Origin of the sequence: Aureimonas flava, assembly GCF_003583935.1 — a bacterium.
GTDB lineage: Bacteria > Pseudomonadota > Alphaproteobacteria > Rhizobiales > Rhizobiaceae > Aureimonas > Aureimonas flava.
Map to the genome: position 1 here is coordinate 389,323 of NZ_QYRN01000001.1, position 55,494 is coordinate 444,816.

The window sequence follows — 55,494 nt, forward strand, 5'->3', positions numbered from 1 at the left end:
TGGAAGGTGCGCATGGCGCTGGCGCACAAGGGGCTCGGCTTCGAGGCGGTGCCCGTTCGCTTCACCGAGGTCGCGGGCGTCGAGGGCGGCGGCGGTCGCACCGTGCCCGTGATCCGCGACGGCGACACGGTGGTGCAGGACAGTTTCGCGATCGCAGAGTATCTCGACGATGCCTATCTCGACCGTCCGCCCTTGTTCGAGGGGGCGAGCGGCCGGGCGCTGGCGCGCTTCGTGGAGAGCTGGAGCCAGCGCACGCTCCACCCAGCCATCGTGAAGGCGACGATTCTCGAGATCCATGCGTTCCAGGACGAGGAGAACCGGGCCTTCTTCCGCGCCAGCCGCGAGCGGACCTTCGGCAAGCCGTTGGAGGAAGTGCAGGACGGGCGCACGGAGGAAAAGCGCGCCGCGACGTCCAAGGCGCTGGAGCCGCTGCGCGCCACCCTGCGGCGGCAGCCGTTCCTGGCCGGCGACGGGCCGATGTTCGCGGACTACATCGTGTTCGGCGCCTTCCAGTGGATGCGTTGCGTCTCGACCTTCAGTTTCCTGGAAGGGGACGATCCGATCCAAGACTGGCTCGATCGCTGCCTCGACCTGCATGGCGGGATCGGGCGCGCCCTGCCGGCCGCCGCCTGAGGCGTCGCGCGCCTTGCCGCCGCGCGGGGGCGAGGCTATAGACCGCGCCATCTTCAGCCCTTTGACCCAAGGACAACGGCCGATGGCGATCGAACGCACCTTCTCCATGATTAAGCCCGACGCGACCCGTCGCAACCTGACCGGCGCGATCACCAAGCTTCTGGAAGAGGGTGGCCTGCGCGTCGTCGCTTCCAAGCGCGTCTGGATGAGCCGCCGCGAGGCGGAGGGCTTCTATGCCGTGCACAAGGAGCGCCCGTTCTTCGGCGAGCTGGTCGAATCGATGTCGGCCGGTCCGACGATCGTCCAGGTCCTGGAAGGCGAGAACGCCATCTCGCGCAACCGCGAGCTGATGGGCGCCACCAACCCGGCTCAGGCCGCCGAGGGCACGATCCGCAAGGTCCATGCCCTGTCGATCGGCGAGAACTCGGTGCACGGCTCCGACGCGGCCGAGACCGCCAAGGAGGAGATCGCCTACTGGTTCTCCGAGACCGAGATCGTCGGCTGATCCCAGCCGAACGTTCGTAGGGAGGGCGGCGGGCCGAAGGGGCCGCCGCCCTTTTTCGTTGCGCGTGCGCGATTCGATCGAGCCGAGCCAACTCGTCCGCGCTCCGGCCGGGTCTGCACCCGATCTGGGCGGCGGCCGTCGTCGCCGTGCGAGCTGCCCTCGCGCAGTCTTGAACGGTCCGCTGTGGCGCCGCCGATGGCGACGGCCGTGGCAGCAGGGCACCGGGCGCGCGGATGAGCGCCGCCCGATGCCGGACGCCGGGCTGCCTCAGGCGGGCGAGGCCAGTCCCCGGACAAAGAACGATCCGAGTTCGGCGGCCAGTTCCTCGGGCGCCTCCTCGGCCATGTGGTGCCCGCAGTCGAGGCTGCGCCCGCTGACGTCATCGGCCCAGCCGCCCCATATGCCGAGGATGTCGCCATGCAGGTCTTCGAGGTCGTCCCGGCCCGACCAGAGCACGAGCAGCGGACAAGCGAGCCTGCGACCCGCCGACCGGTCGGCCTCGTCGTGTTCCCGATCGATGCCGAGGCCGGCCCGGTAGTCTTCGATCATGCCATGGACGGTTGCCGGGTCGTGGATGGCGGCACGGAAGTCGGCATAGGCGTCCGCTCCCATGCCGTCCGGGCTCCCGCCATACCAGGTGTCGGGATCGGCCAGGATCGCCCGTTCCGGCTTCTCCGGCTGTGCGAAGAAGAACCAGTGCCACCACGCCTTCGCAAAGCGCGCGTCGCAGCGACGCAGCGCATCGCCGATCGGAATGCCGTCCAAGATCGCAAGGCGGCTGACGACGCCGGGATGGTCCATCGCCGTCCGGAACGCCGTATACGAGCCGCGATCGTGGCCGACGAGGCCGAAGCGGTCGAAACCCAGACGGCGCATCAGTTCCACGCAGTCGCGCGCCTTTGCCCGTTTCGAGGAACCGGAGTGGTCCGGCGTGTCCTCGGGCTTGGACGATTGTCCGAACCCGCGAAGGTCGGGGCAGACCACGGTGAAGCGATCCGCCAGAAGCGGGGCGACGCGGTGCCAGGTCGCGTGGGTGCGCGGGTGGCCGTGCAGCAGGAGTAGGGGCGGGCCCTTGCCGCCGACGCGAACGCGAAGCGTCGCTTCGGAAAGCTCGATCCGCTCCTGTCTGAACCCTTCGAACATGCTGCCTGCTGCGGATCTGCGGCGCATCGAGCATGGGCTCGGGGCGCGCCGGGTATCGGATAGGCGCCCGACCCGAGCCGGCGAATGCGGCGGACCGGAAGCTCGCGGATCAGGTTCGCGGTGCCGGCATCATCTGCGTGCGCCGGACCATGGGGCGACCGCGGCTGTCCCTGGAGATCGGTGCGGAGGGGGCGATGCGGGGCGCGCTTCGCTCAGAGCCGGTGCCAGCGGTCGGCGGCGAGATCGTCCGTGTCCTTCGCCTCGACCCAGCCTCCGACCGTTCCGTCCGCCAGATGCTCGCGCTTCCAGAAGGGCGCCTTCGACTTCATGAAGTCCATCACGAAGGCGGCCGCCTCGAAGGCCGCCTGTCGGTGGACCGAGGCGCAGGCCACGAACACGATCTCCTCGCCGGGCGGTATCAGCCCGTGGCGGTGGATGCAGCGCAGGCGCAGCAATGGCCAGCGACCGGCCGCTTCCTCCGCGATCCGTCGGATCGCGCGCTCGGCCATGCCGGGATAGTGCTCGATCTCCAGCGCCTTCAGCCGTCCGGCTTCGTCGCGGCAGAAGCCCGCGAAGGTCACCACGCCACCCGCATCGCCACCCGGCGCGATGCGGCGTGTTTCCTCGGCGAGGTCGATACGGTCCGGCCCGACGACCACGGAAACGGCGTCCATCTCAGCCGCCGGTCATCGGCGGGAAGATCGCGATCTCGGTGCACTGACCGATCGGCTGGGAATGCGGCACGTGCTCCTGGTCGAGCGCGACGCGGATCATCTCCGGCGCCTGCAGCGCCGCGCCGTAGCCTTCGCCGCGCCCCTTGAGCCAATGGAGGAGGTCGTCGACGGTGACGATGCCGGCGGGGAGGGCGACCTCTTCCTCGCCGATGCCGATCCGCTCCCGAACCCATGCGAAATAGACGATCTTCATGGCAGGCATCCCGATCTGCGGGCGGACGAACGCCGCCGTCACACGTCGATATGGCGCAGGCCCGCACGGAAGTAATCGTAGCCCGTGTAAAGCGTGATGATGGCGGCGATCCATAGGAGCACGATGCCCGCCTGGGTCACGTGCGCGACGACCTGATCGCCCGCCGGGCCCGCGAGAAGGAACGAGATGGCCACCATCTGCGTCGCGGTCTTCCACTTGGCGAGGCGCGTCACCGGCACGGAGACCTTGAGTTCGGCAAGGTACTCGCGAAGCCCGGACACCAGGATCTCGCGGCACAGGATCACGATGGCGGCCCAGATGGTCCACCCCGCGATCGTGCCGTCGGCGGCCAGGACCAGGAGGGCCGCTGCCACCAGCAGCTTGTCGGCGATCGGGTCCAGCATGCGCCCGATGGTGGAGGTCTGCTGCCAGGCGCGGGCGAGGTAGCCGTCCAGCCAGTCCGTCACGCTCGCGGCGACGAAGAGGCCGAGCGCCGACCAGCGCGCGGCGTCCGAACCGTGAAGCCGGCCCTCCACGAAGAAGCAGAGGACCACGAGAGGAACGGCGGCGATCCGGGCGTAGGTGAGGATGTTCGGAAGGCTGTACGCCTGGGATGCCATGGGTTCGGTCCGGTTGGAGGGGAGAGTCGGCCGAGGAATACACGCGTCTGACGACGGTTGTTCAAACGCGGCCGGCTTTCCCCGTCAACATCGGCGGGCGAAAAAGGACCGCGCGGATCGGCGCGAGGCCTATTGGCGCTCGTGGAAGTGGTCGTAGATCGTCTTCGCCATCGCGGCGGAAATGCCTTCCACCTTGAGGAGATCGTCGAACGCGGCGCGCGAGACGGCCTTGGCCGTGCCGAAGTGATGCAGCAGGGCGCGTTTGCGCGAAGGGCCGATGCCGCCGATCTCATCCAGCGGGTTCTTGGTCAGCTCCTTCTTGCGCTTGGCGCGGTGGGTGCCGATCGCGAAGCGATGGGCCTCGTCGCGCAGACGCTGGAGGAAATAGAGCACCGGGTCGCGCGGCGGCAGCGAGAACGGGTCGCGCCCCTCCAAGATGAAGCGCTCGCGCCCGGCGTCGCGGTCGACGCCCTTGGCGACGCCGATCGTCGTCACCTTGTCGGCGATGCCGAGTTCGCCGAGGATGGTGCGCACGGCCGAGATCTGCCCCTTGCCGCCGTCGATCAGGACCAGGTCCGGCCAGGCCGGCATTTCCGCCGTGTCGACCGGCTCGTCCGTCTCGACGGGTGCCGCGGGCTGCGGACCGGCGTCGCCGTGCTCCTTGATGAGGCGCGAGAACCGGCGGGTCATCACCTCGCGCATCATGCCGAAGTCGTCGCCGGGCGTGATGTCCACCCCGCGGATGTTGAACTTGCGGTACTGGCTCTTGGCGAAGCCCTGCGGCCCGGCGACGATCATCGCGCCGACCGCGTTGGTGCCCATGATGTGCGAATTGTCGAACACCTCGATCCGCCTCGGCACCTCGGAAAGGCCGAAGGTCTCCTTCAGCCCGGCCAGGAGGCGTGCCTGCGACGAGGTCTCGGCCAGACGCCGGCCCAGGGCCTCGCGGGCGTTGCTGGTGGCGTGGTCCACGAGGTCCTTCTTTTCGCCGCGCTTCGGGATGGCGATCTCGACCCGCCGCTCCGCCTTAGCGCTCAGCGCGTCGGCCAGAAGTTCGCGGTCCTCGACGTCCACGGGAAGCAGGACCAGCCCGGCCGGCGGCTTGTCGTCGTAGAACTGCGCCAGGAAGGCGCCCAGCACCTCGCCGGGTTCGAGCGACGGGTCGGCCTTCGGAAAGTAGGCGCGGTTGCCCCAGTTCTGCCCCGTGCGGAAGAAGAACACCTGGATGCAGGTCAGGCCGCCTTCCTGATGGATGGCGAAGACGTCCGCCTCCTCGACGCCCTGCGGGTTGATGCCCTGATGCGACTGGATGTGCGACAGCGCCGACAGGCGGTCGCGGTACACCGCGGCCCGCTCGAAATCGAGTTCGTCCGACGCCTCCTGCATCGCCCGGGCGATCGACTGCTTCACCTGCCCGGATCGGCCGGACAGGAACGCCTTCGCATCGCCCACCAGCCCGGCATAGCCCTCCTGCGAGATTTCGCCCGTGCAGGGGCCGGCGCACCGCTTGATCTGGTAGAGCAGGCAGGGCCGCGTGCGCGTCTCGAACACGCTGTCGGTGCAGGTGCGCAGGAGAAAGGCGCGCTGGAGCGACGCCACCGTGCGCCCCACGGCGCCGCCGGAGGCGAACGGGCCGAAGTAGCTGCCTTTGCGCGAGCGGGCGCCGCGATGCTTGAAGATCGCCGGCGCCACGTGGTCGTCCGACACCAGGATGTAGGGAAACGACTTGTCGTCCCGCATCAGGACGTTGAAGCGCGGCCGCAGGCGCTTGATGAGGTTCGCCTCGAGCAGCAGCGCCTCGGTCTCGGTGCGGGTGGTGACGAACTCCATGTGCCGCGTCGCCCGGATCATGCGCATGATCCGGTTGTTGTGGCCTGCAAGCCGCGTGTAGCTCGCGACGCGCTTCTTCAGCGACTTGGCCTTGCCGACGTAGAGAACCTCGCCGCCCTCGTCGAACATGCGGTAGACGCCGGGGCTGTTCGGCAGGCGGCGCTGGAAGGCGGCGATCAGCTCCGCACCCGCGAGGGTCTGGTCGACCTCGCGGCCGCCGTCGTCCCACTCGATCGAGGCGACCAGCGCAGCGGCCGGGCTCGGTTCGGCGCGAAGCTCCGCGTCCACGTCGGAGAAGTCCTCCTCGGTGTCGAAGTCGTCGTCGATCTCGGGTGTCAGTTCGTCTGCCATGTCGTCTTCGCCGGGAAAGCGGGGTTGAAGGCCTCGGCCCTGCCGGACGGGCCGGCGGCGCCCGCGCCGGAACGGAGCCGCCCGGCGGGCCGCGTCCTGCGCTGCGCTTCCCCTTATATGATTCACCATGCCCGCGCTTTGCAGGGGCATTCCGGCGCGAGAAAGGCGGGAAAACCCTCTGGGGCGTCGACAAGAAAGGTCGAGTGTCACCGCCGTGCAATTGGCGCGGGTGTGCGATGGCAGTTAGATGACGGCTGTCGGATGTCGTCGGGCGCTCTGTCGGAGTGCTCGCCGGTGCCGGAACGCCGAGGCTCGGTCGGCGTTCGGGATCGTGTGTTTCAGGGGGGCATGAGCTTCGCCCTTCTCGGAGTAGGACCATGAAGGTGTTTCGCACCTTGGCCTTGAGTGGAATCCTGTTGGCGCCGGCGGCCCATGCCCTGGCGGCCGACGTCGTGCTGACGGAGCCAGCGCCCGCCGTGGCGCCCGAGGATTCGGTCTACACCTGGTCCGGCCCCTATGCCGGCGGCTTCGTCGGCTACAACTTCGCCCATGTCGACCAGTCGGGCGGCGCCAAGTTCGACGGCGAGGGCGTGGTCGGCGGCGTCTATGCCGGCTACTCGCTCCAGACGGGTAGCTTGGTCTACGGAGCCGAGGCCGATGTCGGCGCGTCCGACCTGACGGCCGGCGGCTTCAGCGTGGCGACCGGCGTGCCCATCTCCGCCGACTCGACGGCGTTCGGCTCGCTGCGCGCGCTGGTCGGCGTCGACTACGATCCGATCATGCTGTTCGCCACCGGCGGCGTCGCCGTGGCCAACAAGGAGCTGTCGCTCGGCAACGTGTCGGACGACAAGACCCATGTCGGCTATACGGTGGGCGCGGGCGTCCAGGCGAAGGTCACGAAGAGCGTCACCTCGCGCGTCGAGTATCGCTACTCGGACTTCGAGTCCAAGGACTACGACCTCGGCAACGTCACCGTCTCGTCCGGCTTCGACGAGCACTCCATTCGCGCCGGCCTCGCCCTCAAGTTCTGAGGCGCTTCGGCCTGCGGCACGAAAAAAGGGCGGCTCCGCATCGGCGGGCCGCCCTTTCTCGATATGCCTGTCTCTCTCAGGCCTGCGGCTTGAGGGCGGCGAGATCGGGATGGCGGTCGAAGAAGCGTTCGAGCCAGGCGGCCAGCGCAGGATGGCGGCCGTCGAGTTCCTCCGGGAAGCGGAGCTGAACCCAGGCGAGATCGCAGGAAACCGCGAGGTGCGCGAGATTGGGCGCTTCGGGAAGCGCGGCGACCTCCTGCTCCAGCGCGTCCAGTGCGCGGTGCGCCCTGCGCCACTGCTTGTCCATCCAGGGCTCGTACCACATCGGCTCCGGGCGGTAGCGCTTCTCGTAGAGCGCCGCCATCGCCGCCTCGGTCATCCCGTCCGCCAGCGCCTCCACGCGCTTGGTCGCGGCCCAGGCGTCGGGCGCCTGGGGGATGATGGGGTTGCCGGCCAACCGGTCGAGATAGTCGCAGATGACGCGGCTGTCGTAGAGCGTCGAGCCGTCGTCCAGGATCAGCGCCGGGATCTTGCCGATCGGGTTCGTCCGCGTCAGCTCCGCGCCCTCGTCGGCCGTGTTGGTCGACACCAGGTCGAGCTTGAGGTCGCACAGGTGCGCCGCCATGCGGACCTTGGAGGAGTAGGGCGAGGGCTTGGAATAAAGCAGGCGCATGATCGCTCCCCGTTCGCGTCGCGTCAAAACCGGCGCAGCGATTCGCAGTTGGCGCCGTATACCTTCCAGGGATCGAGGCCGAGCACGCAGCCCTCGGCGCGCCAGCTCAGGCCGGCATAGCCCATCGGGTATTCGATCACGTAGTACAGGGTCCGGTACTCGCCGCTGGAGATCAGCGCCGTGCCTTGGCAGTAGCGCCGCTCGATCTCCTTGCGTCCGCCCATCGGCTGGTAGGCCTTCTCGAAGAGGCCGCTGAACTCCACCACCGCCAGTGCGGCGGGAATGGTGCGCGGGGCGCCGTACTCGAATTGGTCCTCGACCTGCGCCATCACGCGTGCGTCGTCGCAGGCCGGAACCTTGGCGTTGGTCACGATCACCGCCGGGGCGGGGGCGGTCCGGCCGTAGTCGGCCGCGAGGGCGGGCGTCGCGCAGGAGGCGGCGACGAGTGCGGAGACGGCGGCGAGGCGGGAACGCATGCGTCGGATCCTTCGATGGACGAGGAGGCTTCGTCGGGCGAAGCATCGTCGGAGACCGGTATATTGCACCGGCATCACTCGCCGACCAGCGCAACAATGCCACAATTCGCGCGATCCGGCACGCCGAGCACGGGCAGGAGGGCCCGCATCACCGCTTCGGCCTCGGCCGCGAAGGTGAAGGGCGGGTTGACGACGGCGAAGCCGGTGCCGACGAGGCGCTCGTCGGCGGAGAAGGGCTCGCGGAAGAAATCCGCCGCGACGACGTTGCGCATGCCGCCTTCGGCGAGCGCCTCGTGGAACGCTTCGTGCTGGGCCTGCCGCTTGATCGGATACCAGATCGCGTAGGTGCCGCCCGGCCAGCGCCGCCACGCTTCGCCGACGCGCGCGGCGATGCGCTCGAACTCACCCGCTTCCTCGAAGGGCGGGTCGATCAGCACCAGCCCGCGTCGTTCCTTGGGCGGCAGGTGCGCCCCTAGCGCCAGCCACCCGTCGAGCGCGATCGTCTTGACCTGCACGTCGCCCGCGAACTCCGCCGCCAGCGCCTTCGCGTCCACCGGATGCAGCTCGTAGGCGGACAGCCTGTCCTGGCGGCGCAGGAGATGGCGCGCGATCCAGGGGCTGCCGGGATAGGCCGTGGGCCCGAACGCCGTCTCCGCCGCCTCCACCGCCGACCGGTAGGGGGCGAGGAGCGCGTCCTCCCAGACGGCGGACGCCCGAAGCGCGGCGATCCCGGCCTCGTGCTCGCCGGTGCGCAGCGCCTCGTCGGCCGCCAGGTCGTATCGCCCGCGGCCGGCATGCGTGTCCATCACGCGGAACGGCTTGTCCTTGTGCTTCAGATACTCGATCAGGCGGCAAAGCAGCGCATGCTTCACCACGTCGGCGAAGTTTCCGGCGTGGAAGGCGTGCCGATAGTTCAATGTTCGTCGCTCCGTGAACGCAGCATTCGCGAGAGGGGGGATGCTGCAACGCGAACCCGCACCCATATGGCGCGTTGGTAGCGCGAAACGCGCCCAGCCGCGAATTGAAATCGGGACACCCTTTCATGGCCGACAAGAAGTTCTTCCAGCCGTTCGATCTCGGACCTCTCCATCTCGGGAACCGCGCCGTCATGGCTCCCTTGACCCGCAGCCGCGCCACCAGCGACGGCGTGCCCCAGGACATGCACGTCGACTACTACCGCCAGCGCGCCGGCGCCGGGCTCATCATCTCGGAGGCCACCAACATATCGCCGGAAGGGCGCGGCTACGCTTGGACGCCGGGCATCTTCACCGATGAGCAGGTCTCGGCCTGGAAGAAGGTGACCGACGCCGTGCATGCCGAGGGCGGCCGCATCGTGCTCCAGCTTTGGCATGTCGGACGGATCTCGCATCCCGACCTCCAGCCGGGCAACCAGCCGCCGGTCGCTCCGTCGGCCGTTCGGCCGAGCGGCAAGGCCTTCACGGAGGAGGGCTTCAAGGAGCACGAGACGCCGCGGGCCCTGGAGGCGGACGAGCTGCCGCGCGTCGTCCAGGACTACGTCAAGGCGACGCGCAACGCGCGGGCCGCCGGCTTCGACGGCGTCGAGGTGCACTCGGCCAACGGCTACCTTCTGGACCAGTTCCTGCGCGACGGCACCAACACGCGCACCGACCGCTACGGCGGGTCGGTCGAGAACCGGATGCGCTTCCCGCTGGAGGTGCTCGACGCCGTGATCGATGCCTGGGACCGCGAGCATGTGGGCGTGCGCATCTCGCCCGTCACGGTCATGGGCGGGTCCAGCGAGAGCGACCAGCAGGGCCTGTTCAACGCCTATGTCGAGGAGCTGAACCGGCGGAAGCCGCTCTACCTCCACGTGATCGAGGGCCAGACCGGCGGCGACCGCAACAAGGACGGCTTCGATTACGCGGCCCTGCGGGAGCGGTTCGACGGCGTCTACATGGGCAACAACAACTACGATCCCGCCTTCGCGATCGAGCAGATCGAGAACGGCACGATCGACCTCGCATGCTTCGGCAAGCTGTTCATCTCCAACCCGGACCTCGTCCAGCGGCTGGAGGTCGGAGCGCCGCTCAACGCCTGGAACAACGACACGTTCTATGGCGGCGACGAGAAGGGCTACACCGACTATCCGGCGCTGACGCCGGAGGAGCGCGCGCGCTACGCCCAGGCTGCCTGAGCGGACCATCCGGCGTGGGGCGGGCGGCAACGCTCGCCCCCGCCGTCGCCATCGCCGTCGCGCATCTCTCGCATTGCGAAAATGAATGGGCGCCGCCGACCGGCATCCATTAAGGTCGCGGCCATGAACCAGCACGTTCCGGCCCGCAAGGGATACACCGCCTGTCCGCACGATTGCCCCTCGACCTGCGCGCTGGAGGTCGAGATCGTCGATCCACGCACGATCGGCCGCGTGCGCGGCGCCGAGGACAACGGCTACACGGCCGGCGTCATCTGCGCCAAGGTCGCGCGCTACGCCGAACGCAACCACCACCCCGACCGGCTCCTGAAGCCGCTTCAGCGCGTCGGCGCCAAGGGTGAGGGCGGCTGGCGCGAGATCGGTTGGGACGACGCGTTGGATCTCCTGGCCGAGAAGTTCCTCCAGGCCGAGGCGCGACACGGCTCGGAGGCCGTGTGGCCCTACTACTACGCCGGGACGATGGGGCTCGTGCAGCGCGACGGGCTGAACAGGCTGCGCCACGCCAAGCGCTATTCCGGCGAGTTCGACACGATCTGCACCAACCTCGCCTGGACCGGCTTCGTCGCCGGCACGGGCAGGCTGGCGGGCGTCGATCCGCGCGAGATGGCCCTGTCCGACTGCGTCGTGATCTGGGGCACCAACGCGGTGGCGACGCAGGTCAACGTGATGACCCACGCGGTGCGGGCCCGCAAGGAGCGCGGCGCGCCGATCGTGGTGATCGACATCTACGACAACCCGACCATGAAGCAGGCGGATGTCGCGCTGAAGCTGCGGCCGGGCACGGACGCGGCGCTGGCCTGCGCGCTGATGCACGTCGCCTTCCGCGACGGCACGGCCGACCGGGCGTATCTCGATCGCTTCGGCGACGATCCGGCCGGGTTGGAGGCGCATCTCGCCACCCGCACGCCGGAATGGGCGAGTGGCGTGACGGGGCTGTCCGTCGAGGAGATCGAAGGCTTCGCCGCGCTTCTCGGCCGCACTCCGCGCAGCTTCTTCCGGCTCGGCTACGGCTTCTCGCGCCAGCGCAACGGCGCGGCCGCCATGCACGCGGCACTTTCGGTGCCGACGGTCTTCGGCCACTGGCAGCACGAGGGCGGCGGCGCCTTCCACAACAACGGTGCGCTGTGGCGGTTCGACAAGGCGTTGATCGAGGGCCTCGGCGACCTCGACCCATCGATCCGCCATCTCGACCAGTCGCGCATCGGGGCCGTGCTGACCGGCGACCGCGAGGCTCTGTCGGGTGGCCCTCCGGTCACGGCCATGCTGGTGCAGAACACCAACCCCGCCAACGTCGCGCCTGAGCAGCGCGATGTGGTGCGCGGCCTCATGCGCGAGGACCTGTTCGTGGCGGTCCACGAGCAGTTCATGACCGACACGGCACGGCTGGCCGACCTCGTCCTGCCGGCCGCGACGTCGATGGAATACGACGACATCTATCGCGGCGGCGGGCAAAGCCACATCCTGTTCGGGCCCAAGCTGATCGAGCATCCCGACACGGTCCGCACCAACCATTTCGTGGTGGAGGAACTGGCTCGGCGCCTCGGCGTCGCCGACCGGCCCGGCTTCGGCCTGACCGAGCGCGAGCTGATCGACGACCTCCTGCGCCGCAGCGGCTACGAGGGGCTCGAGGCGCTGGAGCGCGACCGTTGGATCGACGTACAGCCCGACTTCCGCACGGCCCACTATCTCGACGGGTTCGCCACGCCCGGCGGACGGTTCCGCTTCCGGGTGGACTGGCGGAATCTCGCGGGGCCGAACCGGCCGCCGGCATCTCTCGGCCTCCTTGGTCCGGTGGAGGCGCTGTCGGCCTTTCCCGACCAAGTGGCCTTGATCGAGGAGGCGGATGCCGAGCATCCGTTCCGGCTGGCGACGCCGCCGGCGCGGCAGTTCCTGAATTCGTCGTTCACCGAGACCGAAAGCTCGCGCAAGCGGGAAGGCGGGCCCGAGCTGCGCATGCACCCGGACGACGCCTCGGGCCTCGGCTTCGCGGACGGGCAGCGCGTGGAGGTCGGCAACGCGCGAGGCACGGTGGTCCTGCCGCTCAAGCTGGACGCCGGTGCCAAGCCGGGCGTCGTGATCCACGAGGGTCTCTGGCCCAACGGCGCCTTCGAGCGCGGTGAGGGGATCAACGTCCTGACCGGTGCCGATCCGGCCGCGCCGTTCGGCGGCGCAGCGTTCCACGACAACAAGGTCTGGATCCGCGCGGCCTGAGGCCGGCCCCGACGTAGCCGCCCCGCGTCAGGACTCCCGGCCGTCGGGCGCCACCAGGACGACGGGCGAGGCGGCCCGTCCTGCCGGGGCAGGCGCTTCGGCGTAGACCGCGCGGTTGCCTTCCTGCGCCACCGTACCGTCGAGCACCAGGCGCAGCGCGTGCGGATACAAACGGTGCTCGGCGCGCAGCAGCCGGGTGGCGAGGGCGTCGGGCGTGTCGCCCCGCTCCACGGTGATGGCGGCCTGCGCGATGATCGGGCCTTCGTCCATGTCCTCCGTGACGAAGTGGACGGTGCAGCCGTGGATCCGCATGCCCGCCTCCAGGGCTCGCTCGTGCGTGTGGAGGCCCGGAAACAGCGGAAGAAGGGAAGGGTGGATGTTGATCATCCGCCCGGCGTAGTGGCCGACGAACAGCGGCGTCAGAAGGCGCATGTAGCCTGCGAGGCAGACCACGTCGGGGCGGAAGGCGTCCAGGGTCTCGATCAGTGCGCGCTCGTGCGCCGTCCGGTCCTCGAACGCCCGTTGGTCGACCGCCTTCGCGGGAATCCCGTAGCGCGCCGCCGTGGACAGTCCGCCCGCGTCCGGCTTGTTCGACAGGACCGCGACGATCTCGCCGGGAAACGAGGGGTCCATGGCCGCGCCGATCAGCGCGCTCATGTTGGAGCCGCGGCCCGAGATCAGGATCGCGACGCGCTTTCGGGCCGCCGTTTCGCTCACAGGGCGAGTGTCCCGTTGAACGTCACCGCAGCCTCGGCCTCGCGCGGCAGGATGCGGCCGAGCGGGACGACGGTCTCGCCCTCGCTCTGGAGCACCGCGGCGACCGCCGCGGCCTCGGCCTCCTTCACCACGACGATCATGCCGATGCCGCAGTTGAAGGTGCGCAGCATCTCGGCTTCGGCGACGCCCCCCTGGTCCGCGAGCCAACGGAACACCGGCGGCACGGCGACGGCCTGGAGGTCGATGTCGGCGCGGAGATGGTCGGGCAGCACGCGCGGAATGTTTTCGGGGAAGCCGCCGCCCGTGATGTGGGCGAGCGCCTTGACCCCGTCGCCCTGGCGGATGGCCGCGAGCAGCGGCCGGACGTAGATGCGCGTCGGGGCGATCAGCACCTCGGCCAGCGTGCGGCCGTCCGCCTCGAACGGGGCGGGGGCGTCGTAGCGGACGCCCGCCTTCTCGACGACGCGGCGCACCAGCGAATAGCCGTTGGAATGGACACCCGACGAGGCGAGGCCGAGGATCACGTCGCCGGACACGAGGTCGGCGCTCGGGAGAAGGCGTCCGCGTTCGGCGGCCCCGACGGCGAAGCCCGCGAGATCGTAGTCCTTCTCGGCGTAGAGGCCGGGCATCTCGGCCGTCTCGCCGCCGATCAGGGCGCAGCCGGCCTGCCGGCAGCCCTCGGCGATGCCGGCGACGATCGCCTCGCCTTGCGCCGGGTCGAGCTTGCCGGTGGCGAAGTAGTCCAGGAAGAACAGGGGCTCGGCACCCTGCACCACGAGGTCGTTGACGCACATCGCGACGAGGTCGATGCCGATCGTGTCGTGCAGGCCGGTGTCGATCGCGATCTTCAACTTGGTGCCGACGCCGTCGTTGGCAGCCACAAGGACCGGGTCGGTGAAGCCGGCCGCCTTCAGGTCGAACAGCCCGCCGAACCCGCCGATCTCGCCGTCCGCGCCGGGACGGCGGGTGGAGCGGACCAACGGCTTGATGCGGCGAACGAGTTCGTTGCCCGCGTCGATGTCGACGCCGGCTTCGGCATAGGTCAAACCGGTCTTGGCGGTATCGGTCATGGCACGGTCCTCTTTGGCTCGCGAGTTCGCATGATCGGGCCGACCGGGCAAGGCGTCCGATCGGCTGATTCAGGCGTTTTGCGCCGCGAATTCGGCCAGCAGGCCGGGAAAATCGGTCCGCTCCGGGAAGCGCTCGAAGCTGTGCGCGACCGGCAGGTCGATCCAGGGCAGCTTTTCGGCCGTCTCGGTCTCGATGAAGGGCGGCGCGGTCGACACCCCGTCGAGCATGGTCGAGCGCACGTCGACGAGCTCGTCCATGCCTTCAGGCCGCGTGAAGACCCAGGACAGGCAGCGCGAGCAGAAGAAGTGCCGGTGACGGCCGTGCAGGCCGCCGATCACAGTCTCTCCCGCGTCGATGGCGAACGCGTCGACGCGATAGAGGGCGGAGAGCGAGAAGGCGCTGGCGGTCAGCTTCCGGCACCCCGTGCAGTGACAGGCCATGGTGACCATCGGCCGCCCGCGCACCGAGATCTTGAGCTGTCCGCAGCGGCATTCGCCCTTGGTGGCATCGTCCATCGATCCCGTCTCCTCGCACGGCGCCCCTTGACCCGATTTCGGCCGCCTGCCTATCTCGACTTCGTTCGCGCGCGCCCGAATTTTCCCGCAAGTGCGAACGGAGGCAATGCATGGTCCGCGATCGAAGCCGGCTTCTCAAGCGTCAGGTTCTATTCTGGAGCCTCGCCGCGGTCGGCGTGATCCTGTTCCTATGGCTGTTCCGGGGGATTCTTCTGCCCTTCGTGCTGGGCATGGTGATGGCCTACTTCCTGGACCCGATCGCCGACTGGCTGGTGCGTCGCGGCCTGTCGCGGCTGACGGCCAGCATCCTGATCCTCGTGATGTTCGTGATCGTCATCGCGCTGGTGCTCCTCGTGCTCGTGCCGGTGATCGGCGGGCAGGTCGCGGGCTTCGTGGCCCGCCTGCCGCAGTATCTCGGGCGCCTCCAGGAACTTGCCGACGACCTGCGCACCGGGCCGCTCTCGCGCTTCATCGAGAACGACCAGCAGTCGGTGCAGCAGGATTTCCAGGCCCTGGTGCGCCAGCTTTCCGGCTTCGTGACCGGCTTCGTCGCCTCGCTCTGGACCTCGAGCCTTGCGGTCGTCAACTTCCTGTCGCTCTTCGTCGTGACGCCGGTCGTTGCCTTCTACCTTCTTCTCGACTGGGACCGGATGATCGAGAAGACCGACGGGCTCGTGCCGCGCCAGCATGTCGCCACGGTGCGGCGCCTGGCGCGCGAGATCGACCGCTCGGTGGCGGGGTTCGTGCGCGGGCAGGGCAGCGTGTGCCTGATCCTCGGCACCTACTACGCCGTCGGCCTCACGCTGGTCGGACTGAACTTCGGCCTCCTGATCGGCTTCTTCGCGGGCGTAATCTCCTTCGTGCCCTATGTCGGCTCCGCCGTCGGCCTGGTGATCGCGCTCGGCGTCGCCCTGGTACAGTTCTCGCCGGACTGGGTCTGGGTCGCGGCCACGGCGGGCGTGTTCTTCTCGGGCCAGTTCGTGGAGGGCAACATCCTGCAGCCGAAGCTCGTGGGCGCCTCGGTGGGCCTCCATCCCGTCTGGCTGATGTTCGCGCTGTTCGCGTTCGGCGCCGTGTTCGGCTTCGTAGGTCTCCTGATCGCCGTGCCCGCCGCCGCGGCCGTGGGCGTTCTGGTCCGCTTCGCCCTCCAGAAGTATCTGGAAAGCGAGATGTATTTCGGGCGGGAGCTGCCGGCGGGTCCGCCGCCGATCCAGATCGAGGGCGACGGGCTGAACGCCGCGATCCGCAACCAGTTCGACCCGCGCGCCGGCAAGGTCGACTGACGCCATGCGCCGCCCCGCGCAGATCCCGCTGGACCTTCCGGCGCGCTCCTCCATGGCGCGCGACGACCTCGTCACCGGCCCCGCCAACGCCCTGGCCGCCGAGGCGGTGGACGCCTGGCCGCACTGGCCTCATCCGGTGGTCCTGATCACGGGGCCGCCTGGGTCCGGCAAGTCGCATCTGGGCGCCGCCTGGAGCGAGATGTCGGGCGCGGTGCGCTGGCCGCGCGAAGGGCGCGAGCCGCCCGTCGGAGGAGCCCCCTTCGCCGTCCTGGTGGAGGATGTCGATCGCGGCGCCTACGACGAGAACGGGCTCTTCGCGCTGCTCAATGTGGCGCGTCTGGGCGGCGGCACGGTGCTCCTCACCTCGCGCGAGGCGCGCGGCGCGGTCGCGGTCTCGCTCCCGGACCTGCGCTCGCGGCTGCGGGCGGCCACGACGGTCGAACTCCGCGCGCCGGACGAGATGCTCCTGTCGGGAGTGATCCTCAAGCTCGCGGCCGACCGGCAGATCGCGGTGGACCCGAAGGTCGTCGCCTACGCGCTGTCGCGCATGGAGCGTTCCTTCGAGGCCGCGGCGGAGTTCGTGCGCCGCGTCGACCGCGCCGCGCTGGCCGGAAAGGAGCGGATCGGTCGCGCGCTGGTGCAGCGGATTCTGGAGGACATGGCGGTGGAATCGAATCGATCGTCATGAAACAGTCGCGCGACGCGGATATGCGACCGTGACCCGTGCATTCCGAAGTGACAGAGCGATCCATGAGCGAGACCAGCGCCACCGACCAGCCCAAGCCCAGCCGTCCCGCTGCGCGCCGCAGGGTCGCCGCGCGGGACTCGGCTCGTCCGAACGGCGATGCGCTGGAGGCCTCGGTCGAGATCGCGGAGGTCGCGACCGAGGAGCCCGAGCCGGATCAGCCGCTGATGGAGGCGATCGGCATCCTGCCCGCCCCCGTGCCGCCGGTGCAGGTCTCGACAGCCCAGGAGCTGCCTGCCGACCGCTACGTCAACCGCGAGGTCTCCTGGCTCCAGTTCAATCGCCGGGTGCTCGAGGAGTCGCAGAACCTCAATCACCCGCTGCTCGAGCGCGTCCGCTTCCTGTCGATCTCGGCCGGAAACCTCGACGAGTTCTTCATGGTGCGCGTCGCCGGCCTGGCGGGCCAGGTGCGCGCCAGCCTGTCCGTGCGCAGCGTCGACGGCCTGCTGCCGCAGGAGCAGCTCGACCGGGTGCTGACCGAGGTCGGCCAGCTCCAGGAGGAGCAGCAGGCCTCGCTCGCCGAACTCGTGAAGGCGCTGCGCGCAGAGAATATCCTGATCGTGGGCGCGGGCGAGCTGAAGAAGGACGACCGCGTCTGGCTGGAGCGGCACTTCGACGAGGCCATCTTCCCCGTCCTGACGCCGTTGTCGGTGGATCCGGCGCACCCGTTCCCCTTCATTCCGAACCTCGGCTTCTCCATGGCGCTGGCGCTCATCCGCGAGCGCGATTCCCAGACCATGAACGCGCTGCTGCGCCTGCCGACCGCGCTCCAGCGTTTCGTCGAGATGCCGCTGACGGACATGGGCGTCGCCCGTTTCGTGCCGCTGGAAAGCGTGGTCGCACTGTTCATCTCCAAGCTGTTTCCCGGATACCGGGTGCGCGGGCAGGGCACGTTCCGCATCATCCGCGATTCCGACATCGAGGTGGAGGAGGAGGCGGAGGACCTCGTTCGGCTGTTCGAGAGCGCGCTGAAGCGCCGCCGCCGCGGCTCGGTGATCCGCATCGAGTTCGACCACGTGATGCCCGAATCCCTGCGCAACTTCGTGGCGAGCGAGCTGAACGTCTCGGAAAGCCGCGTCTCGGTGATGGACGGGATGCTGGCGCTCGACGCCGTGTCGCAGATCGTCAAGCTGCCGCGCGACGACCTGAAGTTCCCGCCCTACATCCCGCGCTTTCCCGAGCGCATCCGCGAGCACAACGGCGACTGCTTCGCGGCGATTCGCGAGAAGGACATCGTCATCCACCACCCCTACGAGTCGTTCGACGTGGTGGTGCAGTTCCTCCGGCAGGCGGCGCTGGATCCGCATGTCGTCGCGATCAAGCAGACGCTGTACCGGACCTCCAACGACTCGCCCATCGTGCGCGCGCTGATCGATGCGGCCGAGGCGGGCAAGTCGGTGACCGCGCTGGTGGAACTCAAGGCGCGCTTCGACGAGGAGGCGAACATCCGCTGGGCCCGGGACCTCGAGCGCGCGGGCGTCCAGGTCGTGTTCGGCTTCATCGAGAAGAAGACCCACTCGAAGCTGTCGCTCGTGGTGCGACGGGACGAGGGGAAGATCGTGTCGTTCTGCCACATCGGCACGGGCAACTATCATCCGATCACCGCGAAGGTCTACACGGACCTGTCCTACTTCACGGCGGACCCGGACATCGCGCACGACGTCTCGCTGATCTTCAACTACATCACCGGCTATGCCGAGCCGACGGACCTGCGCAAGATCGCCATCTCGCCGCTGACGCTGCGCAAGCGCATCCTGCAGATGATCGACGAGGAGATCGCCCACGAGAAGGCGGGGCGGCAGGGTCAGATCTGGTTCAAGATGAACTCGCTGGTCGATCCGCAGATCATCGACGCGCTCTATCGGGCCAGCCAGGCCGGCGTCGAGATCGACCTCGTGGTGCGCGGCATCTGCTGCCTGCGTCCGCGCGTGCCCGGCCTGTCGGACAACATCCGCGTGAAGTCGATCGTCGGCCGCTTCCTGGAGCATAGCCGGATATTCTGTTTCGGCGCCGGCCACGGCTTGCCTTCCGAAAAGGCGATCGTCTACATGGGTTCCGCCGACATGATGCCCCGAAATCTGGATCGGCGGGTCGAAACGCTGGTGCCCATCACGACGCCCACGGTCCACAGCCAGGTCCTGTCCCAGATCATGCTCGCCAACATCCTGGACAATCAGCAGAGTTGGTCGGTTCTTTCGGACGGAACCTCGCGGCGGATCGCACCGTCCGAGGGTGAGCAGCCGTTCAACGCCCAGCGCTATTTCATGACCAATCCAAGCCTGTCGGGACGCGGAAAGGCCTTGAAGACGAATGCTCCCAAGCTCATCGCGAGACAACGTGCGGAGCATTCCCGCTTCGACTGACGAAGCGGCGCATGGACGATTGCCCGGCCGCGTGCCGGTGGCGGTCGTGGACATCGGCTCGAACTCGGTGCGCCTCGTGGTCTACGAGGGCAACAGCCGCGCGCCCACCATGCTCTTCAACGAGAAGGTGCTGAGCGGGCTCGGCCGCGGGCTCGCCGCCAGCAAGCGCTTGGATGACAAGGCCGTGGCGAGCGCCATTGGGGCGCTGACGCGCTTCCGCGCCCTATGCGACCAGTTCCGCGTGGGCGAGATCCATCCCATTGCCACCGCCGCCGCGCGCGAGGCCATCAACGGACCGGACTTCGTGGCGGCGGCCGAGAAGGCGATCGGCTGTCCGATCACCATCCTGTCGGGCGCCGACGAGGCACGGTACGCGGCGGAAGGCGTCGTGGCGGGCTTCCATGCCCCCAACGGCATCACGGGCGACCTCGGCGGCGGCAGCCTCGAGATCGTGGACGTGGCGGACGGGCGCATCGGAAACGGCGTGACCATGCCGCTCGGGGGCCTGCGCCTGCAGGACCTGTCGAGCGGCGACCTCCTCAAGGCGAAGCAGATCGCCGACAGTCACGTGGCGGCGAGCGGCTTCGCGCCGATCGCGGCCGGTCGTCCCTTCTACGCCGTCGGCGGGACCTGGCGAAACCTGATGAAGCTCCACATGGAGCAGACCGGCTATCCGATCCACGTCATGCACGGCTATGCCGTGAAGGCGCCGGAACTGGCGGACTTCCTCACGGCCGTGGTGAAGAACGATCCCGAGAAGCTGCCCGGCATCGCCGCGATCTCGCGCAACCGCCGCTCGCTTCTGGCTTTCGGCGCCGTGGCCCTCCAGGCCGTGATCCAGACGTTGAAGCCCTCCGAGATCGTGATGTCGGCCTACGGTGTGCGCGAGGGCTACCTGCACGAGCGCCTCTCCGACGAGGAGAAGGCTAAGGATCCGTTGCTCGAGGCCGCGCACGAGCTGTCCTTCCTGCGCTCCCGCTCGCCCCGGCACAACGAAGAGCTGATCGACTGGTCGACGCGGACCTTCACGGCGCTCGGCATCGCCGAGGCCGTCAGCGAGCAGCGACTGCGCAAGGCGGCCTGCCTGCTGACCGACATCGCCTGGCGCGCCCATCCCGACTATCGCGGAACGCAGGCCTTCTCGCTGGTGCTCAACGCCGCCTTCCCGGCGATCGACCATGCGGGCCGCGCCTATCTCAGCCTCGCGAACTACTATCGCTACGAGGGCTCGTTCGATCCGGCCGATGTCGAGCGGATGAGCAACATCGTCGATCCGCGCATGCTCAATCTCGCCCGTGTCCTGGCGGCGCTGTTCCGCGTCACCTACCTGCTGACGGCCGCCATGCCGGGCGTGCTGGAGCGGCTGCGCTGGGCGCAGGATCCGCGCGGAGGTTTCACGCTGGTCGTGCCGCGCGACCTCGGCGGGCTGGTCGGCGAGCGGCCCGAGGCACGCCTCCAGGCGTTCGCGCGGGTGGTGGAGCGCACGCTTCGGCTGGAAGTGCGCTGATCCGGCAAGTCGGCGGGACGTCCGGCCGCGCGAGCCGGACGCCCCTAAGGCCCGTTCAGAGCTTCACCACCTCGACGCGACGGTTGCGGTAGACCAGGGCGGACTGCCCATCCAGGAGTTCCAGCGCGCGGTTGCCGAACAGCTCGCGCCGCCAGCCCTCCAGGGCGGGGACGTCGGCCTCGGCGCCCTTCACGGCGAGCTTCTCCAGATCGTCGCCCGAAGCGATCAGCCGGCCCGCGACGCCCCGCTCGTCCACCACGATCTTGAGCAGAACGCGCAGGAACTCCACGGCCGAGGCGGTGCCCTCCGGCTGGTTTGGCGGCCGGGGAATGGGCGGAAGGTCGCCCTTCGGGATCGCCAGCGCCCGCGCCACGGCCGCAAGGATCTCGCGCCCCGCGTTGGACCGCTCGAACCCTTTCGACACGGTGCGCAGGCGACCGAGGGCGGCCTCGTCCTTCGGCTGCTGCTGGGCGATCTCGTAGACCGCGTCGTCCTTGAGGATGCGCGAACGCGGCTGGTCGCGCTGGCGCGCCTCGCGCTCGCGCCAGGCAGCAACCTCTTTCAGCACAGCGAGTTCGATCGGCTTCCTGATACGGAGCTTCAACCGACGCCATGCGTCGTCGGGGTGGATGTCGTAGGTCGCCGGGTCGGTCAGCACGGCCATCTCGTCGGCCAGCCAGCTCTCGCGCCCCTCCGCCGCCAGCGCCGCCTTCAGGAAGCGATAGGCGTCGCGCAGATAGGTGACGTCCGCCAGCGCGTATTCGAGCTGATCGTTCGACAGGGGCCGCCGCCGCCAGTCGGTGAAGCGGGAGGTCTTGTCGATGCGCCCCTTCGAGGTGCGCGCCACGAGTTGGTCGTAGGCGATGGATTCGCCGAAGCCGCACACCATGGCCGCGACCTGCGTGTCGAACAGCGGCTCGGGGATCAGGCCGCCGAGCTTGTGCACGATTTCCACGTCCTGCCGCGCCGCGTGGAAGACCTTCACGACCTGCGTGTCGGCCATCAGCGCGAAGAAGGGCTGAAGATCGATGCCCTCGGCCAGCGGATCGACCAGCACCGCAAGATCGTCGGACGCCATTTGGATCAGGCAGAGTTCCGGCCAGAACGTCGTCTCGCGGATGAATTCCGTGTCCACCGTGACGAACTCGGCGCGGGACAGGGTGCTGCACGCCTCTTGCAGGGCGGCGGTTGTGGTGATCGGCTCCATGCGTCCATATAGGACGAGTCCGTGCCACATTGCATCGGCTGCCGCGCCGGCACGGCGCTTTCCACCGCTTTCGTCGGGTTCGGGGGCGGTGCTTCTGCCCCAAGTTTCTTGACAGAACGGCACCTCGCATGCGCTTGTCCGCGCGAATTCCGGGCCGGACGCCGTTTTTCCGTCTTCGCCCGCGACCCGCCGGATCAGCCGAAAGAAGACCGCCATGCACCGCTACCGCTCCCATACCTGCGCCGAGCTTCGTCCCGAGCACGTCGGGAACACGGTGCGCCTGTCGGGCTGGGCGCACCGCATCCGAGACCATGGCGGCCTGCTGTTCATCGACCTGCGCGACCACTACGGCCTGACGCAGATCGTGGTGGACCCCGAGTCGCCGGCCTTCAAGACGGCCGAGACGGTGCGCGGCGAGTGGGTCATCCGCATCGACGGCGAGGTGAAGGCCCGCACGCCCGAGACCGTCAACGCCAAGCTGCCGACCGGCGAGGTCGAGGTCTTCGCGCGCGAGATCGAGGTGCTGGGCCCGGCCAAGGAACTGCCGCTGCCCGTCTTCGGCGAGCCGGAGTACCCGGAGGACGTGCGCCTGCGCTACCGCTTCCTGGACCTGCGCCGCGAGACGCTCCACCGCAACATCATGCGCCGCACCCAGGTCGTCGCCTCCATGCGCCGGCGCATGAACGAGATCGGCTTCAACGAATTCCAGACGCCGATCCTCACGGCGTCGAGCCCCGAGGGCGCGCGCGACTTCCTGGTGCCCTCGCGCCTCCACAACGGCATGTTCTACGCGCTGCCGCAGGCACCGCAGCAGTACAAGCAGCTTCTGATGATGTCGGGCTTCGACCGGTATTTCCAGATCGCGCCGTGCTTCCGCGACGAGGACCCGCGCGCGGATCGGTTCTACGGCGAGTTCTACCAGCTCGACCTCGAGATGAGCTTCGTGGAGCAGGAGGACATCTTCCAGACCATGGAGCCTGTGATCCGCGGCATCTTCGAGGAGTTCGCCAACGGCAAGCCGGTCAGCCCGACCTTCCGCCGCATCCCCTATGCCGAGTCGATCCGCCGCTACGGCTCCGACAAGCCGGACCTGCGTAACCCGATCGAGATGCAGGCGGTGACCGAGCACTTCGCCGGTTCGGGCTTCAAGGTCTTCGCGGGCATGATCGCCGCCGACCCGGCGGTCGAGGTCTGGGCGATCCCGGCCAAGACCGGCGGCTCGCGCGCCTTCTGCGACCGCATGAACGCCTGGGCGCAGGGCGAAGGCCAGCCGGGCCTCGGCTACATCTTCTGGCGCGAGGAGGACGGCAAGCTCGGCGGCGCCGGGCCGCTAGCCAAGAACATCGGCGAGGAGCGCACGGAGGCCGTGCGCACGCAGCTCGGCCTCGAGGCCGGCGACGCCTGCTTCTTCGTGGCGGGCCGCCCGGAGAAGTTCTACGCCTTCGCGGGGGCTGCGCGCACGCGCGTCGGCGAGGAGTTGAACCTCGTGGACCGCGACCGCTTCGAGCTCGCCTGGATCATCGACTTCCCGTTCTACGAATGGGACGAGGACAACAAGAAGGTCGACTTCGCCCACAACCCGTTCTCGATGCCGCAGGGCGGCATGGAGGCGCTCGAGGGGCAGGAGCCGCTGGCGATCAAGGCGTTCCAGTACGACATCGTCTGCAACGGCTTCGAGATCGCGTCCGGCGGCATCCGCAACCAGTTGCCCGAGGTCATGGTCAAGGCCTTCGAGATCGCCGGCTACAGCCAGGCCGACGTCGAGGAGCGTTTCGGCGGCCTTTACCGCGCCTTCCAGTACGGCGCGCCGCCGCATGGCGGCATGGCGGCGGGCGTGGACCGCATCGTCATGCTTCTCTGCGGCGCGAAGAACCTGCGCGAGATCGCGCTGTTCCCGATGAACCAGCAGGCGCACGATCTTCTGATGGGCGCCCCGGCCGAGGCGTCCCCGGCGCAGCTCCGCGAGCTCGGCATCCGCGCGATCCCGCAGCCGCCGAAGGGGTGAGCACCCCTGGCCGATGGAACGGAGGAGGGCGCCGCGGCGCCCTTTTTCATGTCGTGCCCGTGAATGCGTATTCGCCGGCCGCTTCCCATGGACCGCCGCGATAGTGCCAGAGGAGAAGGCCCGTGCCGTACGCTTCGAAAGGCGCGAAGCCGGCCCGCAGCTCGGCGCAGAGAGCCTTCGCGTCGGCGGCCGGCGCCTTGTTCTGAATGGTGATATGCGGCGAGAAGCCGGCCGCGTCCTGCCGCTCCAGCAGCCCGGACCAGCGTTCGGCGAGTTGCACGCGCAGGCGCTTCAGCGCATCCGACTCGATCGCGTAGGCCGATCCGTAGCCGAGGAAGCGGATCGCGCCGGCTCTGAGAAGCATCGGCGCGGTCTGTGCGGCGATGCCGGCGAGGTCACGGTGGATCTGCGGCCAGCGATCGCCCGGCAACTTGTGGAACAGCGTGAGGTGCGCCGGCAGCATGTTGCGCGCCGGCGGAAAGTGCCGCCGGCGCATCGCGTCGAAATGCTCGAAGCTCTCGGCGTCGAAGCGCAGCGTCAGGATCAGCGGATCGACGTCCACGCCGCGTCGCAGGCTCAGTTGCCCGAGCGCACCGAAAGGTTGAGCACCTGCGGCAAGGTCTGGGGGGCGCCCATGGCCGCGCCGAGTATCTGCGTCGCCGGAACCGGTGCGGGCGGGGCGATCGAGATGCGCAGCGACTGCGGGTTCTCCAGGAAGTCCTTCACCGCGCCCGTCACCTGCGCCTGGAACTCTGGGTTCTGGATATAGGCGAGCGCCAGCGGCAGCGAACCGACGAGGCCGGAGACCATCTGTTCGCGCGTCTGGTTGTTCTGCTTGGCGTAGTAGTCGAGCAGCCGGTTGGTCAGCGAGGCGTCGGTGAAGGCGAGTTCGGCCGACTGGAGGTAGAGCTGCGAGATCAGGCCGATCACGGCCATGCCGCTCGCGTCGTTCTGCCCCCCGTTCGCCTGCATCTGCTGGCTGATCTGGCTAAGGGACTGGATGAAGCTCGGGGTGTAACCCGTCAGCGTATACGAGAAATCGAGCGTTCCGGCATCGTTCACCACGACCTGGAGCGGGTCGAGCGTCAGCGCGCCGGACTGCGGGTTCCACGAGGCGCTGCCCAACACGTTGCCGGTGAACTGCCGGTAGCCGAGATCCGCCATCACGGCCGAGCCCCGGCCGCCGTCCGCCGGCTGCGTATCGACGGTAAAGCTCTGGACGCCGAACGTGCCGCTGTAGCCGCCCTCGGCGCCGGCCGCCATGCGGGTCTCCACGCCCTGCAGCGAGGCGAGGCCTTGCCCGTCCCGTTCCACCGAAGCCGATGCGACGGCGATGCGATCCAGGAACAGGGGCGAGACCGAAGGCGTCGTCGCGTTCGTGCCCTCGATCTGCAGGCCCTCGACCACGATCCCCGATACGCGCGTACGCGTCGGCCCGTCCGTGCGGTCGATGTCGCCCGGCGCCACGCGCGCGACACGCCATCCGTCGGCCGTCGAGCCCGATACGTCCTCGAACCGCAGGTCGCCGAGCGACACCGCGTCCTCGCCCGGGGCGGCGCCGCGCACCGTGGCGCTCCGCAGCAGCACGTCGTCGCCCTCGCTGGTGGCGCCGGCGAAGCTCAGCGTCACCTTCTGGTCGGCCATCACCGCCTTGAGTCGGTCGGCGAAGGCCTGGGCGTCGGCTGCCAGCGAGGAGGTCGTGCCCGCCAGCACGAAGGCGAGACCCGCGAGGATGCGGCGGGACGGGAGGACGCGCATGGAAGCACCTTTCTGACGGTGACGGAACCGGGACCGAATCGTTCCGATCGAACGAACCTGTAGAGAACGCCGCTAATATGGCCAGTCTCGCGAAGGTGAAAAGGGATCGCCCCCGCCATCGAGCCGATCGGTCGCGGTTTGTTCTGGTGTTGTTCCGGTTCGCGCTTTGCGATATGGCCCGAGGCCATGGGCAAGCCTGTGGACACCCCGCCGAACGGCGGCGACATCGAACCGATCGACCTGCGCGCGGCGTTGGAGGAGCGGTACCTCGCCTATGCGCTGTCCACCATTATGGGCCGCGCACTGCCGGACGTGCGCGACGGGCTGAAGCCGGTGCACCGGCGGATCGTCCACGCGATGCGCGTGCTGCGTCTCGACCCCGGCCAGGGGTACAAGAAGTGCGCCCGCATCGTCGGCGACGTGATGGGCAAGTTCCATCCGCATGGCGACGCGTCGATCTACGACGCGCTGGTTCGCCTCGCGCAGGACTTCTCGATCCGCTACCCGCTGATCGACGGGCAGGGCAACTTCGGCAACGTGGACGGCGATAGCGCGGCGGCCATGCGCTACACCGAAGCTCGGATGACCGACGTCGCGACGCTGATCCTGCGCGGTATCGACGAGAACGCGGTCGACTTCCGCCCGACCTACAACGAGGAGGACCAGGAGCCGGTCGTCCTGCCGGGCGCCTTCCCGAACCTTCTCGCCAACGGTTCCTCCGGCATCGCGGTCGGCATGGCGACCTCGATCCCGCCGCACAACGCCGCCGAGATCTGCGACGCCGCGCTCAAGCTCATCGAGCAGCCGGACGCCGACACCGACGCGCTGCTCCGCCTCGTCCAGGGGCCGGACTTCCCGACCGGCGGCGTGGTGGTGGACGGGCGCGACGCCATCCGCGAGGCCTATGCCACGGGACGCGGCTCGTTCCGCGTCCGCGCGCGCTGGGAGCGGGAGGAGCAGGGGCGCGGCGGCTACGTGGTGGTGGTCACCGAAATCCCGTACCAGGTGCAGAAGTCGCGGCTGATCGAGAAGATCGCGGACCTCCTCACCGCCAAGCGGCTTCCGCTGCTCGCCGACATCCGCGACGAGTCGGCCGAGGACGTGCGCATCGTGCTGGAGCCGAAGGCGCGCACGGTGGACCCGGTGCTCCTGATGGAATCGCTGTTCCGCCTCACCGATCTGGAATCGCGTATCCCGTTGAACATGAACGTCCTGTCGGGCGGCAAGGTGCCCAAGGTCCTGTCGCTGCGCGAGGTGCTGGTCGAGTGGTTGGCGCATCAGCGCGAGGTGCTGGTCCGCCGCTCGCAGTTCCGGCTCGACCAGATCGAGCGGCGGCTGGAGATCCTCTCGGGCTACCTGATCGCCTTCCTCAACCTCGACGAGGTGATCCGCATCATCCGCGAGGAGGACGAGCCCAAAGCCACGCTGATGGCCACGTTCCAGCTCACCGACTTGCAGGCCGAGGCCATCCTCAACATGCGCCTGCGTAGCTTGCGCAAGCTGGAGGAGTTCGAACTCAAGCGCGAGTTCGACAGCCTGAGCGAGGAGCGGGACGAGAAGCAGGCGCTGCTCGGCTCGGAAAAGCTCCAGTGGGACAAGGTGTCCGGCGAGATCCGCGAGGTGCGCGAGACCTTCTCCAAGAAGACCAAGCTCGGCAAACGCCGAACGCTGTTCGCCGATGCGCCGGAGCACTCGTCCGACGACATCGCCGTGGCGCTGATCGAGAAGGAGCCGGTCACCATCGTCCTGTCGCGCAAGGGCTTCCTGCGCGCCATGCGCGGGCACTTGGCGGACCTTTCCGGCTTGACGTTCCGCGAGGGCGACGGGCTGAAGCTGGCCTTTCCGGCGCTCACGACGGACAAACTGGTGTTCCTTTCCACCAACGGGCGCGCCTTCACCCTCGGCGCCGACAAGCTTCCCGGCGGCCGGGGGCACGGCGATCCCATCCGCCTCGCGGTCGAGCTCGAGGACGATCAGGACATCGCGCTCGGCTTCGTGCCCGACCCGGCGGGCAAGCGGCTGCTGGTCTCCAGCGACGGCAACGGGTTCGTGGTGGCCGAGGCCGAACTCCTGTCCTCCACGCGCAAGGGCAAGCAGATCCTGAACGTCGCCGAACCCATGCGCCTCCTGCGCGCCGAGCGCATCGGCGGCGGCGATACGGTGGCCGCCGTCGGCGACAACCGCAAGATGCTGGTGTTCCCGCTGGCGCAAGTGCCCGAGATGGTTCGCGGCAAGGGTGTCCGGCTCCAGCGGTTCAAGGACGGGGGCCTGCTCGACGTGCGGGTGTTCAAGCTGGCCGAGGGTCTGACCTGGACCGATCCGGCCGGGCGCCTGTTCACCCGCTCGGAGGCCGAGCTTCTGGAATGGCGAGGCGACCGGGCGCAGGCGGGACGCCTCGTTCCGAAGGGTTTCCCGAAGAGCGGCCGGTTCGGCTGAGCGTTTCCGGCGGCCAAACGCGGACTTGCGAAGGTTATGGGTCGACAAGCGCAGGGCATCTGCGCATGAACGGATGCATGCGCCGATCCTGAGTGTGTTGCATGTCGAAGCCTGATTCCGTTCGATCGAGATCCCGCCTGCGCCGCGCGCCGATGCTGCGCCGTTCCCGCGTGGCGCTCTGGTCGCGACGCGCCTGGCGCCCGCGGCTGGTGTTCTGGGTCGGGGCGCTTTCGGTCGGCCTCACCAGCGTGATCTTCGCCAAGCTCGCCGACGGGGCGCAGGCGCTTTTCGCCTCGCTGGCCTCGTCCCCCGGCTACGGCACGGCGGCGATGCTTCTCGTGCCGCCGCTCGGTTTCGCGCTGTCGAGCTATCTCGCTCTCACCTACTTCCCGAACTCGCAGGGCAGCGGCATTCCGCAGGCCATCGCGGCCCGCCACCTGGAGACCCCGGCAGAGCGGCGTCGCCTCCTGTCGTTGCGCGTCGGGTTCGGCAAGATCGTCCTGACGCTTCTCGGCCTCCTGTCGGGCGCCTCGATCGGGCGCGAGGGGCCGACGGTGCAGGTCGGCGCGGCGATCATGATGGCGGTGGGCCGCGCCGGCGGCGCGATCCATGCGCGCGGCCTGATCCTGGCCGGATCCGCCGCCGGCATCGCCGCGGCCTTCAATACGCCGCTCGCCGGCATCGTGTTCGCGATCGAGGAGATGGGGCGCGCCTACGAGGCCCGCACCAACGGGCTGGTGATCTCGGCCGTGGTGGTCGCGGGTCTCGCCTCGCTCGCACTTACCGGCAACTACACCTATTTCGGCGAGAGCGAGGCGTCCGTCGCTTCGGCGAGCGGCTGGCTCCTGGTGGTCGTGTGCGGCGTCCTGGGCGGCGCGGCGGGCGCGCTGTTCAGCGCCGGGGCCCTGCGCCTCATGCGCCGCCTGCGCCGATGGACCAAGGGTGCGCCCCGCCGGGTCGTGGGTGCCGCCGCCCTCGGCGGTCTCGTGGTCGCGCTGACCGGGCTCGCCTCGGGCGGCACCACCTTCGGCACCGGCTACGAGCAGGCGCGGGCGGCGATCGAGGGCGCCACGCTGCCGCCGCTCTACTTCGTCGGCAAGTTCCTGGCCGGGTTGGCATCCATGGTGTCCGGCATCCCCGGCGGCATCTTCGCGCCGTCGCTCGCCGTGGGGGCGGGGCTCGGCTCCACCGTCGGCCTCGTCCTCGGGGGGGGCGCGGGACTGGCCGCCATTCTCGGAATGACCGGCTATTTCGCCGGCGTCGTGCAGGCGCCCATGACCGCCTTCGTCATCATCATCGAGATGACCGGCAACCAGGCCAACGTCGTGCCGGTGATGCTCACCGCGCTTCTCGGCTTCGGCACCGCGCGGCTCGTGTCGGGCGCGCCGCTCTACCACAGCCTGTCGCGCGACTACGTGGCCGACGCCCTGCGCCAGCGCCGGGCGGACGAAGCCAGGGGCGGCGCATGATCGGGCGCTGGGGCTGGATCCTACGACGCGCCGCGCGCCGCATCTGGTTTCGCGCCGGCCTGTTCTCGCTGCTCGGCGTCGCCACCGCACTGCTTGGGGCTTGGGCGAGCCCTTACATTCCGGTCAACGTCTCCACCACGATCGGCTCGGATGCCGTCGACAACATCCTCGGTATCCTCGCGTCCTCGATGCTGACCGTCACGACCTTCTCGCTCTCCACGATGGTGTCGGCCTATTCCGCCGCGACCAGCAACGTCACGCCCCGCGCCAACGTCCTCATCATGGAGGACTCCACGACGCAGAACGTCCTCTCCACCTTCATCGGCACGTTCCTCTTCAGTCTCGTCGGCATCGTGGCGCTGTCCACCGGCACCTATGGCGAACAGGGCCGCGCCATCCTGTTCGGCGTCACCATCCTCGTGATCGTCTTCATCCTCGTGACGTTGCTGCGCTGGATCGACCACCTGTCGCGCCTCGGTCGCGTGACCGAGACGACGCAACGCGTCGAGGAAGCTGCCCTCGCCGCCGTGCGCGAACGGCATCTTCTTCCCTACCTCGGTGCAAAGCCTCTCTGGGATCGGGAGCGCGACGTGCCGGACGAGGCGCAACGCCTCGCGCCGCCGTCGATCGGCTACGTCCAACATGTCGACGTCGGGGCCCTGTCGGATCTCGCGAGCGAAGCCGGCGCTCGCATCTTCGTCCTGCGCCTTCCCGGAGAACTGGCCGACGTGACCCAGCCGATCGTGGCGGTCCAAGGCGGCTCGATCGACGCGAAACGGATCGTCGGCTGCTTCACCATCGGGGACCGGCGATCGTTCGACCAGGATCCGCGTTTCGGCGTATGCGTCCTGACCGAAGTCGCGAGCCGTGCGCTTTCGCCGGCCACCAACGACCTCGGCACGGCCGTCGACGTGATCAACCGGCTCCTGCGTGTGCTGGCGGCATGGGCGGAGCCTGACGAAGAGCGCGAAGGGGATATCGACAACGTCTTCGTGCCGCCGCTGCGCGCCGACGACCTCTTCGACGATGCCTTTCTCGCGATCGCCAGGGACGGGGCGTCCGTCGTGGAGGTCGGCATGCGTCTTCAGAAGGCGCTGCTGACGCTATCGCGCCTCGACCATCCCGACTTCGCAGCGGCGGCTCGACGCCATTCTCGGCATGCCCTGGCGCGGGCGGAGCGGGCCCTCGCGTTCGAGGACGATGCCGACCGGCTGCGGGAGTTGGCGGCGCGCGTCTAGTCCGTCGCCTGTTCGGCGTAGCGCTCCCAACCTTTGGCCATCAGGTGCTCCTGCGGCTGGAAGCGGATCTTGTACTGCATCTTGCGCGACCCCTCGACCCAGTAGCCGAGGTAGAGATAGGGCAGCCCGAGTTCGCGCGTGCGGCGGATGTGATCGAGGATCATCCAGGTGCCGAGGCTCCGATCCGCCTCGTCCGGCCGGTAGAACGAGTAGACCATCGACATGCCGTCGGCCATCACGTCGCTCAGCGCGACGGCCTTCAGGTCCTCGTCGGAGCGACCGGTGATGCGGTAGTCCGGCCCCTTGCGCCGATACTGGATCAGCCGCGTATCGACCTGGCTGTCCTCCACCATCATGGCGTAGTCCACGGCGCTCATCTCGGCCATACCGCCGTTGGCGTGGCGCGCCTCGAGATAGCGGCGGAACAGCGCGAACTGCTCGGACGACGGCTCGGCCTGCGCCATCTCGCCGAACAGGTCGGCATTGGTCTGCATGACGCGCCGCATCGATCGCGTGGGCTGGAACTCGTCCACCAGGATGCGCACCGACACGCAGGCGCGGCACCGCTCGCAGGCCGGGCGGTAGGCGATGTTCTGGCTGCGGCGGAAGCCACCCTGCGTCAGGAGATCGAGGAGCGCGGAGGCGCGGGCGCCGACGAGATGCGTGAACACCTTCCGCTCGAACTGCCCGTCGAGGTAGGGGCAGGGCGAGGGGGCGGTCAGGAAGAACTGCGGGCTCTGCGGATGGGCGGTCATGCGGTCGGGCGCCTCGGATCGCGCGCGGACAAATGCCGCGCGCGACATTGGAGTGTGATGACCGCCGCGCGGCTTGAAAAGCTCTCAAGGGCGCGGCGATCGAAAAAAACCGACCCTTCCGGTCAGATGCGCCGCACCACCACGGTTCCGAGCAGAAGGTCCTGCAGCAACTGCTTGCGCGAGGTGAACAGCGCCAGGAGGACGATGAAGCCCGAGGTGAGGGCGCCGGCGACCCAGAACAGCACGGAATGCGCGACGCCGAGGCCGGGATCGGTAGGCGCGCCGTCGAGCCGCTCCAGGCGGATGCCAAATAGCCGCATGCCCGGCGTCGCCTGGGCGCGGCCGCCGAGCGTGAAGGCGACATAGGGCAGGGCCACCAGCGGGAAGAGCGCGCCGTACAGCATCCAGCCGAGGCCGAACGTGAGGATGCCAAGCACGCCGACAATCAGCCCGAACGGGATGCAGAGCAGGAGGACGATCGTGTAGTCCACGAGGAACGCCAGGATGCGACGCGAGCGCACGCCCTCGTGGGCGCGCGGCTGATCCAGCCAGGTCCGGGGTGCGGCGCTTTCAACCGTCGCATCGCTCATGGTCACGTCACTCCAAAGGGGGCCGCATGTCCGGCACGCTCAGGAGATGGGGCCGGAGCGCGGCCCCTGCAATGGCCGGGACCGATCAGCCCCGGTGCAGGGCCTTCGCCACGCGCGGCGCGAAGTAGCTCAGGATTCCCGAGGCCCCCGCGCGCTTGAAGGCACGCAGCGATTCGAACATCGCCTTGTCGCCGTCGATCCAGCCGTTCTGGGCGGCCGCCATGATCGTCGAATACTCGCCCGACGTCTGGTAGGCGAAGGTCGGCATGCGGAACTCGTCCACCAGCCGTGCGAGGATGTCGAGATAGGGCATGCCCGGCTTGACCATGATCATGTCGGCGCCCTCGGCCACGTCCTGCGCCGCCTCGCGAAGGGCTTCCAGCGCGTTGCCCATGTCCATCTGGTAGGTGCGCTTGTCGCCGCGCAGCGCCCCCGCCGAGCCCACCGCGTCGCGGAAGGGGCCGTAGAACGCGGAGGCGTATTTCGCGGCGTAGGACATGATCATCGCGTCGCCGAACCCTTCGGCGTCGAGCGCGGCGCGGATGCAGGCGACGCGCCCGTCCATCATGTCGGACGGGCCGACGATGTCGCAGCCGGCGCGCGCCTGGACCAGGGCCTGGCGGCACAGGATCTCCACCGTCTCGTCGTTGACGATCACGCCGTCGCGCACGATGCCGTCGTGGCCGTGGCTGGTGTAGGGATCGAGTGCGACGTCGCACAGGATGCCGACCTCCGGCACCACGTCCTTGATCGCACGCGTGGCACGGCACACGAGGTTGTCGGCGTTCAGCGCCTCGCTTCCGGCCTCGTCGCGCAGCGAGGCGTCGGTGTAGGGGAACAGCGCGATCACCGGGATGCCGAGATCGGCGGCCTCGCGTGCGGCCTCGACGCATCCCGCGACCGACAGCCGGGACACGCCGGGCATGGATGCGACCGGCTCCGGCCCGCCGTCACCCTCGCGCACGAAGATCGGCCAGATCAGATCGTCCACGCGCACATCCGTCTCGCGCACCAGACGCCGCGCCCAGTCGCTCTGGCGCAGGCGGCGCAGCCGCGCGCCGCCCGTGGCGCGGTCGATCATGCCGGTCATCGGATTGCGCTCGGCCATGCTGCCAGTCCCTTCCGTGTCGTTCCGGCAGTGCTATGCCCCCGGCGTCCTGGCTTGCACAACCCCCCGAAAGGCGCTGGGCATCGCGCCGCAAGATTGACGCGGACATCGAGCATGCCTAGCCTTTGTCCGTCGCGCGGCGTCCTTCATAGGTTCTGCCCGCGCCTCCATCAGGACTCGGAATGATCCCACAAACCCCCGAATTCGCGCACGGCCCCCGCGGCGCGGCGCCTCGGCGTTCATGACGCTGGAAATCTTCGAGCGGGATCGGGACGCGTCGCTCAATCGTGCATTGATCGTCTGGCTGTGCCGGATCGCGGGACTGGCGATGTTCGGCATGGGCCTCGTCTACTGGATCCGGCTGATCGGCGTCTTCGACGGCCCGCTCTGGCGATTCGACCTGATGCCCGTCTGGTGGCGCATCGCGGGGCCGACCCTGGCGGTGCTGTATCCGGTCGCCGGAACGGGCCTCTGGCTCGCGACCTCGTGGGGCGGGGTGATCTGGATCCTGGTGGCGGCCTGCGAGGCGATCATGCGCCTGGGCTTCCCGCATCTCTTCGGGGCGGATCCGCTGCTTCTGGGCGGACACGCCTTCGGACTGGCGCTGCTCGCCGCCCTGCGGATCGTCGGCGCCTTCGAGAGGCGCCAGCGCATGCGCGGCGATCGGTGAGGCGAAACAGGTCGCATTGGCGCGTCCGCGTTGACTTTGCATTCAGCAAGATCGCGATCGAATTCCTTAAACCGTGTGTTAAGGCTGCGTTTTAAAACGAATTTTAGACGCAGCACGTAAGTTCTCCCACAAGACGAGGTCATGAAGAACCTCGGAAAGCAACAGTGGGATCGATCATGAAGAATACGGTCGCCAAGCGCCCTGCAGAGCTTGTGAAGGAAGACAAGCCCGAGCTGAAGATGCTGTACCTCGAGACGCTGCAACTGGTGGAGCGCCTTCACCGCCGGCTGCTGGACGTAATCAAGGACGAGTTCGACCGCAACGGCCGGACGGACATCAACGCGGTCCAGGCCCTGCTGCTCTTCAACATCGGCGATTCCGTGCTGACCGCCGGCGAGCTGCGCACCCGCGGCTTCTATCTCGGCTCCAACGTCTCCTACAACCTGAAGAAGCTGGTGGAGCTCGGCTTCATCGACCACCAGCGTTCGCGGGTCGACCGCCGGGCGGTGCGCGTCTCGCTCACCAAGTCGGGTCTCGGGGTCGCCGAGATCGTGGCCGAGCTGTACGACCGCCATATCGGCTCGATCGACAAGGTCGGCGGCCTCGACGAGGGCGAGTTCCAGAAGCTCAACAAGTCGCTCCAGCGCCTCGACCGCTTCTGGAACGACTCCATCATGTACCGCCTCTGAGAGGCTTCCGGTCGGCGGGTCGCGCCCCTCCGGTCCGCGATCGTCCCCCAACCCCGCGAGCGTCGTCCCGCTCGCGGGGTTTTTTGCAACACCCGCGCCGAAACATCTCGCCCGGTCAGGGCTTTGGCGCGCCCGCTCCCCCTTTTTGCCGCATTCCATGCCCATTCGGATATCCATGCGGCAGGCGCACGTGCCCTGTCGGATCCGTGATTGCCCGTTACGCTTTGGTTTACCAAGCCGCCCCTATGTTGCGGCGCAAGTGGGCATGACTTGCCAAGGGGTTTCGAGAATGGCGCAAGGCGCAGACAACCGTTCGATCCGCATGAACCGTCGCCGCTTCGTGGCCGGTGCCGCGACCCTTCTGGGCGCGGGCGCCTTCGCCGGCGCCGCGAGGGCGCAGTCCGCCCTCCAGGGCGTTCTCGCAGCCCCGAACCGGGGCGGCTGGAACGACCAGTTCGACACCCGGCAGGCCAGCGTCCGCAACGTCGCGTCCAACCAGCCCGTCTTCTCCGCCAACACGCTGAACGCGATGCAGCAGGCGGTGAGCCAGTATCAGCAGATCGCCATGTCGGGCGGCTGGGCGCGCGTGCCCGACCAGTCCAAGCTCGAGCTCGGCGTCCAGAACGCCGCCGTGCCGTATCTGCGCGAGCGCCTCGTCGCCTCGGGCGACCTCGACCGCTCGGCCGGCGCCTCGCAGGCCTTCGACACCTATGTCGACGCCGCCGTGCGCCGCTTCCAGGCCCGCCACGGCCTGCCGGCCGACGGATCGGTCGGCGAGTTCACGTTCAAGGCCCTGAACGTGCCGGCCGACATGCGCCTGAACCAGCTCAACACCAACATCCAGCGCCTGTCCGCGATCCAGCTCGATCCGGGCCGCTTCGTGATGGTCAACATCCCGGCCGCCTCGATCGAGGCGGTGGAGAACGGCCGGGTCGTGCAGCGGCACACGGCGGTGGTGGGCAAGATCGATCGCCAGACGCCGATCCTCGACTCCAAGATCACCAACCTCAACTTGAACCCGTACTGGCACGCGCCGGCGTCGATCGTCCGCAAGGACATCATCCCGCTGATGCAGAAGGATCCGACCTATCTGCAGCGCAACGACATCATCATCTATGCGGGCGACGGGAGCGTGATCCCGCCGGAGACGATCAACTGGCAGACCGACGAAGCGGTGAAGTACCTGTTCCGCCAGAATCCGGGCCGGATGAACGCCATGTCCTCGGTGAAGATCAACTTCCCGAACCCCTATTCGGTCTACATGCACGACACCCCGCAGCAGAGCGTGTTCTCGCAGCTCATGCGCTTCGAATCGTCGGGCTGCGTGCGTGTCCAGAACGTGCGCGACCTGATCGTCTGGCTGGCGCGCGACACGCCGGGCTGGGACCGCGCGGCGATCGAGCGCACGATCTCCGCCCGCACGCGCCAGGACGTCGATCTGACGAACCCGGTGCCGCTGCACTTCACCTACCTGACGGCCTGGGCCACGGATCCGACCGTGGTCCAGTTCCGCGACGACATCTACGCCCGCGACGGGGCCGAGCAGCTCGTGATGACCGACGCGCGCCCCACCGCCTACGCCTCGGGCGAGCAGGTCTACGCCGACGTGCCGTACTGAACGGCGCGCGCTTCGCATGAGGAGGGGCCCGGCGGCGACGCCGGGCCCTTTCGCGTTCCCGATCCGCTTGTGGCGCCGGGTGCCGGAACGTGGTAAGGCGCCGCCAAATCGCGGCCCCTCAGCGCCGCCGATGAGAGGAGCTCCCCGTCATGTCGCACGCTCACGCCATGGATACGGCGTCCGCACACAACGGCTTCTTCACCGATGGCATCGCCGCCGTCGACGCCGACCTCTTCGGCGCGATGCGTGACGAGCTGCACCGTCAGCAGCACGAGATCGAGCTGATCGCCTCCGAGAACATCGTCTCGCGCGCCGTTCTCGAGGCGCAGGGCTCGGTGCTCACCAACAAGTACGCCGAGGGCTATCCCGGCCGCCGCTACTACGGCGGCTGCGAGTATGTCGACGTGGTCGAGCAGCTCGCGATCGACCGGGCCAAGGCGCTGTTCGGCTGCGGCTTCGCCAACGTCCAGCCGAGCTCGGGCAGCCAGGCCAACCAGGGCGTGCTCTTGGCCCTGACCAAGCCGGGCGCGACCATCCTCGGCATGAGCCTCGACGCCGGCGGCCACCTGACGCACGGCGCCAAGCCCAACCTGTCCGGCCGTTGGTTCAACGCCGTGCAGTACGGGCTCGACCTGCGGACCGGCCTGATCGACTACGACGAGGTCGAGCGGCTGGCGCACGAGAACAAGCCGGAGATCATCGTGGCGGGCGGCTCGGCCTATTCGCGCGTCATCGACTTCGCGCGCTTCCGTGCGATCGCCGATGCGGTGGGAGCCTATCTCTGGGTCGATATGGCCCACTTCGCCGGTCTCGTGGCGGGCGGGCAGCATCCGAGCCCGTTCCCGCACGCCCACGTCGCGACCTCCACCACGCACAAGACCCTGCGCGGCCCGCGCGGCGGCCTGATCCTCACCAACGACGAGGACATTGCCAAGAAGATCAATTCGGCGATCTTCCCGGGTCTCCAGGGCGGCCCGCTGATGCATGTCATCGCCGGCAAGGCCGTTGCCTTCGGCGAGGCCCTGCAGCCGGCCTATCGCAGCTACATCAAGGCGGTGGCCGACAACGCGCGGGCGCTGGCAGAGGTGCTGCGCGAGGGCGGCGTCGACATCGTGTCCGGTGGCACCGACACGCACCTGATGCTGGTGGACCTGCGGCCCAAGATGCTGACCGGGAAGTCCGCCGAGACGGCGCTCGGCCGCGCCGGCATCACCTGCAACAAGAACGGCGTGCCCAACGATCCGGAGAAGCCGACGATCACGTCCGGCATCCGCGTCGGAACGCCGGCCGCCACCACGCGCGGCTTCGGCATCGAGGAGTTCCGCGAGGTCGGCCGACTGATCGTCGAGGTGCTCGACGGGCTGAAGGCGTCGAACTCGGACGAGGGCAACGCGGCCACCGAGGCTCGCGTCAAGGCCAAGGTGCTCGAACTGACCGGCCGCTTCCCGATCTACGCCAATCTCGGCTGATCCCGGTCCATGCGTTGCCCCTTCTGCGGGTCGCCGGACAGCCAGGTGAAGGATTCGCGCCCCGCCGAGGATGGCGGGGCGATCCGGCGCCGGCGCGTCTGCCCCGACTGCAGCGGGCGGTTCACGACCTTCGAGCGCGTCCAACTCCGCGACCTGATGGTGGTCAAGAAGTCCGGCCGGCGCGTTCCGTTCGAGCGGGACAAGCTCGCGCGCTCGATCCACACCGCGCTGCGCAAGCGGCCGGTGGAGGAGGAGCGGGTGGAGCGCATGATCTCCGGCATCGTGCGCCAGCTCGAATCCACCGGCGAGTCCGATGTTCCCTCGGATGCGATCGGACGGCTGGTGATGGAGGCGCTGCGCGGCTTCGACGACGTGGCATTCGTTCGCTTCGCCTCCGTGTATCGCGACTTCCGCGAGGCGCGCGACTTCGAGTCCGTGATCGCGGAACTCACCGCCGCGCCGGAAACCGCAACGGAAGACCGTGGCTGATTCATTCCAACGGCAGGACGCCGACGACCGGCGCTTCATGGCCGCCGCACGTCGCCTGTCGCTGCGCCATGTCGGGCTGACGGCGGAGAACCCTTCGGTCGGCACGCTGCTGGTCCAGGGGGAGGGCGGGGACGCGCGCATCGTCGGGCGCGGGGTGACGGCGATCACCGGGCGCCCCCATTCCGAGCGTGTCGCGCTGGAGGACGCCGGCGCCGCCGCGCGCGGCGCCACCGCCTACGTGACGCTGGAGCCCTGCGCCCACCACGGGCGGACGGGCCCTTGCGCCGACGCGCTGGCCGCGGCGGGCGTGGCGCGGGTGGTGATCGGCGCGGCGGATCCCGACCCCCGCGTCGACGGGCGCGGCATCGCCATCCTCCGCAAGGCCGGCATCGTCGTGCGCGAACTCTTCGAGGCCGGCGGTTCCGGCCGTCCGTTCGAGGGATTCCTCTCGCGCCTTCGTCGCGGCCGCCCGCACGTGACGCTCAAGATGGCCGTTTCGGCCGACGGGGCGGTCGGGCGACCCGGCCCCGAGCGGGTGGGCATCAGCGGCGCGGTGGCCAACCGCCAGGTCCACCTGATGCGCGCCGGCATGGACGCGATCATGGTGGGCGTCGGAACGGCGCTCGCCGACGACCCGATGCTGACATGCCGCTTGCCCGGGCTCGAGGCGCGCTCCCCGATCCGCATCGTAGTGGACCCGCAGCTTCGTCTTCCGCTCGGCAGCCGCCTCGTGCGCACGGCGGTCGACGTGCCGACGCTGATCGCCACCACGCGCGCCGCCGACGCGGCCGCCGTGCCCTATCGGCGCGCCGGCTGTGGCCTCGTGCCGCTGGAAGGCTACGACGCGGACGACCTGCGGGCGTTGCTGCGCTTCATGCCGTCGGTCGGGGTCCAGAGCCTGATGGTGGAGGGCGGGCCGGCGCTCGCCAACGCGTTTCTATGGGCCGGGCTCGTGGATCGTATCGTGCTCGTCCGCTCGGCCGCGGTGGTCGGAGACCTCGGCATCGCCGCGCCGGAGGGCGTGCTCGCGCCGCGCGGCTTCCGGCTCGGGCGTCGCGAGCGGTTCGGCGCGGATGTTTGGACCGAATGGGAAAGGGACGACGCATGTTCACCGGAATCGTGACCGATGTCGGCCGCATCGCCTCGTCTGAGACGCTGGACGCCGGCCGCCGTTTCCGTATCGAGACGGCCTACGAGCCCGCCGGCATCGCGATCGGCGCGTCCATCGCCTGTTCCGGCGTCTGCCTGACCGTGACCCGGCTGCCCGAGGCCGGCGCGAACCAGCGCTGGTTCGAGGTCGAGGCCTGGGAGGAGGCGTTGCGCCTCACCACGGCGTCGCGCTGGGCCGAGGGCTCGCGCCTCAACCTGGAGCGCGCGCTCCGGGTCGGCGACGAACTGGGCGGGCACCTCGTGTCCGGCCACGTCGACGGCCAGGCTCGCATCGTGGCGCGGGCGGAGGAGGGCGAGGCGGTGCGCTTCACCCTCGAGGCGCCGCCCGCCCTGTCGCGCTTCGTGGCCCCCAAGGGCTCGGTCTGCCTCGACGGGACGTCGCTGACGGTGAACGGCGTCGCCGGCCACCGGTTCGACGTGCTCCTGATCCGCCATTCGCTGGAAGTGACGACGTGGGGCGAAAAGCAGGCGGGCGACGACGTGAACCTTGAGGTCGATCAGATTGCGCGCTATGCGGAGCGTCTGTTCGGGCCCGGACAGGCCGAGTAGTTCGGAAGGCCGGCCGCGCCCCAAGTTCCCGCTCGCTTGCATCGCGTGACCCGGCGCCCGGCGCGTCGCCGTCGCGCGTTTCGTCCCGCTCTGGAAAGTTGCCATGTCCGCTCCGCATCTGCTCATCATCGAGGCCCGGTTCTACGACCACATCGCGGACCACCAGTTGGCGGGCGCCAAGGCCCATCTCGATGCGGCGGGCGCGACCTACGACGTGGTGACGGTGCCGGGCGCGCTGGAGATCCCAGCCGTGGTCGGCTTCGCGCTGACGGGAGCGGACGAGGGCGGGACCGACTACGACGGTTTCATCGCGCTGGGTTGCGTGATCCGGGGCGAGACCTATCATTTCGACATCGTCGCCAACGAATCCTGCCGCGCGCTGATGGATCTCTCGGTTCACGAGGGGCTTGCGATCGGCAACGGCATTCTGACGGTCGAGAACGAGGAACAGGCACTGGAGCGGGCGATGACGGACCGCAAGAACAAGGGCGGCGACGCTGCGGCCGCCGCGCTCGCCATGATCGCCATGCGCAAGCGTCTCGGAGCCTGACATGGCCGAAGCTGCCCTCCGCACGTTCCGCCCGGCCAACAAGCGCGGCGCCGCCCGCCTCGCCGCCGTCCAGGCGCTCTACCAGATGGATGTCGGCGGCACCGGCCTCCTGGAGACCGTCGCCGAATACGAGACCTTCCGCCTTGGCCAGGAGGTCGACGGCGAGACCTATCGAGAGGCGGATGCCGCCTGGTTCCGCGATATCGTGTCCGGCGTGGTGCGCGGCCAGACCTTCATCGACCCGCTGATCCATTCCTCGCTGACCACCGACTGGCCGCTGGCGCGCCTCGACACCACGCTGCGCGCCATCCTGCGCGCCGGGACCTACGAGGTGACCGCGCGCAAGGACGTGCCGGTCGCGGTGATCGTCAGCGAGTATGTCGACATCGCCAAGGCCTTCTACGACGAGGACGAGGCGCGCCTCGTGAACGCCGTGCTCGACCGCGTCGCCCGCCGCTCGCGGGGCGAGGGACGGGGGCAGGACCCGAAGGAAAAGGACTGACCGCCGGACGGTCGCCGGCTGACGTGCTCCAAGAAAAAAGGCCGGCGATGCCGGCCTTTTTCGTGTTCCGGCCTCAGCGCCCGGAGTTGAGGCCGCTGGAGCGGCCCATCGAATCGAGGATGTTGCCCGTGCCCGGACCCTCGTCCGACAGGATCGAGCCGAGGAAGCTCGTGTCGCGTCCGCCAGTGGGCGTGGTGCGCGAGATGAAGTCGAAGACCTTGCCGTCCTGCAGGCCGTAGTTGGCGATCTGGCGCACCGTGTTGTCGGGCCCGAAGTAGACCGCCAGGATGCGCTGTTCGACGAGGCGCGGTTTCATGAAGGCCACGGGCCGGACCCGCTTCTGCGAGATGTAGTAGAACACCTCGTTGTCGAAGGTGGCGGTGGTGGACGGCGAACCGAGCGCCAGGAGGACCTGGTCGCGGCTGGAGCCGACCGGCACCTGCGCGAGCGCCTGCTCGTCCACGATGTAGCCCTGATTGTAGACCTGCGAGGTCTGGCATCCGGCCAGGGCGATCATGGCGCCGACGCTGGTCGCCAGGACCACGCGGCGCAACGGGCGATGGATCTCGATCACGCGGATGCTACTCCTCCCGAGGGAATCGGTTTTGCGTTCCGTAGGCGGGGAATGGTCGGAAAGTGAGGCACTGCCGCCGCCCCGAAGGTGGCGACTTGGTAAAGCACCTTGCCAACCGTTGCAATCCGGCCGCATGCGTGCGAACCCCACCTGCCAAACCTGGAGGACGACGTGGGAATTCTGGCCCGTCTGCGGCGCGATCGTCGAAACCGGGAGATCGTCGACCGTCTTTGGGATCAGGTCGTCGCCGCGGCCCGCGACCCCGCGCGTTTCGTGCAGGGCGGCCTGCCCGACACGGTGGAGGGGCGGTTCGAGTCGCTTTCCCTTGAGATGATCGTGCTCCTGCGCCGCTGCGCCGGCGAGCCGCGCCTGAAGGATCTGTCGCAGGACCTCGTGGACCGGTTCATGACCGATCTGGACCATTCCATGCGGGAGATCGGCATCAGCTATCTCGCCGTTCCCAAGCGCATGCGCCGCTTCGCCGCCCGCTTCTATACGCGGGTGCGCGACTGCGAGCCGCCGCTCGCGGCCCGGAACGCCGACGCCCTGGCGGACGCGTTGGCGCGAACCGTCCTGACGGAGGCCGTCGGGGGCCGACCCGATGCGGCGCCGGCTCTGGCGCACCATATGATGACGCAGCAGGCTCGCTACGACGCCCTCGCCACGGACGACGTCCTGGCGGGCCGTCTCCTCGAGCCGCCGACGACGGAGGTCGCATGAACAAAGCCGAGAACGCGGCGCCGCTGAGCCTGCCGGTCCACGTCGCCCGCCTTCCGCAGGCAGGCATGCCCGTCCGCTTCAAGACGACGCCGGCCGAGCGCGCGGCGGTGGCCGAGCGACTCGGCATCCTCGCCGTCGATGCGCTGGAGGCGGACCTCCTGGTCCGGCGCTGGAAGCGCGACGGGATCGCGGTGGAAGGGCGCATCACCGGCGCGCTCGCGCAGGCCTGCGTCGTGACGCTGGAGCCCGTGCACGCGGTGGTGGACGAGCCGGTGGATCTCGTGTTCGTGCCGGAAACCTCCAAGCTCGCGCGGATCCAGCCGGAGGGCGACGGCGAGCTGCACCTCGATCCGGAGGGTGCCGACATCCCCGAGACGTTCCGCGGCGACACGATCGATCTCGGGCCGCTTCTGGAGGAGCTTGTGGGTCTTTCGCTCGACCCTTATCCAAGGGCTCCGGGTGTCGAGTTTTCGGAACTCGACACCGATCCCGATCCATCCGGCGGAAAGGTCTCGCCCTTCGCCGCGCTGGGGCGCCTCAAGGCGTCCGGTGGCTGAGGTCCGCCTGTCCGCCCGGGCAGGCGACGCATCGATCTAAGGCAGGTTATCCTTGTTGTCGAAAACGACCATAACGATCGCACTGGACGCGATGGGCGGCGACCATGGTCCCACCGTCGTGCTCGCTGGCGCGCAGACGGCGCTCGAACGCCATCCCGACATGCGCTTCGTGCTGTTCGGCCAGGAAGACGCGGTGCGTCCGGTGCTCGACGCGATGCCGAAGCTTCGCGAACGGTCCGTGTTCCACCATTGCGACGTGTCGATCCGCATGGACGACAAGCCCTCGCAGGCGCTGCGCCAGGGCCGCTACAAATCGTCCATGTGGAAGGCGATCGAGGCGGTGAAGACCGGCGAGGCGGACGTGGCCGTATCAGCCGGCAACACCGGCGCGCTGATGGCGATGGCCAAGTTCTGCCTTCGCACCATGGCCAACATCGAGCGGCCCGCGATCGCGGCCATCTGGCCCACCCTTCGCGGCGAGAGCATCGTGCTCGACGTCGGCGCGACGATCGGCGCCGACTCACAGCAGCTCATCGACTTCTCGGTGATGGGCGCGGCCATGTCGCGCGCGCTGTTCCAGATCGAGCGGCCGACGGTCGGCCTCCTCAACATCGGTGTCGAGGAAGTGAAGGGGCAGGAGGACATCCGCGAGGCGGGGCGCCTGATGAAGGAGACGCCCATCGACGGGCTCGACTATCGCGGCTTCGTGGAAGGCACCGACCTCGGCAAGGGCACGGTCGACGTGGTGGTCACCGAGGGTTTCACCGGCAACATCGCGCTGAAGACCGCCGAGGGCACGGCTCGCCAGATCGCGTCCTATCTGCGCGCCGCCATGACGCGCACCTGGCTGGCCAAGCTCGGCTACATTCTCGCCAAGAGCGCCTTCGACCGTCTGCGCGACAAGATGGACCCGCGCAAGGTCAACGGCGGCGTGTTCCTCGGGCTCAACGGCGTCGTCATCAAGAGCCATGGCGGCTCCGACGCGGAAGGCACGGCGGCGGCGATCGACGTGGCCTACGCGATGGCGGCCAACGGGCTTCTGGCCAAGATCGAGAGCGACCTCGGGCGGGTCTATGCCAGCGAAGTGTCGCAGCCGCCGGGGCCGGACGGTGCCGGTCCCGCACAGGAGGTGATGCCATGACGATGTTCCGCTCCGTGGTGCGGGGCACGGGCTCGGCGCTCCCCGCCCAGGTCGTCACCAATCAGGACCTCGAAGCGCGGATCGACACCAGCGACGAGTGGATCCAGCAGCGCACCGGCATCCGCCAGCGCCACATCGCCGGGGAGGGCGAGACCACCGTCTCGCTCGGCGAGGCGGCGGCGCGCCGCGCGCTGGACGCCGCAGGCCTCGGGCCGGAGGACATCGACCTCGTGATCCTGGCGACGGCGACGCCCGACAACACCTTCCCGGCGTCCTCGACCCAGATCCAGCGCCGGCTCGGCATCACCAAGGGCTTCGCCTTCGACGTGCAGGCCGTGTGCAGCGGCTTCGTCTACGCGCTCACCACGGCCGACCTCTACCTCAAGGCGGGCATGGCCCGCCGCGCGCTGGTGATCGGCGCCGAAACCTTCAGCCGCATCATCGACTGGACGGACCGCACCACCTGCGTCCTGTTCGGCGACGGGGCGGGCGCGCTGGTGCTGGAGCGCCAGGAGGGCGAGGGCAGCGGTCCGGGCGTCCTGATCTCGCGCCTTCGCGCCGATGGATCGCACGGCGACAAGCTCTTCGTGGACGGGGGCCCGTCCTCCACCGGCACGGTCGGTCAGTTGCGGATGGAGGGGCGCGAGGTCTTCAAGCACGCGGTCGGCATGATCACCGACGTGGTCGAGGACTCGCTCGACGCCCTCTCGCTTTCGCCGACGGACATCGACTGGTTCGTCCCGCATCAGGCGAACCGGCGCATCATCGAGGCCTCGGCCAAGAAGCTCGGCATCCCGATCGAGAAGGTGGTGGTCACCGTCGACCGCCACGGCAACACGTCGGCCGCGTCGATTCCTCTCGCCATCGACCATGCGGTCCGCGACGGGCGGATTTCGGCCGGGAATCTCGTGCTCCTCGAGGCGATGGGCGGCGGCTTCACATGGGGCGCCGTCGTCGTCCGCTGGTGACGCGCGCGCTTGATTCACCCTGTCTTTTCGGTATTTTCCGATGGCTAGCCGAGGCGCTTCACGGCTCGGGGCGGGGGTTCCGGTTCGGTTTCAGCAGGGGTTTCGAATGGGAGACAGGACGGTCACGCGGGCTGATCTCGCCGAGGCGGTTTTCCGCAAGATCGGGCTTTCCCGGTCCGAATCGGCATATCTGGTCGAGTCGATCCTGGAAGAGATCTGCACCACCATCGCCCGAGGCGAGGCGGTGAAGGTTTCGTCCTTCGGCTCCTTCCTGGTTCGCAGCAAGAACGAGCGCGTGGGGCGCAACCCGAAGACCGGCGAGGAGGTCCCGATCTCTCCGCGTCGTGTCGCCGTGTTCAAGCCGTCCAACGTGATGAAGGACCGCATCCTGGCGGCCCACGAGGCGCGCGTCGCGGCCGACCGGCCGGCCCTGAAGGCGGCCGAGTGACGGCCTCGGACCTGTGATGACCGAGAAAAGCGCCAACGCGTTCCGCACCATCAGCGAGGCGGCGGAAGAGCTCGACCTTCCCGCCCACGTCCTGCGTTTCTGGGAAACGCGCTTTCCCCAGATCAAGCCGATGAAGCGCGGCGGCGGGCGGCGGTACTACCGGCCGGACGACGTCGAGCTGCTGAAGGGCATCCGCTATCTCCTCTACGTGCGCGGCTTCACGATTCGCGGGGTTCAGCGAATCTTGAAGGAAAGCGGCCACCGGGCCGTGATGGCGATCGGCGCAGGCGATCTGTCGGGTCTCGACCGCCTTCAGGCCGGCCGCGCGCAGCGCACCGACCCCGAGTCCGTGGCGGACGACGCCGAGGACATCGAGGCGGACGGCGAGGACCAGCCGGTGCCCGAGCAGCGGCGCGGCGGCCTGTCCAATCTCCTGCGCCGGGACCGCGACGCCCATGGCAGTTCCGCAGGGGCCGGCCTCTCGCGCGACGGGGTGGACCGGCTCAACGGCGTGATCCTGGAGCTTCTGGAACTCAAGCGGCTCCTCGATCAGGTACGCTGAAGGCCGCCGGGCCGCCTTCGCGCTTGCATCGCGGGCGCGCATTGATTAGGGAAGCTCTCGTCGGAGCGTAGCGCAGCCTGGTAGCGCACCTGAATGGGGTTCAGGGGGTCGGAGGTTCGAATCCTCTCGCTCCGACCACTCGCCAAGCATCGAATGTGCATGCGATCCTCGCCACGCAGCGCGTCGCGAGGGCGCCGTTCGACATGCCGGCCACCTCTTCAAGCTGATCGACCTCTACCTCTCCTTGTCGCGCGCGTATTCCACGCGCGGACCTCGGCGCATGCGAGCGCGTCGCCGGTTCGACTTGACGCCGCACAGCCAAAAATGTTCATTGCCGACAATAACCATTCCAATTGCCGGAACCGTCCCATGTCGGCTGTCCTCGACGTCTCGCCCACCATCCGCCTGAACGAAAGCGACAACGTCGTGGTCGCGCGCCGCACCATCGCCGCCGGCGAGCCGGTGGGAATCGGCGAAATCCGGGCTGCGGCCGAGATCCCGAGCGGCCATAAGGTGGCGATCGATGCGGTGGCGGAAGGCGGACGGGTCCTGAAATACGGGCAGGTGATCGGCTACGCGACGAAGCCGATCGCGCCCGGCGACCATGTGCATCTCCACAATCTCGGCATGCTGGACAGCGAGGTCCATCACGACTTCGCCGCCGAAGGCCGCCCCACGCCGCTGCTGCCCGAGGCCGAGCGCCGCACCTTCCAGGGCTATGCCCGGGCCGACGGCCAGGTCGGCACGCGCAACTACATCGGCATCGTCTCGTCGGTGAACTGCTCGGCGACCGTTTCGCGCGCCATCGCCGATCACTTCAACCGCAAGGGCGGGTTGGACGGCTTTCCCAACGTCGACGGCGTGGTGGCGCTGACGCATGGCCAGGGCTGCGCCATCAACCTGAAGACCGAGGGCTACACCTATCTTGCGCGCACGCTGAGCGGCTATGCCCGCAACCCGAACTTCGGCGGCATCCTGATGATCGGGCTCGGCTGCGAGACCAACCAGATCTCCTTCATCACCGAGAAGTACGGGCTGGAGGAAGGGCCGCTCCTGCGCACCATGACGATTCAGCAGCTCGGCGGAACGCGGCGGACGGTCGAGGAGGCGAGCGCGATCATCAACGAGATGCTGCCGGCCATCAATGCGGCGGAGCGCACGGAGCAGCCGCTGTCCAAGCTCAAGCTCGCGCTCGAATGCGGCGGGTCCGACGGGTATTCCGGCATCTCGGCCAATCCCGCGCTGGGCTTCGCGTCCGACCTCCTGGTTCGCAACGGCGGAACCGCCTGCCTCGCGGAGACCCCGGAGATCTACGGCGCCGAGCATCTCCTGACGCGCCGTGCCACCACGCCGGCCGTGGCGCAGAAGCTGATGGATCGTATCGACTGGTGGCGTGACTACACCGCCCGGCACGGGGCTGAGCTCAACAACAACCCCTCACACGGCAACAAGGCGGGTGGCCTGACCACCATCCTGGAGAAGTCGCTCGGCGCCGTGGCCAAGGGCGGTTCGATGCCGCTCGAGGCGGTCTACGAGTATGCCGAGCCGATCGACCGGACGGGCTTCGTGTTCATGGACACGCCGGGCTACGATCCGGTGGCGGTGACCGGCCAGATCGCCGGCGGCTGCAACATGCTCGTGTTCACCACCGGTCGCGGCTCGGTCTCGGGTTGGAAGCCGGTGCCGACGATCAAGGTGGCGACCAACAACGCCATGTACGAGCACATGAGCGACGACATGGACGTGAACTGCGGCGGCATCGTCACCGGCGAGGAGACGATCAAGGAATCGGGCACCCGCATGTTCGAGACCATTCTCGCGGTGGCTTCGGGGAAGCGCACGCAGAGCGAGATCTACGACTACGGCGACAACGAGTTCGTGCCCTGGCAGCTCGGCGCGATCACCTGAGCGCCGCGCCGCAGGGGGAGGCGGGCGACCGGCGGCCGACCTACGAGCGCATCGCAGCACTTCTGCGCGGCGCGGTGGATGCGGGCCGGCTTCCGCCCGGCCTCGTCCTGTCCGAAGTGCCGCTGGCACGCCTCTTCGGCGCCAGCCGCTCGCCGATCCGGCAGGCGCTGGCGCAATTGGAGGCGGACGGGCTGGTACGGCGGTTCGACGGGCGCGGCCTCGTCGTAGGCGATTGCGCGCCGAATCGCGCGGCCGTCACGCCGGCGATGCTCGGCCTGTCCGCCGGTGCGCTCGGGTCGATCCACGAACGGACGGCGGACGCGCTCTACTACCGCGTCGAGCGGGAGCTCATCCTCCATTCGCTTCGGGGCGCCTTTCGCGTCAGCGAACTGGCCCTGTCGCGTCATCTCGACGTCGGCCGGAGCGTCGCGCGCGACGTGCTCGTCCGGGCGCAGGGCGCAGGCCTGATCGACAAGGGCGACAACTCGCGCTGGACGGTGGTGCCGCTCGGCCCGGAGCGGATCGACCAGTTCTACGAGCTGCGCATCCTGCTGGAGCCGGTGGCGCTCGGCCAGGCGGCCCCGCGCATCCCGCCGGATCTTCTTGCCGCGGTCGCGGCGGGACACCGCGAGGCGGGGGCGGCGTGGCCAGATCTCGACGCCGCCACGCTGGACCGGCTGGAAACGGACCTTCATGTGCACTGCCTCGACTTCGCGACCAACCCGGAGATCGGCGAGGCACTCCGCCGCAGCCGGATGGTGATGCTGTCGGGCAAGCACGTCCAGCGCGCGCTCGGCGCGACGGCGGCGCTCGACCGCTTCATGGACGAGCATCTCGAGGTGATCGAGGCCCTGCGGCTCGGCCGGACGGCAGCGGCACAGGACGGCCTCGCCCGTCACCTTGCGTCCTCCCGCGCCAAGGCTCTGGAACGTCTCGCCGCGTTCCGGCGGCTGCCGCAGCCCGAACCCGCCCCCTATATCGACGCTTGAGCGTCGGCGGTCGCGGCGCGCTCGGCCACCACATGGGTGGAACGGCGCGCCCGAATCGGACTTAAGCTCCTCCGAAGAGGCCGCGCGCGCCCTTCGCGGCCCCGCTGACCCGGAGACGATCTTGGCCTTGCCCTCGACCAGCATGGACGAACGCGCCCGCCGTTTCGCCTCGCTCCACACGCACGGTTTCGTCCGCGTCGCCGTGTCGACGCCGCGCGTCCACGTGGCGGATCCGGCGGCCAACGCCGAGTCCATCCTTGCCGAGGCCCGGCGCGCGGCAGGCGAGGGGGTCGACCTCCTGGTGTTTCCCGAACTGTCGATCTCGTCCTACGCGATCGACGACCTGCACCTGCAGGATGCGCTGCTCGATCGGGTGGAGGAGGCCGTCGGGCGCCTGCGCGAGGCGAGCGCAGACCTGTCCACGGTGCTCCTCGTGGGCGCGCCGATCCGGCGCAACGGGCGGCTCTACAACTGCGCCCTGGCGATCGCGCGCGGGCGCATCCTCGGCGTCGTGCCCAAGATCTTCCTGCCGAACTACCGAGAATACTACGAGAAGCGATGGTTCGCCTCGGGCCACGGCATCGTCGGCGAGGATCTCGCGATCGCGGGCGAGGTCGTTCCCTTCGGCACGGACCTCGTGTTCGAGGCCGAGGATCTTCGCGACTTCGTCTTCCACATCGAGATCTGCGAGGATTACTGGGCGCCGAACCCGCCCTCCATCCGGGGCGCACTGGCCGGTGCGCTTCTCCTGTGCAACCTGTCCGCCTCGCCCATCGTGGTCGGCAAGTCGGCCGACCGGCACGTGCTCACCGCCGCGCACGCCATGCGCTGCATGGCGGCCTACATGTATTCCGCGGCCGGGGCGGGTGAGAGCACCAACGACCTGTCCTGGGACGGGCAGGCGGTGATCTACGAGATGGGCGACCTTCTGGTGGAGTCCGAGCGTTTCGCCCGCGAGCCGCAGCTTACCGTCGCCGACGTCGACCTTCAGCGCCTGAGGCTGGAGCGGATGCGCACGCCGACCTTCAACGACGCGGCGGCCTTCGACGGTCACCCTGAGCAGGCGTTCCGCCGCGTCCGGTTCCGGCACGCGCCGCGTTTCGCCGATCTCGGGCTGCGCCGTCCGGTGCGTCGCTTCCCCTATGTGCCCAACGCGCCCGAGCGCCTCAACGCCGATTGCTACGAGGCCTTCAACATCCAGGTGCACGGGCTCGTCAAACGGTTCGAATCGACGCCGGGCGACCGCATGGTGATCGGCGTGTCGGGCGGTCTCGACTCGACCCATGCGCTGATCGTCGCCGCCAAGGCCTGCGACTGGCTCGGGCTGCCGCGCACCACCATTCTCGGCTTCACCATGCCGGGCTTCGCCACGGGCGATGAGACCAAGGCCAACGCCTGGGCGCTGATGCGTGCTCTCGGCATCGAGGCCGACGAGATCGACATCCGGCCCGTCGCCCGGCAGATGCTGGCCGACATGGGGCATGCCTTCTCGCGCGGCGAGCCGGTCTACGACATCACGTTCGAGAACGTTCAGGCCGGCCTTCGCACCGACTTCCTGTTCCGCCTCGCCAACCAGCGCAACGGCTTCGTGATCGGCACGGGCGACCTGTCCGAACTGGCGCTCGGCTGGTGCACCTACGGCGTCGGCGACCAGATGAGCCACTACAACGTCAACGCCGGCGTGCCGAAGACGCTGATCCAGTATCTGATCCGCTGGACGGTCGCGAGCGGGCAGTTCGACGAGGCCACGGGGCGCATGCTGTCGGCGATCCTCGCCACCGAGATCTCACCCGAGCTCGTGCCGGCCGATGCCAGCGGTGCGATCCAGAGCACCCAGGCCAAGATCGGCCCCTACGAGCTGAACGACTTCTTCCTGTTCCACACGATGCGCTACGGGCAGCCGCCCGCCAAGGTGGCCTTCCTGGCATGGCATGCGTGGCGCGACGCGGCGGCCGGGCGCTGGCCGGCGAACTTCCCGGAAGCTGCCAAGAATCAGTACGACCTCGCCACCATCCGCCATTGGCTGGAGAGGTTCCTGGTTCGATTCTTCCAGACCGCCCAGTTCAAGCGCACCGCCATGCCCAACGGCCCGAAGGTCTCGGCCGGTGGGAGCCTTTCGCCGCGTGGCGACTGGCGCGCCCCGTCGGACGCCTCGCACAACGCCTGGACCGCCGATCTCGCGGCGATTCCGACCGTCGAGCCGGATTGGCGCGAGGGCTGAGGCCGGGCACGAACGAACCGAACGGCGGGATACGTTCCGCCGTTTAGTCGTACCGTCATGGAAGGGTGGGAATGGTGGGCGATACTGGGATTGAACCAGTGACCCCTGCAGTGTGAATGCAGTGCTCTCCCGCTGAGCTAATCGCCCGTCGCGCCGGCTCGTGCCGTCTGCGAACGAGACTGCCTATAGTGGGCAATCCGGGGCTCGTCAATCCGCTCCTCGCCCGACAAGCGCGAGCGGACGAGGCGATCCACGAAGGCGACGTCGATCTCGTCGAAATGCGAGACGATCGCCGTCGCCTTGCGGCGTGCCGCGCGGTCGGCGTCGTAGCCGAAGCCGACGAGGATCGAGGGGACGTCCAGCCGCAGCGCGGCCTCCATGTCGGTATCGGTGTCGCCCACCATGACGGCGCGGTGGACGTTTCCGCCCGCTCGCGCGATCGTGCCGGCGAGGTGGGCGGGGTCCGGCTTGCGCGCGACGAACGTGTCCGCGCCGCACACGGCGGCGAAGCGCGCGGCAAGGCCGAGTTCGCGCAGCAGCCGCGCCGCCAGAGCCTCGGTCTTGTTGGTGCACACGGCGAGGGTCGCACCCGCCTCGGCCATCCGGTCCAGCGATTCCACGGCGCCGGCGAACGGCGTCGAGGCGACCGCGATGTGTTCGCAGTAGAACGCCAGGAAGCGCCGCGTCTGGCCGGCAAGCTCCTCCTCGTCCGCGGATCGTCCGGCGCGCGCATAGGCCGCTGCGAGCATGGCGCGCGCGCCGTGCCCGGCCTGCGGGCGCACCGCTTCGAGCGTCGTCTCGGCGATGTCTGCGGCGAGGAGGCAATGGTTGAGCGCGCCGGTCAGGTCGGGCGCCGTGTCCACAAGGGTGCCGTCGAGGTCGAACACCACCGTCACGCCTTCGAGGGGGCGTTCGCGGACCGCCACGCGTCCGCGAGCCTGGAGGATCGCGGCGGAACGGGCGAGGGGAACGGGGCGGGTGGCACTCATCGTTGCGGACTTTGGCGAGCCTTGGTGCGGGGTCAAGCGGAGCGGAGGGACGAACGGGCCGGGCTGGCCCGGTGCCGTCGCTTCCACCCCGCGCTGGAGCATTCGGGCCACAGGTTAAGCGGCGATTCACCAACAAAGGGTTGCGTCGCTCCGCGAGCCCGGGCGCTTTGCCTCGCGGCCGGGATCGACTAGAGGCGTGCGAGGCTTTCGAAAGGGATGCGGGACATGGACGCGGCTTCGTTGAAGGAAAAGGTCGGGCAGGCGGCGGCCGCCGAGGTGGAGACGGGGATGCGCCTCGGCATCGGCACGGGCTCCACGGCCGAGGCCTTCGTGCGAGCGCTCGCCGTGCGCGTCGGCGAGGGTCTGCGGATCGTCGGCGTGCCGACCTCCGAGCGCACCGCCGCGCTATGCCGCGACCTCGGCGTGCCGCTGGCGACCCTGGAGGAGGTGCCCGAACTCGACCTCACCGTCGACGGTGCGGATGAGCTGGATTCGCGCCTGCGCCTCGTGAAGGGCGGCGGCGGGGCGCTCCTGCGCGAGAAGATCGTCGCGGCGGCTTCCGCGCGGATGCTGGTGATCGCCGACGCGTCCAAGCGGGTGGAGAGCCTGGGCGCCTTTCCGCTGCCGATCGAGGTCAACGGCTTCGGCATCGTCGCCTCGCTCATCGCGATCGAGAAGGCGGGCAGCCTGCTCGGCCTGACCGGCTGCCTCGCGCTGCGCAAGATCGGCGAGAGCCCGTTCGTCACCGACGGCGGACACCTCATCGTGGACGCATCTTTTGGCCGTATTCCCGATCCAGAAGCGCTGTCGGCCGCCCTTCATGCGATTCCGGGCGTGGTCGAGCACGGGCTTTTCCTGGGGCTGGCGAGCGCCGCCCTCCTGGCGGGACCGGACGGGATCGAACACGTCGCGCCGCACTGACGAGGCCATGCGAAAGGGCCCGTGGGGCTTGCGGTGAATTTCAGAGTTTGGCACTTGGGCCGCGAAAGCCCGATCGAGACCAATGGAGTGGGAACTTGAAGCTTCCTAGCGAAACACTGCGCCGCGGACTGTGCGTTTCCGTCGCGCTGCTCGGCCTGTCCGTGGCTCCGGCCGTCGCGCAGGAGGTGAGCCCCTCGCATCTTTCGGCCGCTCGCACGGCGGTGGACGCGCTCGACACGACCGAGCAGTTCGACGCGATCCTTCTCAACGCGGCGACGCAGATCAAGGCCGAGCTGATCGTCAACAACCCGAACCTCCAGTCGGAAATCTCCAACATGGTGGACGACGAGGCGCTCAAGCTGGCGCCGCGCCGCGGCGACCTCGAGAGCGAGATCGCCCGCATCTACGCTAAGCTCTTCACCGAGCAGGAGCTGCGCGAGATCGGCCAGTTCTACCAGACCGAGGCCGGCAAGAAGCTGCTGTCGCAGGGGCCGACCGCCTCGCGCGAGATGATGTCGGCGGCCGACGTCTGGGCCAGCGGTATCGTGCGCGACCTGCGCAGCGCCTCGATCAACGGCGCCGCCAAGCTCGCCCCGCCGGCGACCGCCTCCACCACGCAGTGACGGCCGCGACCAGGGCCCTATAACCGACTGCAAGGGGCGGCCTCTGGCCGCCCTTTTTCCATGCAACAGGAGCGATCATGGCGTCTGGCGGGTACGATTTCGATCTCTTCGTGATCGGCGGAGGCTCCGGCGGCGTGCGCGCCGCCCGTCGCACGGCGGCGCTCGGCCACAAGGTCGCGATCGCCGAGGAATACCGGTTCGGCGGAACCTGCGTGATCCGCGGCTGCGTGCCGAAGAAGCTCATGGTCTACGCCGCGCAGTTCTCCGAGGAGTTCGAGGACGCGGCCGGCTTCGGTTGGGCGGTCGGCGACAGCCGCTTCGACTGGCCCGCGCTGATCGCCGCCAAGGACCGCGAGATCGCCCGCCTCGAAGCGATCTACGCGCGCAACGTCTCCGGCGCCGGCGCGCAGATCATGGACACGCGTGCGGTGCTGGAAGGGCCGCACGAGGTCCGGCTGATCGCCACCGACACGGTGGTGACGGCGGAGCGGATCCTCCTGGCCGCCGGCGGGCGCGCCGACCCCTTCGACGGCCTGCCGGGCGCCGAACACTGCATCACGTCGAACGAGGCCTTCCATCTGGAGCGGCTGCCGCAGTCCATCGTTATCCTGGGCGGCGGCTACATCGCCGTCGAGTTCGCCCACATCTTCGCGGGCCTCGGCTCCGAGGTCACGCTGGTCTATCGCGGCGAGAAGATCCTGCGGGGCTTCGACGACGACCTGCGCGACGCGCTTCAGGAATCGATGGTCCGCAAGGGCATCCGCGTCCTGTGCGAGGACACGATCGTGGCGGTGGAGCAGACGGCGGAGCACCGTTTCCGCGCGCGGCTGAAGAGCGGCGGGGCGCTGGACGCCGACGAGGTGATGCTGGCCATTGGCCGGTTGCCCAACACGCTGAACCTCGGCTGCGAGAAGGCGGGCGTCGAGCTCGACCGCAAGGGCGCCGTGAAGGTCGATGCCTATTCGCGGACCACGGCGGACAGCATCTGGGCGCTGGGCGACATCACCAACCGCGTGCAGCTCACGCCGGTGGCGATCCATGAGGCGATGTGCTTCGTCGACACGGTCTATCGCGACAGGCCGACGGAGCCGGACCTCGACGACATTCCGACCGCTGTGTTCTCGCGCCCCGAGATCGGCACGGTCGGCATGACGGAGGCCGAGGCGGCCGAGGCCTTCCCCGAGGTCGAGATCTACCGCACCGCCTTCCGCCCGATGCGCAACACGGTGTCGGGCCGCGAGGACCGCACGCTGATGAAGCTCGTGGTCGACGCGGGCTCGCGCCGGGTCGTCGGTGCCCATATCTTCGGGCCGGACGCGGCCGAGACGGTCCAGATGATCGGCGTCTGCGTGAAGGGGCGGCTGACCAAGGACGTGTTCGACCGCACCATGGCGCTCCACCCGAGCGCGGCCGAGGAACTCGTCACCCTGTACGAGCCGAGCTACCGGCTGCGCGAGGGCAAGCGCGTCGATGGCTGAGGCCGGCTCGGACGCCGCGATCCACGCAGACGATCCGGAGCTGGCGGCGCTGGCCGCCGAGGGGCGGGTGGTCGCCTATTTCGGATACGGCTCGCTGGTCAACCGGGCGACCCTTCGCACCCGGTTCCTGGGCATACGCCGCGCCTCGGTCACGGGGTGGCGGCGGTTCTGGATGCCGCGCGCGGCCCCCATGCCCGCGCTCCTGTCCGTGCGCCCGCACGAAGGGTTCGAGACGCGCGGCGTCGTGGTCTACGACCGGGCCGACCACCTGCCGTCCGTGGACGAGCGGGAGGCGGGCTACGCCCGCCGGGTGGTGATGCCGTGCCACGCGCGGGTCGAGGCCTCGCCC

At 69.0% G+C, this 55,494-nt stretch carries 54 protein-coding genes and 2 tRNA genes (2 of these 56 cut by a window edge); 36 read left to right on the forward strand and 20 right to left on the reverse strand.

What is annotated here, in order from left to right; translation table 11 throughout:
- Both D3218_RS01935 and ndk read left to right on the forward strand, forming a co-directional pair.
- Positions 1–633, forward strand: partial view of a glutathione S-transferase family protein gene (locus D3218_RS01935; RefSeq protein ID WP_119538197.1) — the 3' portion only. Its footprint begins 63 nt before the window's first position; only the last 633 of its 696 coding nucleotides appear in the window; its start codon lies off the left edge, out of view; its stop codon occupies positions 631–633.
- Positions 634–715: 82 nt separating this feature from the next.
- Entirely contained in the window at positions 716–1,138 is a 423-nt protein-coding gene (gene ndk / locus D3218_RS01940; protein ID WP_119538198.1) for a nucleoside-diphosphate kinase, read from the forward strand.
- 267 nt (positions 1,139–1,405) lie between these two features.
- Here the strand turns inward: ndk and D3218_RS01945 are convergent, their stop codons facing one another.
- The 5 genes from D3218_RS01945 to uvrC form a co-directional block, all read right to left on the reverse strand.
- Positions 1,406–2,281 (reverse strand): alpha/beta fold hydrolase, encoded by an 876-nt coding sequence (locus D3218_RS01945; RefSeq protein WP_119538199.1) that lies wholly within the window; start codon positions 2,279–2,281, stop codon positions 1,406–1,408.
- A gap of 212 nt (positions 2,282–2,493) precedes the next feature.
- Positions 2,494–2,955 (reverse strand): molybdenum cofactor biosynthesis protein MoaE, encoded by a 462-nt coding sequence (locus D3218_RS01950; RefSeq protein ID WP_119538200.1) that lies wholly within the window; start codon positions 2,953–2,955, stop codon positions 2,494–2,496.
- Position 2,956: 1 nt separating this feature from the next.
- Positions 2,957–3,208 (reverse strand): molybdopterin converting factor subunit 1, encoded by a 252-nt coding sequence (moaD, locus tag D3218_RS01955; RefSeq protein WP_119538472.1) that lies wholly within the window; start codon positions 3,206–3,208, stop codon positions 2,957–2,959.
- Positions 3,209–3,246: 38 nt separating this feature from the next.
- Positions 3,247–3,828 (reverse strand): CDP-diacylglycerol--glycerol-3-phosphate 3-phosphatidyltransferase, encoded by a 582-nt coding sequence (pgsA, locus tag D3218_RS01960; RefSeq protein ID WP_119538201.1) that lies wholly within the window; start codon positions 3,826–3,828, stop codon positions 3,247–3,249.
- Positions 3,829–3,957: 129 nt separating this feature from the next.
- Complete coding sequence (gene uvrC / locus D3218_RS01965) at positions 3,958–6,009, reverse strand: excinuclease ABC subunit UvrC (RefSeq protein WP_119538202.1); 2,052 nt, start codon at positions 6,007–6,009, stop codon at positions 3,958–3,960.
- 377 nt (positions 6,010–6,386) lie between these two features.
- Here uvrC and D3218_RS01970 point away from each other — a divergent pair, with 377 nt between their 5' ends.
- Positions 6,387–7,040, forward strand: coding sequence for an outer membrane protein (locus tag D3218_RS01970; protein WP_119538203.1), 654 nt, complete (start codon positions 6,387–6,389; stop codon positions 7,038–7,040).
- 76 nt (positions 7,041–7,116) lie between these two features.
- Here the strand turns inward: D3218_RS01970 and D3218_RS01975 are convergent, their stop codons facing one another.
- The 3 genes from D3218_RS01975 to D3218_RS01985 form a co-directional block, all read right to left on the reverse strand.
- The gene (locus D3218_RS01975) at positions 7,117–7,713 is read right to left on the reverse strand and encodes a glutathione S-transferase family protein (protein WP_119538204.1); all 597 of its coding nucleotides are present in this window, start codon (positions 7,711–7,713) and stop codon (positions 7,117–7,119) included.
- A 23-nt stretch (positions 7,714–7,736) separates the two neighbouring features.
- Positions 7,737–8,189, reverse strand: coding sequence for a hypothetical protein (locus D3218_RS01980; RefSeq protein ID WP_245414880.1), 453 nt, complete (start codon positions 8,187–8,189; stop codon positions 7,737–7,739).
- Between the two features lie 74 nt (positions 8,190–8,263).
- Positions 8,264–9,106, reverse strand: a complete 843-nt coding sequence (locus D3218_RS01985) for a 23S rRNA (adenine(2030)-N(6))-methyltransferase RlmJ (protein WP_119538206.1) — start codon at positions 9,104–9,106, stop codon at positions 8,264–8,266.
- Positions 9,107–9,231: 125 nt separating this feature from the next.
- Between D3218_RS01985 and D3218_RS01990 the strand changes: the two genes are divergently transcribed.
- Together D3218_RS01990 and D3218_RS01995 are read left to right on the forward strand one after the other, a co-directional pair.
- Entirely contained in the window at positions 9,232–10,344 is a 1,113-nt protein-coding gene (locus D3218_RS01990) for an alkene reductase (RefSeq protein WP_119538207.1), read from the forward strand.
- 123 nt (positions 10,345–10,467) lie between these two features.
- Entirely contained in the window at positions 10,468–12,573 is a 2,106-nt protein-coding gene (locus D3218_RS01995) for a molybdopterin-containing oxidoreductase family protein (protein WP_119538208.1), read from the forward strand.
- A gap of 27 nt (positions 12,574–12,600) precedes the next feature.
- Here D3218_RS01995 and purN read toward each other — a convergent pair whose 3' ends face one another.
- The 3 genes from purN to D3218_RS02010 all read right to left on the reverse strand — a co-directional run bounded on the left by purN (position 12,601) and on the right by D3218_RS02010 (position 14,876).
- Complete coding sequence (gene purN / locus D3218_RS02000) at positions 12,601–13,230, reverse strand: phosphoribosylglycinamide formyltransferase (protein WP_168990396.1); 630 nt, start codon at positions 13,228–13,230, stop codon at positions 12,601–12,603.
- A 56-nt stretch (positions 13,231–13,286) separates the two neighbouring features.
- The gene (gene purM / locus D3218_RS02005; RefSeq protein WP_119538210.1) at positions 13,287–14,360 is read right to left on the reverse strand and encodes a phosphoribosylformylglycinamidine cyclo-ligase; all 1,074 of its coding nucleotides are present in this window, start codon (positions 14,358–14,360) and stop codon (positions 13,287–13,289) included.
- A gap of 69 nt (positions 14,361–14,429) precedes the next feature.
- A complete protein-coding gene (locus D3218_RS02010; protein WP_119538211.1) occupies positions 14,430–14,876 on the reverse strand; it encodes a GFA family protein in 447 nt (148 codons plus the stop codon).
- 110 nt (positions 14,877–14,986) lie between these two features.
- Between D3218_RS02010 and D3218_RS02015 the strand changes: the two genes are divergently transcribed.
- The 4 genes from D3218_RS02015 to D3218_RS02030 all read left to right on the forward strand — a co-directional run bounded on the left by D3218_RS02015 (position 14,987) and on the right by D3218_RS02030 (position 20,774).
- Positions 14,987–16,159, forward strand: coding sequence for an AI-2E family transporter (locus D3218_RS02015; RefSeq protein ID WP_119538212.1), 1,173 nt, complete (start codon positions 14,987–14,989; stop codon positions 16,157–16,159).
- 4 nt (positions 16,160–16,163) lie between these two features.
- Positions 16,164–16,847 carry a P-loop NTPase family protein gene (locus D3218_RS02020; protein ID WP_119538213.1) on the forward strand — a complete coding sequence of 228 codons (684 nt, stop codon included), beginning with the start codon at positions 16,164–16,166 and terminating at the stop codon, positions 16,845–16,847.
- Positions 16,848–17,071: 224 nt separating this feature from the next.
- The gene (locus D3218_RS02025; RefSeq protein WP_119538473.1) at positions 17,072–19,267 is read left to right on the forward strand and encodes an RNA degradosome polyphosphate kinase; all 2,196 of its coding nucleotides are present in this window, start codon (positions 17,072–17,074) and stop codon (positions 19,265–19,267) included.
- The gene (locus D3218_RS02030) at positions 19,215–20,774 is read left to right on the forward strand and encodes a Ppx/GppA family phosphatase (protein ID WP_168990389.1); all 1,560 of its coding nucleotides are present in this window, start codon (positions 19,215–19,217) and stop codon (positions 20,772–20,774) included. The genes D3218_RS02025 and D3218_RS02030 overlap by 53 nt, the downstream gene beginning before the upstream one ends.
- Positions 20,775–20,829: 55 nt before the next feature.
- Here the strand turns inward: D3218_RS02030 and rnd are convergent, their stop codons facing one another.
- Complete coding sequence (gene rnd / locus D3218_RS02035; RefSeq protein WP_119538214.1) at positions 20,830–21,981, reverse strand: ribonuclease D; 1,152 nt, start codon at positions 21,979–21,981, stop codon at positions 20,830–20,832.
- A 214-nt stretch (positions 21,982–22,195) separates the two neighbouring features.
- Here rnd and aspS point away from each other — a divergent pair, with 214 nt between their 5' ends.
- Positions 22,196–23,986, forward strand: a complete 1,791-nt coding sequence (aspS, locus tag D3218_RS02040; RefSeq protein WP_119538215.1) for an aspartate--tRNA ligase — start codon at positions 22,196–22,198, stop codon at positions 23,984–23,986.
- Between the two features lie 46 nt (positions 23,987–24,032).
- Here the strand turns inward: aspS and D3218_RS02045 are convergent, their stop codons facing one another.
- Together D3218_RS02045 and D3218_RS02050 are read right to left on the reverse strand one after the other, a co-directional pair.
- Complete coding sequence (locus D3218_RS02045) at positions 24,033–24,548, reverse strand: 2'-5' RNA ligase family protein (RefSeq protein ID WP_245414882.1); 516 nt, start codon at positions 24,546–24,548, stop codon at positions 24,033–24,035.
- Between the two features lie 14 nt (positions 24,549–24,562).
- On the reverse strand, positions 24,563–25,744 hold the full coding sequence (locus D3218_RS02050) for a hypothetical protein (RefSeq protein ID WP_119538216.1): 1,182 nt from the start codon (positions 25,742–25,744) through the stop codon (positions 24,563–24,565).
- A 186-nt stretch (positions 25,745–25,930) separates the two neighbouring features.
- On the opposite strand from D3218_RS02050, the gene parC reads away from it, so the two are divergent.
- The 3 genes from parC to D3218_RS02065 all read left to right on the forward strand — a co-directional run bounded on the left by parC (position 25,931) and on the right by D3218_RS02065 (position 30,887).
- Positions 25,931–28,180 (forward strand): DNA topoisomerase IV subunit A, encoded by a 2,250-nt coding sequence (gene parC / locus D3218_RS02055; RefSeq protein WP_119538217.1) that lies wholly within the window; start codon positions 25,931–25,933, stop codon positions 28,178–28,180.
- A 101-nt stretch (positions 28,181–28,281) separates the two neighbouring features.
- On the forward strand, positions 28,282–29,649 hold the full coding sequence (locus tag D3218_RS02060) for a chloride channel protein (RefSeq protein WP_119538218.1): 1,368 nt from the start codon (positions 28,282–28,284) through the stop codon (positions 29,647–29,649).
- Complete coding sequence (locus D3218_RS02065; protein WP_119538219.1) at positions 29,646–30,887, forward strand: DUF2254 domain-containing protein; 1,242 nt, start codon at positions 29,646–29,648, stop codon at positions 30,885–30,887. The genes D3218_RS02060 and D3218_RS02065 overlap by 4 nt, the downstream gene beginning before the upstream one ends.
- On the opposite strand, the gene D3218_RS02070 is transcribed toward D3218_RS02065, so the two are convergent.
- From D3218_RS02070 to hemB, 3 genes are all read right to left on the reverse strand, one after another.
- Positions 30,884–31,642, reverse strand: coding sequence for an arginyltransferase (locus D3218_RS02070; protein ID WP_119538220.1), 759 nt, complete (start codon positions 31,640–31,642; stop codon positions 30,884–30,886). The two genes, D3218_RS02065 and D3218_RS02070, sit on opposite strands and share 4 nt — an antisense overlap.
- 122 nt (positions 31,643–31,764) lie before the next feature.
- On the reverse strand, positions 31,765–32,232 hold the full coding sequence (locus D3218_RS02075) for an RDD family protein (RefSeq protein WP_119538221.1): 468 nt from the start codon (positions 32,230–32,232) through the stop codon (positions 31,765–31,767).
- Positions 32,233–32,317: 85 nt separating this feature from the next.
- The gene (gene hemB / locus D3218_RS02080) at positions 32,318–33,340 is read right to left on the reverse strand and encodes a porphobilinogen synthase (protein ID WP_119538222.1); all 1,023 of its coding nucleotides are present in this window, start codon (positions 33,338–33,340) and stop codon (positions 32,318–32,320) included.
- Between the two features lie 241 nt (positions 33,341–33,581).
- Between hemB and D3218_RS02085 the strand changes: the two genes are divergently transcribed.
- From D3218_RS02085 to nusB, 9 genes are all read left to right on the forward strand, one after another.
- On the forward strand, positions 33,582–34,010 hold the full coding sequence (locus tag D3218_RS02085) for a DUF6163 family protein (RefSeq protein WP_119538223.1): 429 nt from the start codon (positions 33,582–33,584) through the stop codon (positions 34,008–34,010).
- A 176-nt stretch (positions 34,011–34,186) separates the two neighbouring features.
- Positions 34,187–34,699, forward strand: a complete 513-nt coding sequence (gene ldtR / locus D3218_RS02090) for a transcriptional regulator LdtR (RefSeq protein WP_119538476.1) — start codon at positions 34,187–34,189, stop codon at positions 34,697–34,699.
- Between the two features lie 289 nt (positions 34,700–34,988).
- Positions 34,989–36,317: a L,D-transpeptidase family protein gene (locus D3218_RS02095; protein ID WP_245414883.1), complete on the forward strand. Its 1,329-nt coding sequence runs from the start codon at positions 34,989–34,991 to the stop codon at positions 36,315–36,317.
- Between the two features lie 149 nt (positions 36,318–36,466).
- Positions 36,467–37,786: a serine hydroxymethyltransferase gene (gene glyA / locus D3218_RS02100; RefSeq protein ID WP_210209620.1), complete on the forward strand. Its 1,320-nt coding sequence runs from the start codon at positions 36,467–36,469 to the stop codon at positions 37,784–37,786.
- Between the two features lie 9 nt (positions 37,787–37,795).
- Positions 37,796–38,275 carry a transcriptional regulator NrdR gene (gene nrdR, locus D3218_RS02105; protein ID WP_119538226.1) on the forward strand — a complete coding sequence of 160 codons (480 nt, stop codon included), beginning with the start codon at positions 37,796–37,798 and terminating at the stop codon, positions 38,273–38,275.
- Positions 38,268–39,398, forward strand: coding sequence for a bifunctional diaminohydroxyphosphoribosylaminopyrimidine deaminase/5-amino-6-(5-phosphoribosylamino)uracil reductase RibD (ribD, locus tag D3218_RS02110; RefSeq protein WP_280959953.1), 1,131 nt, complete (start codon positions 38,268–38,270; stop codon positions 39,396–39,398). The genes nrdR and ribD overlap by 8 nt, the downstream gene beginning before the upstream one ends.
- The gene (locus D3218_RS02115) at positions 39,380–39,994 is read left to right on the forward strand and encodes a riboflavin synthase (protein ID WP_119538227.1); all 615 of its coding nucleotides are present in this window, start codon (positions 39,380–39,382) and stop codon (positions 39,992–39,994) included. The genes ribD and D3218_RS02115 overlap by 19 nt, the downstream gene beginning before the upstream one ends.
- 103 nt (positions 39,995–40,097) lie before the next feature.
- A complete protein-coding gene (locus D3218_RS02120) occupies positions 40,098–40,544 on the forward strand; it encodes a 6,7-dimethyl-8-ribityllumazine synthase (RefSeq protein WP_119538228.1) in 447 nt (148 codons plus the stop codon).
- Position 40,545: 1 nt separating this feature from the next.
- Positions 40,546–41,046 carry a transcription antitermination factor NusB gene (nusB, locus tag D3218_RS02125; protein ID WP_119538229.1) on the forward strand — a complete coding sequence of 167 codons (501 nt, stop codon included), beginning with the start codon at positions 40,546–40,548 and terminating at the stop codon, positions 41,044–41,046.
- A gap of 73 nt (positions 41,047–41,119) precedes the next feature.
- Here the strand turns inward: nusB and D3218_RS02130 are convergent, their stop codons facing one another.
- On the reverse strand, positions 41,120–41,563 hold the full coding sequence (locus tag D3218_RS02130; RefSeq protein ID WP_210209628.1) for an outer membrane protein assembly factor BamE: 444 nt from the start codon (positions 41,561–41,563) through the stop codon (positions 41,120–41,122).
- Between the two features lie 228 nt (positions 41,564–41,791).
- Between D3218_RS02130 and D3218_RS02135 the strand changes: the two genes are divergently transcribed.
- The 10 genes from D3218_RS02135 to D3218_RS02180 all read left to right on the forward strand — a co-directional run bounded on the left by D3218_RS02135 (position 41,792) and on the right by D3218_RS02180 (position 51,134).
- Positions 41,792–42,340 (forward strand): ubiquinol-cytochrome C chaperone family protein, encoded by a 549-nt coding sequence (locus D3218_RS02135; protein ID WP_168990390.1) that lies wholly within the window; start codon positions 41,792–41,794, stop codon positions 42,338–42,340.
- Positions 42,337–42,897 (forward strand): YceD family protein, encoded by a 561-nt coding sequence (locus D3218_RS02140; protein WP_119538230.1) that lies wholly within the window; start codon positions 42,337–42,339, stop codon positions 42,895–42,897. Before D3218_RS02135 ends, D3218_RS02140 begins: the two co-directional genes overlap by 4 nt.
- Before the next feature lie 52 nt (positions 42,898–42,949).
- Positions 42,950–44,038, forward strand: coding sequence for a phosphate acyltransferase PlsX (gene plsX / locus D3218_RS02145; RefSeq protein ID WP_119538231.1), 1,089 nt, complete (start codon positions 42,950–42,952; stop codon positions 44,036–44,038).
- A gap of 2 nt (positions 44,039–44,040) precedes the next feature.
- Positions 44,041–45,006 carry a beta-ketoacyl-ACP synthase III gene (locus D3218_RS02150; RefSeq protein WP_119538480.1) on the forward strand — a complete coding sequence of 322 codons (966 nt, stop codon included), beginning with the start codon at positions 44,041–44,043 and terminating at the stop codon, positions 45,004–45,006.
- Between the two features lie 106 nt (positions 45,007–45,112).
- On the forward strand, positions 45,113–45,454 hold the full coding sequence (locus tag D3218_RS02155) for an integration host factor subunit alpha (protein WP_119538232.1): 342 nt from the start codon (positions 45,113–45,115) through the stop codon (positions 45,452–45,454).
- Positions 45,455–45,470: 16 nt separating this feature from the next.
- Positions 45,471–46,016 carry a MerR family transcriptional regulator gene (locus D3218_RS02160; RefSeq protein ID WP_119538233.1) on the forward strand — a complete coding sequence of 182 codons (546 nt, stop codon included), beginning with the start codon at positions 45,471–45,473 and terminating at the stop codon, positions 46,014–46,016.
- Positions 46,017–46,077: 61 nt separating this feature from the next.
- Positions 46,078–46,154, forward strand: a tRNA-Pro gene (locus D3218_RS02165).
- A 231-nt stretch (positions 46,155–46,385) separates the two neighbouring features.
- A complete protein-coding gene (locus D3218_RS02170; RefSeq protein ID WP_119538234.1) occupies positions 46,386–47,924 on the forward strand; it encodes a UxaA family hydrolase in 1,539 nt (512 codons plus the stop codon).
- Positions 47,921–48,913, forward strand: a complete 993-nt coding sequence (locus tag D3218_RS02175; protein WP_425359282.1) for a GntR family transcriptional regulator — start codon at positions 47,921–47,923, stop codon at positions 48,911–48,913. Before D3218_RS02170 ends, D3218_RS02175 begins: the two co-directional genes overlap by 4 nt.
- Before the next feature lie 142 nt (positions 48,914–49,055).
- Positions 49,056–51,134: an NAD(+) synthase gene (locus D3218_RS02180; protein WP_119538235.1), complete on the forward strand. Its 2,079-nt coding sequence runs from the start codon at positions 49,056–49,058 to the stop codon at positions 51,132–51,134.
- Between the two features lie 72 nt (positions 51,135–51,206).
- Here D3218_RS02180 and D3218_RS02185 read toward each other — a convergent pair.
- Positions 51,207–51,281 (reverse strand) — tRNA-Val (locus D3218_RS02185).
- The gene (locus D3218_RS02190) at positions 51,272–52,123 is read right to left on the reverse strand and encodes an HAD hydrolase-like protein (RefSeq protein ID WP_119538236.1); all 852 of its coding nucleotides are present in this window, start codon (positions 52,121–52,123) and stop codon (positions 51,272–51,274) included. The genes D3218_RS02185 and D3218_RS02190 overlap by 10 nt, the downstream gene beginning before the upstream one ends.
- A gap of 225 nt (positions 52,124–52,348) precedes the next feature.
- Here D3218_RS02190 and rpiA point away from each other — a divergent pair, with 225 nt between their 5' ends.
- The 4 genes from rpiA to D3218_RS02210 all read left to right on the forward strand — a co-directional run.
- Entirely contained in the window at positions 52,349–53,044 is a 696-nt protein-coding gene (rpiA, locus tag D3218_RS02195) for a ribose-5-phosphate isomerase RpiA (RefSeq protein WP_119538482.1), read from the forward strand.
- Between the two features lie 95 nt (positions 53,045–53,139).
- On the forward strand, positions 53,140–53,667 hold the full coding sequence (locus D3218_RS02200; RefSeq protein ID WP_119538237.1) for a DUF2059 domain-containing protein: 528 nt from the start codon (positions 53,140–53,142) through the stop codon (positions 53,665–53,667).
- 77 nt (positions 53,668–53,744) lie between these two features.
- Positions 53,745–55,145, forward strand: coding sequence for a glutathione-disulfide reductase (gene gor / locus D3218_RS02205; protein WP_119538238.1), 1,401 nt, complete (start codon positions 53,745–53,747; stop codon positions 55,143–55,145).
- Positions 55,138–55,494: the 5' portion of a gamma-glutamylcyclotransferase family protein gene (locus D3218_RS02210; protein WP_119538239.1), read on the forward strand. Its footprint extends 297 nt past the window's final position; 357 of the gene's 654 nt are visible here — the first part of the coding sequence; the start codon lies at positions 55,138–55,140; its stop codon lies beyond the right edge, outside the window. Before gor ends, D3218_RS02210 begins: the two co-directional genes overlap by 8 nt.

Excerpts from the sequence above, each read along its gene's own strand:
- ndk (WP_119538198.1), top strand. The coding sequence starts at position 716 with ATGGCGATCGAACGCACCTTCTCCATGATTAAGCCCGACGCGACCCGT.
- D3218_RS01945 (WP_119538199.1), bottom strand. The coding sequence starts at position 2,281 with ATGTTCGAAGGGTTCAGACAGGAGCGGATCGAGCTTTCCGAAGCGACG.
- D3218_RS01950 (WP_119538200.1), bottom strand. The coding sequence starts at position 2,955 with ATGGACGCCGTTTCCGTGGTCGTCGGGCCGGACCGTATCGACCTCGCC.
- moaD (WP_119538472.1), bottom strand. The coding sequence starts at position 3,208 with ATGAAGATCGTCTATTTCGCATGGGTTCGGGAGCGGATCGGCATCGGC.
- pgsA (WP_119538201.1), bottom strand. The coding sequence starts at position 3,828 with ATGGCATCCCAGGCGTACAGCCTTCCGAACATCCTCACCTACGCCCGG.
- uvrC (WP_119538202.1), bottom strand. The coding sequence starts at position 6,009 with ATGGCAGACGAACTGACACCCGAGATCGACGACGACTTCGACACCGAG.
- D3218_RS01970 (WP_119538203.1), top strand. The coding sequence starts at position 6,387 with ATGAAGGTGTTTCGCACCTTGGCCTTGAGTGGAATCCTGTTGGCGCCG.
- D3218_RS01975 (WP_119538204.1), bottom strand. The coding sequence starts at position 7,713 with ATGCGCCTGCTTTATTCCAAGCCCTCGCCCTACTCCTCCAAGGTCCGC.
- D3218_RS01980 (WP_245414880.1), bottom strand. The coding sequence starts at position 8,189 with ATGCGTTCCCGCCTCGCCGCCGTCTCCGCACTCGTCGCCGCCTCCTGC.
- D3218_RS01990 (WP_119538207.1), top strand. The coding sequence starts at position 9,232 with ATGGCCGACAAGAAGTTCTTCCAGCCGTTCGATCTCGGACCTCTCCAT.
- D3218_RS01995 (WP_119538208.1), top strand. The coding sequence starts at position 10,468 with ATGAACCAGCACGTTCCGGCCCGCAAGGGATACACCGCCTGTCCGCAC.
- purN (WP_168990396.1), bottom strand. The coding sequence starts at position 13,230 with ATGAGCGCGCTGATCGGCGCGGCCATGGACCCCTCGTTTCCCGGCGAG.
- purM (WP_119538210.1), bottom strand. The coding sequence starts at position 14,360 with ATGACCGATACCGCCAAGACCGGTTTGACCTATGCCGAAGCCGGCGTC.
- D3218_RS02010 (WP_119538211.1), bottom strand. The coding sequence starts at position 14,876 with ATGGACGATGCCACCAAGGGCGAATGCCGCTGCGGACAGCTCAAGATC.
- D3218_RS02015 (WP_119538212.1), top strand. The coding sequence starts at position 14,987 with ATGGTCCGCGATCGAAGCCGGCTTCTCAAGCGTCAGGTTCTATTCTGG.
- D3218_RS02020 (WP_119538213.1), top strand. The coding sequence starts at position 16,164 with ATGCGCCGCCCCGCGCAGATCCCGCTGGACCTTCCGGCGCGCTCCTCC.
- D3218_RS02025 (WP_119538473.1), top strand. The coding sequence starts at position 17,072 with ATGGAGGCGATCGGCATCCTGCCCGCCCCCGTGCCGCCGGTGCAGGTC.
- D3218_RS02030 (WP_168990389.1), top strand. The coding sequence starts at position 19,215 with ATGCTCCCAAGCTCATCGCGAGACAACGTGCGGAGCATTCCCGCTTCG.
- rnd (WP_119538214.1), bottom strand. The coding sequence starts at position 21,981 with ATGGAGCCGATCACCACAACCGCCGCCCTGCAAGAGGCGTGCAGCACC.
- aspS (WP_119538215.1), top strand. The coding sequence starts at position 22,196 with ATGCACCGCTACCGCTCCCATACCTGCGCCGAGCTTCGTCCCGAGCAC.
- D3218_RS02050 (WP_119538216.1), bottom strand. The coding sequence starts at position 25,744 with ATGCGCGTCCTCCCGTCCCGCCGCATCCTCGCGGGTCTCGCCTTCGTG.
- parC (WP_119538217.1), top strand. The coding sequence starts at position 25,931 with ATGGGCAAGCCTGTGGACACCCCGCCGAACGGCGGCGACATCGAACCG.
- D3218_RS02060 (WP_119538218.1), top strand. The coding sequence starts at position 28,282 with ATGTCGAAGCCTGATTCCGTTCGATCGAGATCCCGCCTGCGCCGCGCG.
- D3218_RS02065 (WP_119538219.1), top strand. The coding sequence starts at position 29,646 with ATGATCGGGCGCTGGGGCTGGATCCTACGACGCGCCGCGCGCCGCATC.
- D3218_RS02070 (WP_119538220.1), bottom strand. The coding sequence starts at position 31,642 with ATGACCGCCCATCCGCAGAGCCCGCAGTTCTTCCTGACCGCCCCCTCG.
- D3218_RS02075 (WP_119538221.1), bottom strand. The coding sequence starts at position 32,232 with ATGAGCGATGCGACGGTTGAAAGCGCCGCACCCCGGACCTGGCTGGAT.
- hemB (WP_119538222.1), bottom strand. The coding sequence starts at position 33,340 with ATGGCCGAGCGCAATCCGATGACCGGCATGATCGACCGCGCCACGGGC.
- D3218_RS02085 (WP_119538223.1), top strand. The coding sequence starts at position 33,582 with ATGACGCTGGAAATCTTCGAGCGGGATCGGGACGCGTCGCTCAATCGT.
- ldtR (WP_119538476.1), top strand. The coding sequence starts at position 34,187 with ATGAAGAATACGGTCGCCAAGCGCCCTGCAGAGCTTGTGAAGGAAGAC.
- D3218_RS02095 (WP_245414883.1), top strand. The coding sequence starts at position 34,989 with ATGGCGCAAGGCGCAGACAACCGTTCGATCCGCATGAACCGTCGCCGC.
- glyA (WP_210209620.1), top strand. The coding sequence starts at position 36,467 with ATGTCGCACGCTCACGCCATGGATACGGCGTCCGCACACAACGGCTTC.
- nrdR (WP_119538226.1), top strand. The coding sequence starts at position 37,796 with ATGCGTTGCCCCTTCTGCGGGTCGCCGGACAGCCAGGTGAAGGATTCG.
- D3218_RS02115 (WP_119538227.1), top strand. The coding sequence starts at position 39,380 with ATGTTCACCGGAATCGTGACCGATGTCGGCCGCATCGCCTCGTCTGAG.
- D3218_RS02120 (WP_119538228.1), top strand. The coding sequence starts at position 40,098 with ATGTCCGCTCCGCATCTGCTCATCATCGAGGCCCGGTTCTACGACCAC.
- nusB (WP_119538229.1), top strand. The coding sequence starts at position 40,546 with ATGGCCGAAGCTGCCCTCCGCACGTTCCGCCCGGCCAACAAGCGCGGC.
- D3218_RS02130 (WP_210209628.1), bottom strand. The coding sequence starts at position 41,563 with ATGATCGCCCTGGCCGGATGCCAGACCTCGCAGGTCTACAATCAGGGC.
- D3218_RS02140 (WP_119538230.1), top strand. The coding sequence starts at position 42,337 with ATGAACAAAGCCGAGAACGCGGCGCCGCTGAGCCTGCCGGTCCACGTC.
- D3218_RS02150 (WP_119538480.1), top strand. The coding sequence starts at position 44,041 with ATGTTCCGCTCCGTGGTGCGGGGCACGGGCTCGGCGCTCCCCGCCCAG.
- D3218_RS02155 (WP_119538232.1), top strand. The coding sequence starts at position 45,113 with ATGGGAGACAGGACGGTCACGCGGGCTGATCTCGCCGAGGCGGTTTTC.
- D3218_RS02160 (WP_119538233.1), top strand. The coding sequence starts at position 45,471 with ATGACCGAGAAAAGCGCCAACGCGTTCCGCACCATCAGCGAGGCGGCG.
- D3218_RS02170 (WP_119538234.1), top strand. The coding sequence starts at position 46,386 with ATGTCGGCTGTCCTCGACGTCTCGCCCACCATCCGCCTGAACGAAAGC.
- D3218_RS02180 (WP_119538235.1), top strand. The coding sequence starts at position 49,056 with ATGGACGAACGCGCCCGCCGTTTCGCCTCGCTCCACACGCACGGTTTC.
- D3218_RS02190 (WP_119538236.1), bottom strand. The coding sequence starts at position 52,123 with ATGAGTGCCACCCGCCCCGTTCCCCTCGCCCGTTCCGCCGCGATCCTC.
- rpiA (WP_119538482.1), top strand. The coding sequence starts at position 52,349 with ATGGACGCGGCTTCGTTGAAGGAAAAGGTCGGGCAGGCGGCGGCCGCC.
- gor (WP_119538238.1), top strand. The coding sequence starts at position 53,745 with ATGGCGTCTGGCGGGTACGATTTCGATCTCTTCGTGATCGGCGGAGGC.